Raw genomic sequence first — 55987 nt, 5'->3', positions numbered from 1 at the left:
CGACGTCACCGACCGCGACGTCCTCTTCAAGGCCCACCGCCGGGCGGTGCGGGCGGCCGAGACGGCGATGCGCGAGGAGTTCGGGCTGGTCCCGACGTTGCCCTAGCCGTAGCCGGCTGGTTCCCCGGCAGGCTGGCGAGTCGTCTGTGGTCGTTCGGTTGCTCTCGAGTCGCTTGTGGTCGGTCTCCGACGTGTGATGTCGCGGGACATCGCTGACAGGTGTCTCGGGACTTCGCTGACGCTAGTTGGGTTTGGGTGGTTGGCCTGATGGCTGGTAGCGGCGGTTGGGGTTGATGGTGAGGCGTCGGATGAGGCCGGTCTGTCCGTGGATGGCGAGGTCGTGGTCTTGGGCGATGACGAGGACTTGTTGACCTCGCAGCGGGTAGCCGACGGCGATGGTCCAGCGTCGCCAGCCGATGTGCCCGGCGCTGGAGACGGTGTGCAGCGAACCACGTCGTGGTCCTGGGATCGCGGGTCCAGCGGGGGTGGCGGACTCGCTGGCAGACCAGCGCTGGTAGGGGGTGGCGCCATCGAGGGAGCTGTGGGGCCGATGGTGGTTGTAGTGGTGGCGCCAAACGTCGAGCTGGTCTTGGAGCTGGTCGTGGGTTCCAGCGCAGGGTTGGGTGCGGAGCCAGTTCTTGGTGGTCTGGTGGGAGCGTTCGAGCTTGCCGCAGGTCTGAGGGTGTCCGGGGCTGGAGAGCATGTGGTGGATTCCCAGGGCTCGTAGCTGGCGTTCGAAGTCCACGTCGCGGCCCCGGAACCGGCCGGTGAAGCACAGCCCGTTGTCGCTCATCACCCGGGCGGGCAGACCCCAATCAGCGACAGCGTGAGAGAAGGCATCCCAGGCAGCCTTGGCGGTGGGACCGGCAACGACCCTGGCGGCGACCAAGACCCGGGAATGGTCATCGAGTACGTCCATGATCCACACCTCCTGGCCATCAGCAAGCGCCCAGCACGTGGCGTCGATCTGCCAGGCGTCATTGGGACGGGGCCACTCGAAGCGCCGATACGACGACTTCGGGCGCTTGTCCGGCTGGGGGACCACCATGCCCCGGCGCACCAACGCCCGATGGATCGCCGACACCGACGGCACCACCTCGACATCGGGATCCCGGGCCAAGTGATACGCGATCGTCTGAGCCCCCTTATCGACCGGCAGCTCCTTACGCAGCCCCACGATGCGGTCCTCGATCTCCGCCGGTATCTGGCCTGGCGAACAATGAGGCCGACGTGAACGCTCCACCAGACCCGACGGGCCCTCCACCACCCAGCGGCGCCGGTACTTGTAGAAACTCTGCCGGGAGATACCCAGCTCCCGGCACAGCGCTGTCACATCCAGCGACAACCCGCTGGAGAACACCGCCAACAGCTTCGCTTCCATCGCAACCACCTTCCGGACAGCCATGGCCACGAGGCCTACCGCCCAACTCAGGTGTCAGCGATGTCCCGCCACATCCCTGTCAGCGATCTCACGACAGCCAACAAGTCGGAGACCGACCAGAAACGACTCGTCCTCGCCGGAACGACCAGAGATGACTCGCGACTTCGGGGAGGGTGGGGCGCGTAACTAACGTGGCCACTCGTGCCCACCCTCTCCGAAGCGGGCTCGAAGGAGCTGCTGGGCGGCTTCGGCGTGCCCTTCCCCGCAGAACACGTGGTGACGACCGCTGCCGACGCGGTGGTGGCCGCCGAAGCGGTCGGCTACCCGGTCGTGGTCAAGCTGGGGGGCGACGGGATCGCCCACAAGACCGAGCGCGGCCTGGTCCGCCTGAACCTCTCCGCCGCCGACGCCGTGCGGGAGGCGGCCGAGGCGCTGCTGGCCGCGGCCACGCCCGAGGACGGCGAGGTCCACCTCCTGGTCGCCCCCATGCTGCGGGCCACCCGGGAGCTCATCGCCGGCCTCCACCGTGACGAGCAGTTCGGCACCACCGTGATGCTGGGCGTGGGCGGGATCCTGGCCGAGGCCGTCGCCGACGTCGCCTTCCGGCTGGTGCCGATCACCCGCACCGACGCCGAGGAGATGATCGACGACCTGGCCACCCAGGCACTCCTCGGCGAGTTCCGGGGCGAGCCCGCGGTCGACCGGGACGCCGTCGCCGACGTGCTCCTGGGCCTCTCGCAGGCGGCGACCGAGCGGCCCGACGTCGCCTCCGCCGACCTGAACCCGCTGCTCATCGTCGACGGCCGCCCGATCGCCGTCGACGCCCTCGTCGAGCTGGAGCTGGAGCCCTCGTGACCCGCCACACCCCCGAGCAGTTCCGGGCCCTGTTCGACCCCCGGGCCGTGCTGGTCGCCGGCGCCTCCACGCACCCCGGCAAGTTCGGCTTCGTGGCCCTCCACAACATCCTGTCGTGCGGCTACCAGGGCGGTATCTACGCCACCAACCGCGACGGCGCCGAGGTCCTGGGCATCGCCACGGCCCGCGACGTCGCCGAGCTCCCCGACGGCGAGATCGACCTCGCGTTCGTCTGCACCCCCGCCGGCGCCAACCCCGAGCTCCTCAAGGCCTGCGCCGCCAAGGGCATCACCGCCGCCTTCATCGCCTCGGCCGGCTACGGCGAGGCAGGCGACGAGGGCCGCCGCGCCCAGGACGAGCTGGTCGCCCTGGCCGAGGAGCTGGGCATCCTGCTCGCCGGCCCCAACGGCCAGGGCGTGGTCTCGACCCCGGCCCAGCTGTGCGCGCAGATCGTCGGGCCCTACCCGCCGCGGGGGCGGATCGGCGTCGCCAGCCAGTCGGGCAACCTGGTCAGCGCCTTCCAGAACTACGCCGGTCAGACCGGCGTCGGCATCAGCCGAGCGGTGTCGGCCGGCAACGCCGCGGCGGTCGCGGTGCCCGACTTCCTCGAGTACTTCGCCACCGACCCCGAGACCGCGGTCGCCCTCGCCTACATCGAGGGCGTGGCCGTGGGGGAGGGGCGGGCCGTCTACGAGCGCCTGCGCCAGGTGTCCGAGCGGCTGCCGGTGGTGCTGGTGAAGGGCGGGCGCTCCGCCGACGGACAGCGGGCCGCGGCCAGCCACACCGGGTCGCTGGCCAGCGACGACCGCGTGTTCGACGGCATGGCCCGCCAGGCCGGCGTGCAGCGGGCGGCCACGGTGGAGCAGGCGTTCGACGTCGCCGCCACCTTCGCCACCCAGCCGCTGCCGCAGGGGAACCGGGTGGCCGTCGTGACCACGGCCGGGGGTTGGGGCGTCGCCACCGCCGATGCCCTCAGCCAGACGAGCCTCCAGCTGGCGGCCCTGCCCGACGACCTGCGGGCCGCGATCGACGAGCACCTGCCGCCCCGCTGGAGCCGCAACAACCCGATCGACCTGGCCGGCGGCGAGACCCGCGACACCGTGCCCGCCGTGCTCGACCTGGTGGCGGGCCACTCCGAGATCGACGCCGTGATCTTCCTGGGCATCGGCATCCAGTCGAACGAGGCCAAGCTCATGCGCCGGGGCCGCTTCTACCCGGACCACGGGCTCGAGCGCATCGTCGCCTACCACGAGCGCCAGGACGCCCGCTTCGCCCAGGCGGCCATCGAGGCCAGCGACCGCACCGGCAAGCCCGTGCTGGTGGCCACCGAGCTGGCCGTCGCCTCGCCCGACAACCCCGCCGTCGCCACCATGCGCGAGGCGGGCCGGCTGTGCCACGCCTCCGCCAACCGCGCCGTCGCCGCCCTCGACCACCTGTGGCAGCGCTCCCGCTGGCTCCAACGCCGCGGCCTTCCCCTCGGGTGAGCGACGCATGAGCGACGACACACCGCGGCACTTCGCCAAGGGCGCGACCCGGCGCACCCGACCGGCCGACCACCGGTCGGCGACGCCCGAGCCCCCGCCGTCCGACGTCGTGCCCCCGCGCCTGCGGGAGAGCGAACGCCTCCGGGAGCGGATGCGGGCCCAGCGCCTCAACGCCCCCGGGGACCTGCCGCCGCCGCCCGGGCGCCCCGCGCCGCCCCAGCCCGAACGGCGCCTGCCCGGCTGGGTGGTGCCGGTGCTGCTGGGGACGGTCGCCGTCGTCACCGCCACCGCAGCCTTCCTGCTGAACCGCAGCGACACCGCCACCGACGTCGCCGCCCCGACGCCCGTCACCCCGGTCCTCTCCGCCCGGCGGGTGCCCGAGCTGGTGGCGGCGCCCGTCGCCAGCCGCCGGCTGCAGGCCGACCTCTCGGCGTTCATGACCGGGTCGCCGGCCGACAGCTGCCTGGTCGTGCAGTCGGGCGGCGAGGCGCTGTTCGCGCAGAACCCCACCGTGCCGCTGGCCCCGGCGTCGAACCAGAAGCTGGTGACCGGCACCGCGGCGCTGCTGTCGATGGGCCCGGACGCCACCCTCGACACCGTCGCCAGCACCACGGCCGCCCCGGCGGGCGGGGTCGTGGAGGGCGACGTCTACGTCGTCGGCGGCGGCGACCCGGTGCTCACCACCGGCCCCTTCGCCCAGCAGCTCTACAAGGACCGGCCACCGTCGCTGGTCAACGACCCGGCCAAGCTCGCCGACGCCATCAAGGCCGCCGGCATCACCCGGATCACCGGCAGCATCGTCGGCGACGGCAGCCGCTACGACACCCAGCGCTTCCACCCCACCTGGCCGGAGCGCTACCAGCCCCAGAACGTGGTCGGCCAGCTCGGGGCGCTGATGATCGACGACGGGTACGAGGGCTTCCCGCCCCAGTACGAGGGCGAGCAGGCCCGCACCCCGGCGCCCGACGCGGCCGCCCACGCCGCCCTCAAGCTCACCACCCTGCTGCGGGAGCGGGGCGTGGCCGTCGACGGCGCACCCCGCAGCGGCACGGCCCCCGCGGGAGCGACGCTGACCACCGTGGCCACCCTGCCGTCGGCGCCGCTGGTCGACATCGTCGGCGAGATGCTGACCGAGAGCGACGACGACACCGCCGAGCTGCTCATGAAGGAGATCGGCAAGCGCGAGTCCGGCACCGGCACCTGGGACGCCGGGGTGGCCGCCACCGGCCAGCTGCTCAACGAGGCCGGGATCGACATGACCGGCGTCGAGGTCGTCGACGGCTCGGGCCTGTCGTACGACAACCGGACCACCTGCCAGTTCCTGACGAGCCTCCTCACCCGGCCCGACACGGGACCGCAGCTGGTGGAGCACTCGTCGGTGGCCGGCGAGACCGGCACCCTCCTCGCCGACTTCGACGGCACCCCCGTGGACGGCCGCATGCACGCCAAGACCGGCACGCTCAACACGGTGACGGCGCTGGCCGGCCGGGTCGATCCGCTGCAGGGCGGCAGCCTGGTGTTCTCCTACATCGCCAACGCCCCCTCGATCAGCGACAGCTCGGCGAGGGAGTGGCGCACGGGACTGGCGGAGATCCTGGTGGCCTACCCGCGCGGCGTCGACATCGCGGCCCTGCAGCCCGCCGCGGCCCCGTCGTGACCGCCCCGCGCCCGACCCGGGATCGCCGAGCGGGGGTCGTCGACGTGCTACAACGAGACCTCCGGTAGAGGGGATTTCGCGTTGCCCGAGAACAAGAGCGTGCCGCAGATCGTCAGCGAACTGTGGGTGCTGACGAAGGACTACGCACGTCAGGAGACGGTCGAACCGCTCAAGGGCGTCGGCCGTTACCTCGTGTACGGGTTCGCCGGCGTGGTGCTGGGCAGCATGGGCGTCGTCCTGCTGCTGCTGGCGATGCTGCGGGCCCTGCAGGAGCTCACCGGCAGCACGTTCGCGGGCAACTGGTCGTGGGTGCCGTACCTGCTGGTGCTGCTGACGGCCTCACTGCTCGGGGCCCTCGCCGCCAGCCGGATCGGGAAGCGGAACTAGGAGCCTCGAATGACTGACGTTGCCTCGGCCAACCGGCCCGTCACCCGCGACGACCTCGAGTCCAAGCTCCGCGAGGTCTACGGCGGTGCCCAGGAGGGGATCGCCTCCACGAAGAACACGGTCGTGAGCATCGGCGTGGTGCTCGGCCTGGTCCTGCTGGTGATCACCTTCCTGCTCGGCGTGCGCGGTGGCAAGAAGAAGACCACCATCGTCGAGATCCGCCGGGTCTGAGGCTCCGATGGCACGTCGCCGCTCCTCCTCCCGCACCGACAACCTGCTGGGCCTGCTGCAGTCGCGCGGCGTCCAGCGGGGCGTGCTCGGCAGCTCCCGCAGCTGGTTCTGGATCGCCGTCGCGGCCTGGGTGCTGCGCCGCCTCCGCCGTGTCGTCGGCAGCGAGCCCGAGCTGGTCTTCCGGGGCGAGATCAAGCCCGGCCAGGCCATCCGTATCGACCACACCACCGAGATCTACGGCACCCCCAAGCGCTAAGGCGCCTCTCGGGCCACGTGGAGTCCCTCGGCATCGACCCAGGCGAAGCGCCCGTCACCCGGCGCGCCGAGGTCGGGGTCCGGGTCCATCGGCGCCAGTTGGCGGTTGCCGGCGAGGTCGCACGGGGTGGTGAAGTCCTCGCCGTAGCGGAAGGGCGGATCGGCGCCGTCGAGGTAGTCGACCTTGTTGGTGCCGATGCACCAGCCGACGGCGTCCTCGAGCACCTCGATCGCCTCGCCAGCGGCCACGTCGACGGCGACCCGGGAGCCGTCGTCGCGGACGAGCGTGAAGGCCGTCGGGGTCAGACGGGTCAGCGGCTTCGTGTCGTCGCTGAGCGCCGAGGCCGGCCCGAGCGGCACGGTCCAGGTGGTCGCCCCTGTCGCCGGGTCGAAGCCCTCCATCACCGCGTCCGTGACCACGGTCCGCACGATCGAGCCGTCCTCGAGGTGGTAGGTGCCGGTCATGCGGCAGCGGATCCACGGCTCGGCGCCGTCGACCCGAAGGCTCATGCCCCACAGGCGGCTGCCGCAGGTGGGAGCGCCCTCGGCCACCCACCGGGTCTCGCCGGTCGCGGCGTCGACACCGGCCATGTACTGCGGGACGAACGCCAGCTCACCGGTGTCCGGCCACTCCTGCCGGGAGCCGAGCCAGCCGACCAGCAGCCCCTCGTGCTCCTGCCACTGCCACCCGCCGTCGGAGGTGACGTCCCGGCCCTGGAACAGCTCGGCCGGCGGCCGCTGCCAGGTCACCTGGCCGTCGACCACCCGGGCGACCTGCTCGTCGCCGTCACCCCGCAGGTCGTAGAGACCCGCCGCCAGCTCCCGGCCGTCGAGCTGGTCGGTCCGGCCGACCGCGCCCGTCGCGGCGTCGACCTGCCACAGCGACCCGGCGTCGGAGTCGTAGGCGGTCACGCACAGCTGGCCCGGCAGGTCGGGACAGATCTCCAGCACGTCGCCGAACCCCTCCGACGACGCCTCGGTGATCCACGCCGGTTCGCCGGTGGCGACGTCGACGGCCTCGATCGCGGCGGTCTCCGTCCCCCGGGCGACCATGTGGAAGGCGAGGCGGTCGTCCGCGGTGACCGGGATGCCGACGCCATTGGTGACGAACGACGCCGTCGACTCCCGGCGCCACGCCTCGACGCCCGTCGTGGCCTCGTACGCCGTGAGCCAGAGGCCCCCGTCCGCAGCGACGTAGGCCACCAGCCGCTCACCCACCAGCACCGGCCGGGACGCGAACCGGACGCCCGAGGTCGACCACATCAGGTCCATCGGCCGGGGCGGGGCCGTCGTCGTCGTGGTGGTCGCCTCCACCACGACGCGGTCGAACACCGACCCGTCACCGCTGCTGCAGCCGCCGACGAACAGCATCGCCAACACCAGACCCGCCCGCCGCGGTCCCCACGCCATGGGCACGTTTCTAGCCGGTGTCGGGGGCGGGCGTCCGGCACGCGACAATGGGCGCGTCATGAAGGTCGTGTTGCGCAACCCCCGCCGTGAGCTCGACGTGCCCGGGCCGATCACCGTCACCAAGCTGCTGGGCAACCTGGAGCTGAACCGGGAGTCGGTGCTGGTGATCCGGGGCGACACGCTGGTGCCGGGCGACGCCCTGCTCGACGACGCCGACGTCGTCGAGATCCGCCCGGTCATCTCCGGAGGCGCCGAATGAAGTGCACGGTGTGCCGCGGGCCGGCCGTGATCGACCTGCGGCGCCACAACTCCAACTTCTGCGCCGAGCACATGGTGCGGTTCTGCCGCGACCAGGTGGCCAAGGCGATCCACGACCACCGGATGATCGAGCCGGGGGAGCGGGTGCTGGTCGCCATCTCCGGCGGCAAGGACAGCCTGGCGCTCTGGGACATCCTGCTGGAGCTCGGCTACCCCGCCGAGGGCATGACCATCGGCCTCGGCATCGGCGACTACAGCGAGCACAGCACCGCCACCAGCGTCGCCTTCGCCGAGGAGCGGGGCCTGAAGCTCCACCTCGTCGACCTGCGCGACGAGTACGACTACGACATCCCGACCGCCAGCAAGGTCACCCGCCGGGTGCCGTGCTCGGCGTGCGGCCTGTCGAAGCGCCACCTGTTCGACAAGTCCGCGCTCGACGGCGGCTACGACGTGGTCGCCACCGGCCACAACCTCGACGACGAGGCCGCCGTGCTCCTGGGCAACACGCTCCACTGGCAGACCGAGTACCTGGGCCGCCAGCAGCCGGTGCTCCCCGCGTCGCCAGGGTTCCCCCGCAAGGTGAAGCCGCTGGTCCGCCTGGGCGAGCGGGAGACCGCCGCCTACTGCGTGCTGCGCGGCATCGACTACGTGGTGGAGGAGTGCCCCATGGCCGAGGGCAACCGGCACCTCCGCTACAAGGAGGCGCTCAACATCATCGAGGCGGCCTCGCCCGGCGCCAAGCGCGACTTCTACTTCGGCTTCCTGGCCCGGGCCGCCGACCGCTTCCAGCCCGAGGCCCAGGAGGCGAAGAGCGAGCTGGTCGCCTGCGAGCACTGCGGTGCCCCGACGCCCACCAGCCCCTGCGCCTTCTGCCGCCTCGTGGATCGCACCGCCGGCCACGAGCCCGTGCCGGTCGAGCTGGTCCGCAAGCGCTACGCCCGGGGTCGTGGCCGATGAGCCGCCTCCTGCGCGCCGGCGAGCAGGTGATGCTGGTCGACGCCAAGCGCCGCCGCTACCTGATCACCCTGGCCGAGGGCGGCGAGTTCCACAGTCACGTGGGCGTGCTGCCCCACAGCGACCTCATCGGCCAGCCCGAGGGCGTGAGCGTGCGCTCCAGCGGCGGCGGCCGGCTGCTGGCGATCCGGCCCACCCTGTCGGACTTCGTGTTCAAGATGCCCCGGGGCGCCCAGGTCATCTATCCCAAGGACCTCGGCCCGATCCTCATGCTGGCCGACATCTTCCCCGGCGCCCGGGTGCTGGAGTCGGGCGTCGGCTCGGGCGCCCTGTCGATGACGCTGCTGCGGGCCGGCGCCGAGATCACCGGCTACGAGCTGCGGGAGGACTTCGCGGCCCGGGCGGTCCGCAACGTCACCACGTTCCTGGGCGAGCAGGCCGCCGCCCGCTACGACGTGGAGCTGCGCGACGCCTACGACGGCATCGACGTCGACGACCTCGACCGTGTGGTCCTCGACCTGCCCGAGCCGTGGCGGGTGGTCGACCACGCCGCCAAGGCACTGCACCCCGGCGGCATCCTCGTGGCCTACACGCCGCAGATCACCCAGGCCGCCCAGCTGCGGGAGGCCCTGGACGGCGGTGGCTTCGGCCTCACCGAGACGGTCGAGGTGCTCCACCGGGGCTGGCACATCGAGGGGCTGTCCGTGCGTCCCGACCATCGGATGGTCGCGCACACGGGCTTCCTGACGAGCGCGCGTCTGCTCAAATAGCGGCCCATCGGAAGACGTCCCTTCGGAAGAGACAGGCAGGCCGTCCCGTGAACCTCCTCGACGTCGTCCTCGTGGTGATCGGCGTGTGCGCCGCGGTCGGCGGCTACCGCCTGGGCCTCGTGGCCAAGCTCATCTCGTGGCTCGGCCTGGCCCTCGGCCTGCTCCTCGGCTACGCGGTGCTGCCGGGCCTGCTGGAACGGCTCGAGGACGCCAGCCAGCCCAGCCTGGTGCTGGTGGCGGTGGCGACCCTGCTGGGCGCCGGCCTGATCGGGCAGGGCCTGGCGCTGACGCTGGGCAGCAAGCTGAACATCGAGGTGCCGACGGGACCGGCCCGCCAGGTCGACCGGGGGGTGGGCGCGGTGGTGGGCTGCTTCAGCGTGCTGGTGGGCCTGTGGCTGCTGATCCCGATCCTCACGTCGGAGCGGGGCTGGCCGGCCGAGCAGGCCTACGGCTCGTCCATCACCCGCGAGGTGCACGACTGGTTCCCGGAGCCGCCGGACACGATGAAGGCGCTGCGCTGGATCATCGGTGACGACGCCTTCCCGCTGGTGTTCGGCGGCCTGCAGGAGGCCCCCGACCTGGCGGCGCCACCGGAGGCCAGCGGGCTGACCGAGTCGGTCGCCGAGACCGCGGTGCGCTCCACGGTGAAGGTGCAGGGCGTGGCCTGCCGGCGGGTCCAGGAGGGCAGCGGCTTCGTGGTGCAGCCGGGCCTGATCGTCACCAACGCCCACGTCGTCGCCGGCGAGGACGACACCCAGGTGCAGCTCCACGACGGCTCCTCCCGCGACGCCACCGTCGTCGCCTACGACTCGCGGCGCGACATCGCCGTGCTGCGGGTCGACGGCCTCGACGTGCCGCCGCTCGCCCTGCGCGACGCCGACGTGGGCGACGTGGGCGGCGTGTTCGGCCATCCGGGCGGCGGCCAGCTGGAGGTGAGCCCGTTCGAGGTGGCCGAGGAGATCACCGCAGTCGGCAACGACGTGTACGACCGGGAGGAGTCACGCCGCCAGGTGCTGGTGCTGGCGTCGAACCTGGCGCCCGGCGACTCGGGCGGGGCGCTGATCGACCCGCAGGGCGACGTGGTGGGCCTGGCGTTCGCGGTGGCCCCCGACAAGAGCGGGGTGGCCTACGCGCTGGCGCTGGAGGAGGTGCGGGCCGTGCTGTCCGGCGACCTCTCGGCCGAGCGCGACACCGGCGACTGCCTCGGCTGATCTCCCGGCGAAACCTCGACAGAACTGGTGGCTATGGCGCCATCTCTGTCGAGGTTTCGATCGACCGTGGGGTCAGTCGACCTCGATGAAGATGCACTCGCCGGGGCACTCCTCGGCGGCCTCGATGGTCGCCTCTTCCTGACCGGCGGGGACGACCGCCAGGCCCTCGGCGCCACCGGGGTCGGCGAACACCTTGTCGCCTTCCTTGACGTAGGCCAGGCCATCGTCCAGCAAGGTGAAGACGTCGGGTGCGATCTCCTCGCAGAGACCGTCGCCGGTGCAGAGATCCTGATCGATCCAGACCTTCATGCTGTTGCTGTGCTCCTGGCTAGATGACGTCCAGAGTCCGAAACCGCAGCGTAGTCGAAGGGTTGATAAACAAGGCAAACCCGATAGAAATTCGTCTGTGTCGGCTCATCAGGTAATGGTGCCGCCGGGCGGTGGTGCCGGTGTAGGGTCGAAAATACAGGTACGCCCCCGGGTCGAACCCTTGGTCGGAGGAGGTGATCGTGGTCGCTGAGCGAGAGAACGAGCCCCGTCCGTCCACCCAGGATGCGGAGACGGTACGCACGCTCGAAGAGGAGATCCTGGCGCTGCGGCGTCGGTTGCAGGATGCTCCCAAGAGGGTCCGCACCCTCGAGGAACGGCTGTTGGAGACCAAGGGCCAGCTGGCCCAGGCGGTCGCCCAGAACGAGAAGCTGACCTACACCCTCCGTGAGGCGCGCGACCACATCGCGGCCCTGCGTGAGGAGGTCGACAAGCTCACCCAGCCGCCGTCCGCCTACGGCACGCTGCTCGGCCGCAACGACGACGGCACCGTCGACGTCTACTCCGGCGGCCGGAAGATGCGCGTCGCCGTCCACCCGGCGCTCGACGAGGAGGAGCTCGTGCGGGGCGGCGAGGTCGTCCTCAACGAGTCGCTCAACGTCGTGCTCTCCCGCACGCCCGACACCAACGGTGAGGTCGTCACCCTCAAGGAGACGCTCGAGGACGGTCGCCGCGCCATCATCGTCGGCCGGGCCGACGAGGAGCGGGTGGTCGACATCAGTGCCGCCCTCGCCGAGGAGAAGATCCGCAGCGGCGACTCGCTGCTGATGGACCCCCGGTCGGGCCTGCTGCTGGAGAAGCTGCCCCGCGCCGAGGTCGAGGACCTGGTGCTCGAAGAGGTGCCCGACGCGGCCTACTCCGACATCGGCGGCCTCGACGAGCAGATCGAGCAGATCGCCGACGCGGTCGAGCTGCCGTTCCTCCACCAGGAGCTCTTCGCCGAGCACAAGCTGCCCGCCCCCAAGGGCATCCTGCTCTACGGCCCTCCGGGCTGCGGCAAGACGCTCATCGCCAAGGCGGTGGCCAACAGCCTGGCCAAGAAGGTGGCCTCGGTCACCGGCGACGAGGGCGGCAAGAGCTACTTCCTCAACATCAAGGGCCCCGAGCTGCTCAACAAGTACGTGGGCGAGACCGAGCGGCAGATCCGCCTGGTCTTCCAGCGTGCTCGCGAGAAGTCCGAGGAGGGCTGGCCGGTCATCGTGTTCTTCGACGAGATGGACTCGATGTTCCGCACCCGCGGCTCGGGCATCAGCTCCGACGTCGAGTCGACCATCGTCCCGCAGCTGCTGGCCGAGATCGACGGCGTCGAGTCGCTGAAGAACGTCATCGTGATCGGCGCCTCCAACCGTGAGGACCTGATCGACCCCGCCATCCTGCGCCCGGGCCGCCTCGACGTGAAGATCAAGATCGAGCGGCCCAACGAGATCTCGGCCACGCAGATCTTCGGCCGCTACCTCACCGTCGACCTGCCGCTCGGCCCCGATGCCGTGCAGGACCTCGGTGGGGGCGACGCCGCCAAGTGCGTGCAGGCGATGATCGAGCGCACGGTCGACGAGATGTACCGCACCGACTCGGACAACGAGTTCCTCGAGGTCACCTACCAGAACGGTGACAAAGAGGTCATGTACTTCAAGGACTTCGCGTCCGGAGCCATGATCGAGAACATCGTGCGGCGGGCCAAGAAGCTGGCCATCAAGCGCCACCTCGCCGGGGGCGTGAAGGGCATCGTGCTCGAGGACATGATCGCCTCGATCCACCAGGAGTACAAGGAGCACGAGGACCTGCCCAACACCACGAACCCGGACGACTGGGCGAAGATCTCCGGCAAGAAGGGCGAGCGCATCGTCTACGTGCGCACCATCGTCAACCGCGAGGGTTCCGGCAACGGCGGCCGGGCGATCGAGCGGGTCGCCACCGGTCAGTACCTGTAGCGACCAGGTTCCTGCGAGCGGCGCCCGACTTCCGGTCGGGCGCCGTTGCGCGTCCCGGGTCGGGTCAGGCGTTCCCGCAGGAGGTCAGGGCCGCGTCGAAGTTGCCGGGGAGGTCGGCCTCCTCGGCGGCGTACGCCACCTGGAGGGCGGCGTCGTAGCCGAGCGCGCCGACCACGCAGTCGGCCTGGTCGAACGCGGTGTCGAGGTCGAGGCCGCCGAGCTCCACGGCCTCCACGGTGAGCTGCGAGCGCAGGGCCGGCAGCTGCAGGACGTCGAGGGCCCGGTCGTTGATGTCGACCGCGTCGTCGCCGGGGTCACACGATTCGACGAACGGGGTGTCGCCTTCGTCGACGACGCGGGCACCGTTGGCGGCCGGGGCGGCGTCGGTCCACTCCTCCAGGGTGTCGGCCACCTGGGTGGCGTCGCCGGTGCTGTCGCTGTCGACGGCGAAGCGCACGCAGGTGCGGTCGTCGTCTTCGTAGGTGACCCAGCGGCCGTTGCCCCAGCCGTCGGCGGCCTCCAGGGCGACGACCGGGTCGATGCGCTCGGCCAGCACCACGTAGAGGTCGACGGCGTCGAAGACGCCCTCCTCGGTGGGCTCGTCGATGCCGTCGGGCAGCGGCGGTGCGTCCAGCTCGGTGGGCTCCGCGGGGCCGTCGGCAGCGAGGTAGGAGCGGGGGTCGAGCATGTGCTCGCCGGTGGCCGGCAGCTGGTCGAAGGCGTCGTCCACGGCGCCGTTGCCGCCCTCGGCCGCGATCAGGCTCACCAGCGGCTGGCCCAGCACGTAGGGCACGATGCCGAACGCCTGCAGCGCGGCCGGGATGTCACCCAGGTCGTCCTGGGAGGCCTCGAACCCCTCGTTGTAGGTCTCGACGTACTCGTCGAACTCGGCCTGGCCGAGGCTCTCGACGTAGGCGTTCTCGACGCGGACGGCGTCGCCCTCGACCAGCGCCAGGTAGCCGGTGAAGGCGTCGTCGACGGCGGCCTCGTCGTCGGGGTCGATGCCCTGCTGCAGCTCCTCCAGGTCGAACTGCTGGTCCTGGAGCACGTGGGTGAGCTCGTGCACGAGCGTGACGCGCAGGTCGACGGCCAGCTCGGTGCCCCGGACCACCACCCGCTCGGTGACGACGTCGTAGTAGGCGAGGGTGCCGGCGTCGGCCAGGTCGTTCTGGGCCTCGACCGGGTCGAGGTCGCCGCTGGCCAGGCCGAGCGCCCGGAGGAACGCCACCTGCCGGTCGAGCGACTCGGTCTCCTCCTCGGTGAGATCACCGGCGTCGACCCGCACGGCGTCGGAGTACTCGTCGGCGCTGAGGAAGTCGACGGGGACGGGGTGGTCGAACTGCAGGTCGCGCTGGTCCTCCACGAAGGCGACCAGGTCGGCGACCCGGGGGTCCCACTCGTCGGGGTAGTCGCCGCTGCTGTTGCGGGCGTAGATCACCACGCTCACCGCCGCGATCACGACGACCGTGCACAGCACCGCGCCCAGCCACAGCGGCAGGGGCGACTTCTTCGCCGGCGCCCAGTAGGGCGGCGTCCCCGGTGGCGGGGCCGGCGCCCCGGGCCACATCGGCCCCGGTGGAGGCGGCGGGGCGGCACGTGCCGGCGGTGGGGGGCCGGGACGGGCCGCGGTCGGCGGCGGATCCTCGGGGCCCCAGATGGTCTCGCGTGCAGGGCGGGCGGGCGGAGGTGGCGGCGGGGGAGGGGGCGGTGGTGCCCCGCCGTTGGCCCGGGGTGGCGGCTCGGTGGAGCCGGGCTCGGCCCAGGGGCTCGCCGGCTCACGGGGGTCGTCGGTGGGTGGGTAGTCGCTCACGCCCGTCCTTGCATCAGTGCACCACTGCGCTGTCGTGACCGGGGAGTCTGGCCGCTCCCCGCTCCGATTGCTCCGCACTAGCGTTCGGGGCCGTGGCCCTCGCCCTGACCGAGACGAAGGAGGGTCGGCTCGCGATCATCGTGGCCATCGCCGGGACCATGCTCGTGGGCGGGTCGCTGGTCAACGTGCTGGGCAACAACGCCGCCGACTCTGCGGCCGACGACGTGCGGGCCGCCCTGCGCACCGAGCTCGGGGAGCTGCCCGACGACGCCGAGCTCACCTTCCCGGTCGACCCGGAGCCCATCGAGTCGGCCGTCGACCGGGCCGTCGACACCCGGGACGGGCGGCTCGTCGCCGTCGGCCGGCCCGACGAGCACCGGGACCTCACGGTCGTAAAGGTCGAGACCGGCTGGACGTGGTGGCTCCGCTGCATCCGGGTCGAGCTGCGCGGCCAGGGCACGGTCCTGACCCACGTCGCCTCCGGCCCCTGCTGAAGCGTGAATGTCATGACATCGGCTGTGACTATCCGCGCAACTCCTTCGAGGGCGGACTCTTCCCTGTGCGGCCGGGGGTAACGTCGTCCCGTGGCCCTGCGGAAGATCATCGGCGTCGAGACCGAGTACGGCATCCTGGTGCGAGGAGCCGCGGAGTCGAACCCGATCGCGGCCTCCTCGGTTCTCATCAACGCCTACGTGCAGGAGCTGGCGCGCGCCGGCGCCGGCACGCGCACCAGCCCCCGGGTCGGGTGGGACTTCGAGGACGAGCACCCCGACATCGACGCCCGCGGCTTCACCGCCGAGACCGCGCTGGCCCCCGAGGTCGAGACCCACCTGGTGAACGCGGTGCTCACCAACGGCGCCCGCTACTACGTCGACCACGCCCACCCCGAGCTGTCGACCCCCGAGTGCGCCGACCCGCGGTCGATCGTGGTGTTCGACAAGGCGGCCGAGATCGTGCTGCAACGCTCGATGCTGGCGGCGAAGTCGCTGCTGCCGCCGGGCGAGGAGATCGTCGTCTACAAGAACAACTCCGACCGCAAGGGCAACTCCTACGGCACCCACGAGAACTACCTCATGGACCGCCAGGTGCCGTTCTCGCGGATCGTGATGCACGTGATGCCGCACTTCATCTCGCGGCAGGTGTACACGGGTGCCGGCAAGGTCGGCACCGAAGCGGCGGGCCTCACCAGTGACGACGTGCCGTTCCAGCTCACCCAGCGGGCCGACTTCTTCGAGGAGGAGGTCGGGCTGGAGACCACGCTCAAGCGCCCCATCGTCAACACCCGCGACGAGCCCCACGCCGACGCCCAGCGCTACCGGCGGCTCCACGTCATCGTCGGCGATGCGAACCTGGCCGAGGTGGCGACGTTCCTGAAGGTGGGCGTCACCGCGCTGGTCCTGTCGATGATCGAGGACGAGTTCCTGCCGCGCGACCTCACGCTCGCCACGCCGGTGCAGGCGCTGCGCCAGGTGTCCTACGACCTGTCGCTGCGGAAGCCGCTCGAGCTGGCCGACGGGACGACGATGACCGCGGTCGAGATGCAGTGGGAGTACCTCGACCGGGCCAAGAAGTACGCCGAGGAGCACGGCCTCGACTGCCTGGGAGCGCCCGAGATCGGCGCCGAGGTGCTGCGCCGCTGGGAGGACGTGCTCGGCCAGCTCGAGTCCGACTTCCTGGGGCTCGCCAACCAGCTCGACTGGGTGGCCAAGTACCGCCTGATGCAGGGCTACCGCGAGCGTCACGGGATCGAGTGGGACGATGCCAAGCTGGCGGCGATGGACCTCCAATACCACGACCTGCGCGCCGAGAAGAGCCTGGCGGCACGGGTCGGCCTCGAGCGTCTGACCGACGACCGTGAGGTGCTGGCGGCGGTGTTCGAGCCGCCCACCGACACCCGTGCCTACTTCCGGGGCAAGTGCCTGCAACGCTGGGCCGACCAGATCGTCGCGGCGAACTGGGACTCGATGGTCTTCGACGTCGGCGGCGACCCGCTGCGCCGGGTTCCCATGATGGACCCGACACGTGGAACGGAGGCGCACGTAGGTAGGTTGATGGACGAGTGCACCAGTCCGGCGGAGTTGTTGGACCGGCTGGGGCAGTAGCGATAGGGAACGAGGAACAGGCGACATGGCTGAGCGAGAGCAGAAGAAGAAGTCCGCCCCCGCTCGTGAAGAGGAAGTCGTCGAAGAAGCGCCGGCGACCTCCGATCAGGGCGAGAAGATTAAGGCCGAACTCGACGACCTACTCGAAGAGATAGACGAAGTCCTGGAGTCGAACGCCGAGGATTTCGTGAAGTCCTACGTCCAAAAGGGCGGGCAGTAGCACGAAATGCCCTGAAAGTCCGACTACCCTACCCTCCTGAACAAGGTCGTTCGGGAGGGTGCGTTGTCGGTCAAGAACTGCAGGGTCTGCCAGCTTCCACCTGGATCACGACCATGTGACGGGGGCTGTCCGCGGGATCCTCTGCCTGTCGTGCAACCAGGGCGTCGGGAAGTTCCGGAACGACCCCGAGCTGTCGGAGCGGGCGGCGGGGTATGTGCGCTGGGGGCGCGCAAGGGGGGAGGGGTGAGGCTGTAGCCTCCGCCTCGATGACCTTGCCGATCTACCGTGCCGACGACGACCCGGGCCCGTCGTTCGTCGACCTGCTGAGCCGAGTCGGCCAGGGCCCCCGTTGGGACGTCCAGGGCGTGCCGGGTTCGGGCGAGAGCCCGCTGCGGATGACGCACGCCACCACCGTGGTGGCGGTGCGCTGCACCGACGGTGTGGTGATGGCGGGCGACCGGCGGGCCACGGCCGGGCACCTCATCAGCTACCGGACGATGGAGAAGGTGTTCCCCGCCGACCGGCACTCGGGCGTCGCCATCGCCGGCGCCGCCGGGCCGGCCATGGAGATGGTCAAGCTCTTCCAGCTCCAGCTGGAGCACTACGAGAAGGTGGAGGGCGGCTCGCTCTCGCTGGAGGGCAAGGCCAACCAGCTCTCCGGGATGGTGCGCAGCCACCTGCCGGCGGCGATGCAGGGCATGGCAGTGGTGCCGCTGTTCGCCGGCTTCGACACCCGCCGCGGCGTCGGCCGCCTCTTCGAGTACGACGTGACCGGTGGCCGCTACGAGGAGAGCGACTTCGCCGCCACCGGCTCCGGCAGCCTGCACGCCGGCACGGTGATCAAGCTCGGCTACCGCGAGGACCTGACCACCGACGACGCCGTCGAGCTGCTGATCAACGCCCTGTTCCAAGCGGCCGACGAGGACTCGGCCACCGGCGGCCCCGACCTGGTGCGCGGCATCTTCCCCATGGTCGCGACCATCACGGCCGACGGCTTCGCCCGCCTGGAGGACGACGACGTGGCCGCCCGCTTCCGGGCTTTGCTCGAGACCCTGATGACCACCCGCGGCACCACGTCGATGGGTGCGGCGCCCGGCTCGCCCCCGACCACCGCCGCCACGACGACCGGTTCGAAGAAGAAGGGAGGTGCTGCGAAATGAGCATGCCCTTCTACGTCGCTCCCGAGCAGTGGATGAAGGACAAGGCCGACTTCGCGCGGAAAGGCATCGCGAGGGGCCGGGCCCTGGCCGCCCTCGAGTACGACGACGGCATCCTGATCTGCGCCGAGAACACGTCGGCCACGCTCCGCAAGATCAGCGAGATCTACGACCGCATCGCCTTCGCCGGTGCCGGTCGCTACAACGAGTACGACCGGCTGCGCATCGCCGGCGTCCGCCACGCCGACCTGAAGGGCTACTCCTTCAGCCGCGAGGACGTCGACGCCCAGGGCCTGGCCAACGCCTACGCCCAGATGCTGGGCGACGTCTTCACCCACGAGGTGAAGCCGATGGAGGTGGAGATCCTGGTGGCCGAGGTGGGGGAGACCCCTGACCAGGACCGGCTCTACCACATCCTCTACGACGGCACCGTGGTCGACGAGAGCGGCTACACGGTGCTGGGCGGCGAGGCCGAGACCATCTCCGAGCGGCTCAAGCAGACCTACCAGGAGGGCCGTGGCGCCGGCGAGGCGCTGCAGGCGGCGGTCGGGGCCCTGGCCGGGTCGGACCGCACGCTGGCGCCCGACGAGCTCGAGGTGGCGCTGCTCACCCGCAACAGCAGCCGTCGCGCGTTCCAGCGGCTGACCGACACCGAGATCGGCGACCTGCTGGGCGCCGCACCGACGCCCGCCGCCGCCGCAGCAGCCGACGACGAGGCCACACCGCCCGCCACGAACGGTGACGACTCCGCCACGGAGTAGGGCCGACACCCTCCGGACGGGGAGGGGGATAGGGGACTTCCCCGTGCTTGGCGCCGGTGCTGGGCCAGCGCGGGGGCGACCACTAGGGTGACCCGTCGAACGCGACCTGCCACCGAAAGGGTGTGGCGGGTGAAGCCAGGAACAGGCGGAGCGGAAACGGATGAACTGTCCTAATTGTGGAATCGGCAACGCAGCTGAGGCCTTCGTGTGCAGCAGCTGTGGCACGGCGCTGGTGAGCGCCACGCCGTCGAGCGACCCGACGCCGTCGGCCGACCCGACGCCGTCGGCCGACCCGCCGGCCCCCACTGCCCCCACGCCGGCGCCGTACGGCCCGCCGCCAGGCTCCGCCGAGTACCCGGCGCCCGGCGCCCCCCAGCCGGGCTACCCCACGACGCAGGGCTACCCCTCCGGTGATCCCGGGTACCCGCCGCCGGGCGCTCAGCAGCCGCCCCCGGGGTCGTACCCGCCGCCCGGGTCGCAGCCGCCACCCGGGTCGCAGCCGCCGCCCCAACCCGGCCAGTTCCCGCCGGGGGCTCCCGGCGCCCCGGGTCCCTACCCGCCCCCGGGTGCGCCCCAGTACCCGCCCGGCCCCGGCCAGCCCGGCGGCCCCGGCTTCGGGCCGCCCAGCGGTGGTGGCTTCCCGCCCTACCCGCCGGCCGGCCCCGGCGGCCCCGGCGGTCCCAAGAAGGACAACCGGGGCACGATCTTCGCCCTCCTCGGCGTGCTGCTGGTGGTGGCGATCGGCGCCGCGGCCTTCATCGTGACCAGGGACGACGAGACCGGCACCTCGGTCGGGGCGTCGATCCTGCTCGAGCCCGTCAGCAGCGTCGGCAACGACCCCTTCTCCGACAGCTTCGACGACGAGGGCCTCGCCGAGCCGCTCGACATCGCCCTGGCCGGCTTCCCGGACCTGGGCAAGGAGACGGCATCGGCGCTGGCCGGCCGGGCGTCCAGCGGCACCGACCCGGGCCTCTACGGCGGCAGCCAGAACCAGGCCGTCTGCAAGGTCGACGAGCTGGTCGCCTTCCTCACCGATCCCGCCAACGCCGAGAAGTCGGAGGCCTGGGCCGCCACGCTCGACGTGGAGGCCGGCGACATCGAGACCTACGTGCGGAGCCTCACGCCCGTGCGGCTGCGCTTCGACACCCGGGTCACCAACCACGGCTACCGCGACGGCGCAGCCACGCCGATCCAGTCGGTGCTGCAGGCCGGCACCGGCGTCCTGGTCGACAGCAAGGGCGTGCCCCGGGTGAAGTGCAACTGCGGCAACCCGCTGCTGGAGCCGGCCCCGCTCGCCGAGGTCCCCAGCGACGAGGAGGAGCGCACCCTCGAGATCGCCTTCGTCGCCAGCAACCCGGACGCCGCCTGGGATGGCCTCGACGCCAACAACGTGGTGTCGGTGGAAGCCGGCGACGAGACCGAGACCTTCACGCTGGTCGACCTGGAGACCGGCCGCTTCTTCAGGCGCGTGGCCGGCACCAACGGCGAGGAAGACACGTTCGTCGAGATCGGCGGCGAGGAGGAGTTGTGCGTGGCGATGCCCGACTCGCCCTCCTGTGAGGTGGAGCAGCTGGGCAGCGGCGACGTGACGCTCACGCTGCAATGGGGCTCGGAGGCCGACCTCGACCTGCACGTCATCGAGCCCGACGGCACCGAGATCTCCTGGGAGTCGACCACGTCATCCAGTGGCGGGGCCCTCGACCTCGACTCCAACGCCCAGTGCGCCGCCGGGCCGGCGGTGGAGCACATCGTGTGGCCGGAGGGCTCGGCGCCCGAGGGCAGCTACACGGTGTCGGTCTACGGCTACGCCTTCACGGCCAGCGACGGCACCGACTGCGGCAGCGGTGACTACCACCTGACGATCAACGTCGGCGGCGAGGAGACCGAGTACGACGGCACCGTCGGCCAGGACGAGTCGCAGGAGTACGACTTCGAGGCCTGAAAATGAAGCAGCTCCGCTGCCTTCGCCGCTGGGGGCGGCGGCGGGGTGGTTGGAATGGGGCTTGAGTTGCGAACCGTACCTACCGTCCCTCCGGAAGGTGTGGGGGACGGTAGGTTGCGGTGATGGAGCGGCGCATCTTCGGCCTCGAGAACGAGTACGGGGTGACGTGCACGCTCCGTGGGCAACGGAGGTTGAGCCCCGACGAGGTGGCCCGCTACCTCTTCCGGCGGGTGGTGTCGTGGGGTCGCAGCTCCAACGTGTTCCTGGCCAACGGGGCGCGGCTGTACCTCGACGTGGGCAGCCACCCGGAGTACGCCACGCCGGAGTGCGACTCGATCCTCGACCTCGTCACCCACGACAAGGCCGGGGAGCGGATCCTCGAGCAGCTCCTGGTGAGCGCCGAGCAGCGCCTCCGCGAGGAGGGCATCCGCGGGGTCATCTACCTGTTCAAGAACAACACGGACTCGGCGGGCAACTCCTACGGCTGCCACGAGAACTACCTCACGTCGCGCCGTGACGACTTCGGTCACTACGCCGAGGTCCTGATCCCGTTCTTCGTGTCGCGGCAGATCTACGCCGGGGCCGGGAAGGTGCTGCAGACCGCGAGGGGCGCGATGTACTGCATCGCCCAGCGGGCCGAGCACATCTGGGAGGGCGTCTCGTCGGCCACCACCCGCAGCCGGCCGATCATCAACACCCGCGACGAGCCCCACGCCGACGCCGAGCGCTACCGCCGGCTCCACGTGATCGTGGGCGACTCGAACATGAGCGAGTACACGACGTTCCTCAAGGTCGGCACCACGTCGATCCTCCTGCGGATGCTCGAAGACCCCACGTTCGTTCTCCGGGACATGACGCTCGAGAACCCCATCCGGGCCATCCGCGAGATCAGCCACGACCTCACCTGCAAGCGGACCGTGCGCCTGGCCAACGGCCGGGAGGCCTCCGCGCTCGACATCCAGAGCGAGTACCTGGAGCGGGCCCAGCGCTACGCCGAGTCGAAGGGCCTGTCGCCGCTGGAGGAGCAGGCGCTGAAGATGTGGGAGCACTGCCTCACCAAGCTGGCCGACGACCCCTACACGCTCGACCGCGAGTGCGACTGGGTGATCAAGCACAAGCTGATCGACGGCTACTGCGCCAAGAACGACCTGGCCCTGTCGCACCCCAAGGTGTCGCTGATCGACCTGCAGTACCACGACGTGAACCGCGAGCGGGGCCTCTTCTACAAGATGCAGGAGCGGGGCCTGGTCGACCGGGTGACCGACGACAAGGCCATCGACGAAGCCGTCGAGGTCCCGCCCCAGACCACCCGCGCCCGGCTCCGCGGCGAGTTCATCCGCCGCGCCAAGGAGCGCAAGCGCGACTACACCGTCGACTGGGTCCACCTGAAGCTCAACGACCAGGCCCAACGCACGGTCCTCTGCAAGGACCCCTTCCGCTCCCGCGACGAACGTGTCGAGCGCCTGATCGCCAGTCTCTAACCTCTAGGCCTTGCCCAGCTTCGTCACCGCCGTCGTCACCGAGATCCTCGAGGAGCGGGCGGGCCTGCAACGGATGGCCACCGACGGTGGTCGTGCCTATGCCCTGGTCGACCTCATCGGGCCGGTGGCCGTAGGCGACCGGGTGGTGCTCAACACGACGGCGGTCGGGCTGGGGCTCGGCACCGGCGGCTGGCACGTCGTCCACTGGAACCTGGCGCGCGAAGAGTGGTCGCAGCCGGGGCCAGGGCACATCATGAAGCTGCGCTACACCAGCCTGCAGGCCGACACGGGCGCCGCCGAGGAGCGCTACCCGGACCTCCCCGAGCAGCTCGACGACCTCCCGGTGGTGGCGTGCACGCTGCACAGCCAGGTCGGCATCGTGGCCTCCGTGGCCCGCAGCATGCGCTCCGAGGCCCGCATCGTCTACGTGATGACCGACGGGGCGGCCCTCCCTCTGGCGCTCTCCAACCTCGTGCACGACCTGCGGCGGGCGAAGGTGCTCGACGCCACCGTCACCGCCGGGCACGCCTTCGGGGGCGACCTGGAGGCGGTGTCGCTGCCGTCCGCGCTGGCGCTGGCCCGCCACGTCGCCGACGCCGACCTCGTCGTCGTGGGCATGGGCCCGGGCGTGGTCGGCACCGGCTCGTCGCTCGGGACGACCGCGGTGGAGGCGGCCGGGATCGTCGACACCGTGGCCGCGCTCGGTGGCCGGGCGGCGCTGTGCCTGCGGGCGTCGGCGGCCGACCCGCGGGGCCGCCACCAGGGGATCAGCCACCACAGCGCCACCGTGTTGCGGCTGGCGCGCACCCGGCCGGCGATCCCGCTGCCGTCGGACCTGGCGGCCGAGGTCGACGACGCCGTCGCCGTCGACCCGCCCGACGTCGCCAAGGTGCTGGACGACCTCGGCCTCGGGGTGGTCACGTCGATGGGCCGCGGCCCGGCCGACGACCCCATGTTCTTCGCCACTGCGGGTGCGGCGGGGGCCTGGCTGGGCACCGTCGGCAAGTAATCTGGGCGGAGATGTCGAAGGTCAAGCTGGAGCGGCTGCTCAACCTCACCGCGCTGCTGATCGAGACGCCCCGGCCGCTGGCCGCCCAGGAGATCCAGGACCGGATGGAGGGCTACCCGGCCGACCTGACGGCCTTCCGGCAGGCCTTCGAGCGCGACAAGCGCGACCTGCGCGACATGGGCATCCCGCTGGTGGTGGAGGAGGTGCCCGGGGTGCTGCCGGTGGTCGACGGCTACCGCATCCCCAAGGACCGCTACTACCTGGCCGACCCCGGCCTCGATCCCGACGAGCTGGCGGCGCTCCACCTGGCGGCCTCGGCGGTGCGGCTGGAGGGCACCGCGGCCGACGACGCCCTCGACAAGCTGGGCGCTCTGGGTGGTCGCTCGGTCGCGTCCGCGACCGACGTCGACGTGACCGCTCTGCCCGGCCGCACCGACCTCGGCGCCTTCTTCGGTGCCGTCGTCGACCGCCGGCCGCTGCGCTTCACCTACCGCGACCAGGCCCGCACCGTCGACCCCTACCGGCTCGACTTCCAGCGGGGCCGCTGGTACCTGAGCGGCTGGGACCACAGCCGGAAGGACGAGCGGATCTTCCGGCTCGACCGCATCGACGGCGAGGTCGAGGTGCTCGACGGCCCCGCCTTCACCCGCCGAGCCGGCAGCCGGGGCCCGGGTGGCCCGGCCGACCCGTGGCAGCTGGGCGACGGCGACCCGGTGCTGGCCCGCCTGCTGGTGGATGCCGAGCAGGCACCCTGGGTGGTCGACCACCTCGGGGCGGCGTCGGTGGTGGAGCGCCGGGAAGACGGTTCCGTGGTGGTCGAGCTGCCGGTCACCAACCGGGAGAGCTTCCGCTCCCTCGCCCTCACGTTCCTCGACCACGCCGAGGTGCTGGCGCCCCCCGAGCTCCGCGCCGACATGGTCACCTGGCTCGAACGGCTGGCGACGGCATGAGCGAGCCGATATTGCGTTCGTCTTCCCGCCATGTGCGGGTTTTCGGACGCAACTTGCCGGGGGGTGGGGGGTGAGCGGGGACCGGCGGTCGGCACCCGCGAGGGTGCTGAGGATGCTCAGCATCGTGCCGTGGATCGCGGCGCAGGACGGGCCGAAGGTCAGCGCCGTGTGCGAGCGGTTCGGCATCGGGCGCAACCAGCTGCTCGACGACCTGAACGTCATCCAGTTCGTGGGCCTGCCGCCCTACACGCCCGACATGCTGATCGAGGTGGTGTTCGAGGGCGACCGGGTGTGGGTGCGGTTCGCCGACGTGTTCTCCCGGCCGCTGCGCCTCACCCCGAACCAGGCGCTGGGCCTGGTCGCGGCCGGCGCCGCGCTGGTCGGCTCCGAGGGGGGCGGCGACGACAGCGGCCCGCCCGGCCCCCTGGCCACCGGCCTGGGCAAGCTGGCCAAGATGCTCGACATCGCCCCCGACGAGGCCCTGTCGATCCGCCTGGGCCCGTCGCGGCCGGAGATCCTCGACACCCTGCGTCGTGCCGTGCGGGAGCAGCGCCGGGTGCGGCTCGACTACTTCGCCTACAGCCGCGACGCCCGCACCGTCCGCGAGGTCGACCCCTACAGGGTGTTCGCCGCCGACGGCGCCTGGTACGTGTTCGGTCATTGCCACTCGGCGGGCGGGGAGCGGCTGTTCCGGGTCGACCGGGTGGCGGCGGTCGCGCCCACCGACGTGACCTTCACCCGCCCCGAGGGCTCGGCCGATGGCCCGACGGCGCTGCTGGCGGTGGCGCCCGACACCCCGCGGGTGACGCTGGAGCTGCCGCCGGATGCCCGCTGGGTGGTCGACACGTACCCGACCGAGGCCGTGACGGAGCGTTCGGGAGGGAAGCTGGAGGTGCGCCTGGCCGTCACCTCACGGGCGTGGCTGGAGCGCCTGCTGCTCCGTCTCGGCCCCGAAGCGACGCTGCTGGACGCCACCGATCCGGCGCTCACCACCACCGTGCGCGATGCCGCCCGGCGGGTGCTCGCCCGCTACGAGTCGGATGACGACCACATCTGACGTGGTCGGAGCGGTGAACGCGACCTGACGGTGAGCAGGCGCTAGCCTCGTCCCGCCGTGCCCGACCAGCCCTTGCCCTCGCGATCCCCTAGCGAAGGCGATCCTGCCGGGGACCGACCGACCACGGTCGTGCCCGCGCCGGAATCGTCCGACGTGCCGTCGACCGCGCCCCTCAGCACCCTGACCGACGACAGCGACGTCGACGGTGGCAGCAGCGGTGGCGCCGGGGGCGGCAACGGAGCCGGCTCCGACGACGACGACCTGCTGCCCAAACCGCCCGAGCCCGAGAAGAGCCGGAGCCGCGTCCGCACCACCGTCGAGTGGCTGCTGGTCATCGGCGGCGCCCTCCTCGTGGCCCTGCTGGTGCGGACGTTCTTCATCCAGGCCTTCTGGATCCCGTCCGACTCGATGGAGCCGACCCTGCACAAGGGCGACCGGGTGCTGGTGAACAAGCTGTCGTACAAGCTCCACGACGTGAACCGGGGCGACGTGATCGTGTTCCGCCGCCCGGAGGCGGCCCGGTCGGCCAACCCCGACGACGACATCGAAGACCTGATCAAGCGCGTGATCGGGCTGCCGGGCGACACGATCTCGACGGTCGACGGCGTGATCCACATCAACGACGACCCGCTCCCCGAGCCCTACCTCCCGGAGGGCACGCTGTCGGTGATGCCGAACGGCGAGGACATGGCTCCCGAGGTGATCCCCGAGGGGGAGTTCTTCGTGATGGGCGACAACCGCGGCAACAGCCAGGACAGCCGCTACTTCGGGACGATCGACGAGGACCTGATCGTCGGCCGCGCGTTCGTACGCATCTACCCACTCGGTGACATCGGCGGGTTGTGAGAGGAAGGAGGGGTGACGTGTCTTTCGGCGGATGCGACTCAACCCGGCATCGGATAGGCGCGAGCGAGCGCGGCGACCATCCGGTCGACGTGGTCGCTGTAGACGCCGTCGATGCCGATGTCGATCAGCTCGTCGAGCACCCGCGGCAGTTGTGCGTCCCAGCCCAGGGCGAACACGCCGAAGCGGTGGAACAGGGTGGTGAGACCGCCCGTCCAGTCGGAGTGGTGCAGGTTGACGGCGTCGATGCCGGCCTTGGCGAGCCCGGCGGCCCGGCGCTCCGGCCCGTGCTTCATGCGATGCAGCCGCGTCGAGTCCACCAGGTGCGCCTCGGGGGCCTTGTGGCGCCAGCCGGCCACCAGCTCCCAGTCGTGGTGGCACAGCCACAGGTTCTCGGGCGCCGGGTCCCCGGCCGCCCGGGCGACGTCGACGACTCGCTCGAAGGCCTCCGGGTCCTTCAGGTCGAGCGACAGCGACAGCGCCACCCCGCAGCCGGCGTAGAGCTCTTCGAGCGTCGGTACGTACGACGGCAGCTCGGAGCGGCGCAGCGTCCGGATGGCGCGACGTCGCGGTCGGCGGCCGATCATCCCGTCGTGGTCGAGCACGGCCTCGCCGTCGGCGGTCAGCCACACGTCGCTCTCGAGGGCGGTGGCGCCCATCTGCAGGGCCAACGTGAAGGACTCGATGGTGTTGTCCTGCGCCTCGGCACGCGCTCCACGATGCGCGAAGCCGATCGGCGGGGTGACGAGAGCGGGGAGTCGTACGGCCATCGTCGTCCGTTCAGCGCGAAGCGGCGTCATGATCGGCCGTTCGCACCCTCTCAACGTGCGGAGGGAAGCTCATGGCGACACTGATCCGCGCGACGTGCAACGAATGTGGCGATGTCGAGCTCGGCATCTGCGACTTGGTGGTCCGGTTGTGTGAGAACACAGAGAACGGAACCTACGTGTTCCGCTGCCCGGATTGCACCCGACCCGTGGTGCGCGACGCTGATCGACCGACCATCGACCTGCTGGTGTCGTCCGGCGTACGGCTGGAGCTGTGGACGCTGCCGGCCGAGCTGATCGAGCCACGGCCGATAGGTGCGCCGCTGAGCCACGACGACCTGCTCGACTTCCACGAGCTGCTCGAGGGCAAGGGCTGGTTCAACGACCTGCTGGCCGCCCACAAGCGAGGACGCTGAGCCTCGGTGAGCCTGCTGTGGGCGGTCCCGGCGGTGGCGGTGACGGTTGCCGTCGCCGTGCTGCTGAGCCGCCTGCGCACGCTGGAGGAGCTGAGCCTCGACCTCGCCCGGTCGGTCCGCCGCACGAGTGAGCTGCGGCCGCCGATCGCCGCGGTCCGGCGGGAGCTGAACCGCAGCGGCCCCGTCGTCGACCGGCTCTGGTCGCACTGGGACGACGGCGACGCTGAACAACCCGTGAATTCCCCGGACGCCGACTGACACGCTGGCAGGAGGTGTCCGGCGTCGTTCTACACTCGGCGGAATGTTCAACATCGGCCCCGGCGAGGTGATCGCGATCCTCGCCCTGGCGCTGATCGTGCTGGGGCCCAGCCGGCTGCCCGAGGCCGTGCGCACGGCGGGGCGGGTGTTGGGCGAGCTGCGTCGCATCTCCAGCGGTTTCCAGGAGGAGCTGCGCAACGCACTCGAGGACAGCGAGGTCGAGAGCGACATCGACCGGATCCGGTCGGCAGACAAGGGCGACAAGACCGACGACGTCGACAGCGCGGCGAAGCCGGGGGAGCTGGCGCCCGGGCCGGCCGCCGCCGTCCAATACCCGACCGGTGCCGAACCCATCGATGTGGACGTGATCGACACTGCGTCGTCGAGTGACGGCAAGGACCCCTCCATCGACGACGACCCGCCGGAGCCCGTGACCCCCGAGCCCGAGCCGGCCGTCGAGGCCGACGCCGAGGCTGAGACCGATGACGTCGTCGCCCCGGTCGACGACGAGCCGCCCGCCGACGGCGAGCGCGCCGCATCGTGAGCACCACCACGGCCGCCGGCGGCCAGATGACCCTGGTCGAGCACCTGGCCGAGCTGCGCAAGCGGCTCGTGATCAGCGTCCTGGCCGTCGCCGTCGGGATGCTCATCGTGACGGTCTTCTACAACGACGTCTTCGACCTGTTGCTCGAGCCCTACAACAAGGCCTTCCCCGACAACGACGGCCTCCTGCAGACCGACCCGCTCGAGGGGTTCGGTGTGCGGATCAAGCTGACCACCTACGGCGCCTTGGCCCTGGCCATGCCGGTGCTGCTGTGGCAGGTCTGGCGGTTCATCAGCCCGGGCCTCTACGACAACGAGAAGCGCTACGCGGTGCCGTTCGTGGCCTCGGCGCTGGCGCTGTTCGGGATAGGCGCATGGCTCGCGTACTGGACGATGCCCAAGGCGCTGGAGTGGCTGGGCGACATCGGCGGCCACAGCCTCACCCAGTTCTACAGTCCCGGTAAGTACCTCCAGCTCGTCGTGTACATGATGCTGGCCTTCGGGGTGGGGTTCGAGTTCCCCGTCGTACTGGTGTTCCTGCAACTGGCCGGGATCCTGCAGCCGGACACGCTGCGACGCGTGCGGCGCTACGCCTACGTGGGCATCACGGTGGTCGTCGCCGTCATCACACCCTCGGGCGACCCGTTCAGCATGTTGGCGTTGTCGGTCCCGATGGTCGTGTTCTACGAGATCTCCATCCTGATCGGCCGATGGATGACACGCGGGCGGGCTCTCCAGGACTCCTCGTGACCGACCCCGGTGGGGTCCGACCGGATTACGACTTCGAGCTCGACGCCTTCCAGCTGCGGGCGATAGAGGCCCTCGACCAGGGGCAGTCGGTGCTGGTGGCCGCGCCCACCGGGTCGGGCAAGACCGTGGTGGCCGAGCACGCCGTGGCCCGCGCCCTGGCCGAGGGTGGCAAGGCCTTCTACACCACCCCGATCAAGGCGCTGTCGAACCAGAAGTACAGCGACCTGGCGCGCCGGCACGGCTCCGCCAACGTCGGGCTCCTCACCGGTGACAACTCGATCAACGGCGACGCCCCGGCCGTGGTGATGACCACCGAGGTGCTCCGCAACATGATCTACGCGGGGTCCCACGCCCTGCAGGGCCTGCGCTTCGTGATCCTCGACGAGGTCCACTACCTGCAGGACACCTACCGGGGCCCGGTGTGGGAGGAGGTGATCATCCACCTGCCGCCGACGGTCCAGCTGGTGTGCCTCTCGGCCACGGTGTCGAACGCGGAGGAGGTCGCCGAGTGGCTCACCACCGTGCGGGGCTCCACGGCGCTGGTGCTCGAGGAACGCCGGCCGGTCGAGCTGCGCAACCTCTACCTGGTGGGCGACCGCTCCAGCGAGCACGTGCACCTGATGCCCACGCTGGTCGACGGCCAACCGAACCCCGAGGCCGAGCGGCTCGACTCCGACGGGGACCGGGGCCGCAACGGCAACGGCCGCGGGCGTCAGGGTCGTCACGGCCCGCCCCGGGGGCGGCGGCGGTTCTTCACGCCTCGCCGGCCCGACGTGATCGACCTGCTCGACGAGCGCGCCATGCTGCCGAGCATCTACTTCCTCTTCAGCCGGATGGGCTGCGAGGAGGCGGTGAGCGCCTGCGTCGACGCCGGGCTGCGGCTCACCAGCCCCGACGAGCGCCCCCGCATCCGGGCGATCGCCGAGGAGCGCACGGCGACGCTCACCGACGACGACCTCGCCGTCCTCGGCTACGACCGCTGGCTCCTGGCGCTGGAGCAGGGGATCGCCGCCCACCACGCCGGCATGGTCCCGCCGTTCAAGGAGACCGTCGAGGCCTGCTTCACCGAGGGCCTCGTCAAAGCCGTGTTCGCCACCGAGACCCTGGCCGTGGGCATCAACATGCCGGCCCGCTCGGTCGTGATCGAGCGGCTCACCAAGTTCACCGGCGAGGCCCGGGCCTTCCTCACGCCGGGGGAGTACACCCAGCTCACCGGGCGCGCCGGTCGGCGGGGGATCGACGAGCTCGGCTACGCCATCGTGCTGTGGTCGCCGTTCGTGCCGTTCGAGCAGGTGGCGTCGCTGGCGTCGAGCCGCACCTACGCCCTGCGCTCGGCGTTCCGCCCCACCTACAACATGGCCGCCAACCTGGTGCGGCGCTACGAGCCGGCCGACGCCCACCACCTGCTCAACCTGAGCTTCGCCCAGTTCCAGGCCGACCGGGCGGTGGTGCGCATGGAGACCCGCATCGAGCGCACCGAGGAGCGGGTCAAGTCGCTGCAGGCCGAGGCGCAGTGCGAGCGCGGCGACGTCGAGCAGTACCGCCGCCTGGTGCGCGAGGCCACCGAGCAGCAGCGCTCCCGCACGGCGGCGACCACCAGCGGCCTGCGCTTCGCCCTGTCGCGACTGCAGCCGGGCGTGGTCGTGGAGGTGGACGGCGAGCGGCTGGCGGTCCTGTCGGTGGCGTTCCGCAAGGGTGGCTCCGTGCGGGTCCAGACGGTCGACGTCGACGGCGAGCGGGTGCTGCTCGACGGGGGCAAGCTCACGCAGGCGCCGGTGCGGGTGGGCCACGTCGAGCTGCCGGTGCCCTACGAGCCTGGCTCCCGGGCGTTCCAGCACGAGGTGGCCGACGCCCTCAAGCGCTCCCGCTTCGGCCACAGTCGGCCCCGCGACGAAAAGGCGCCCGACCCTCTGGACCCGGGCGGCGACGGCGAGCAACGTGAAGAGGTGCCAGTTCAGGACCTCGCCGGCCTGGTGGCGGAGCACCCGGTCGACGCCTGCCCTGACCGCGAGCGCCACCTCCGCTCCGCCGCCCACGCCGAGCGGGCCGAGAAGGAGCTGGAGGACCTGCGCCGCGAGGTCCGGTCGCGCACCGAGTCGCTGGCCCGGCGCTTCGACCGGGTGCTGCGCCTGCTGGAGTCGTGGGGCTACCTCGACGGCTGGGCGCTCACCGACCGGGGCACGGTGTTGGCCCGCACCTACCACGAGTGCGATCTGCTGGTGGCCGAGGCGATGTGCAGTGGCATCCTCGACGACCTCGACCCGGCCACGATGGCGGGCCTGGTGTCGTGCTTCACCTACGAGCACCGGGGGCCGACGGCCAGCCCGACGCCGTGGTTCCCGTCGCGGCAGGTCCGCGAGCGGTGGGGTCGCATCGAGCAGCTGGCCGAGGAGCTGACCGGGAACGAGGGCGCCGCCGGCCTGCCGGCCACCCGGCTGCCCGACCCCGGGTTCCTGGCGCTGGCTCACGCCTGGGCGGCGGGGGAGCCGCTGGCCGACGTGCTCGACGACGAGGACCTGTCGGGCGGCGACTTCGTCCGCAACATCAAGACCCTCATCGACCTCCTGCGGCAGGTGGGCGACATCGCCCCCGAGCCGGCCACGGCCACGTCGGCCCGCCAGGCCGCCGACGCCCTGCTGCGTGGGGTCGTCGCCGCGTCGTCCCGCCTCGACCGTGAGGGGGAGGACGACGACGACCAGGCCGACGATGGCCCGGCCGACACCGGGGAGCCGTCGTCGTGACCATCAAGCGGGGCGAGGAGTGGGGCATCGCCGGCGCGCTGCCGGACGAGGGGCTGCTGGTGCGCTCCGACGCCGAGGCCCGCCAGGCGGTGGAGCGCAACCGCCGGGTCGGTCTGCCGGTCCCGCCCCTGGGGCTGCTGGGCGGCGATCTGTGCCACACGCTGGGCGGCACCGGCGACGAGGCCCGGTTGCGCTCGCCCGAGGCGCGCCAGGTGCCGGTCGACCTGGGCGCGGCCCTGATCGACGGCAAGCTCCACTGGTTCGTGGCCCACGTAGTGGTCCGCCGGTCGTGGTGGTCGGGGCGGATCGTCGCCGTGATGAACGCCGAGTTCCTGGGCGACTGGGACGTCGCCCCCCGGAGCCACCCGAACGACGGGCGCCTCGACACGTTCGACGCGCAGCTGTCGCTGGGCGACCGCCTGAAGGCCCGCAAGCGGCTCCCCACCGGGTCGCACGTGCCGCATCCGGGCATCGAGCAGCGCCGGGTCGACGCCGTCCAGTTCGAGTTCCCGTCGGCCACGCCGATCTGGCTCGACGGTGAGGCGCTCGGCACGGTCCGTCGCCTGTCGGTGCGCGTCGAGGCAGATGCTCTGACCTGCGTAGTCTGAACGTCGCAGAACTGCTGCGAGACTGCCGTACCACAGAAAGAAAACATGGCCTCACAGGGCTCGCTCTGAGAGGCTGGGGCGTCAGCGGACCGAGACGAGGGCGCTGGGGAGCGCGAGGGGACAGGGCAATGCCTGAAGCGGGCAAGGGGAAGGTGCGGATCGGGGTCGGGCTGGGAGTGAGCACGACCAGCGATCCGGGGCGGTTCGCCGCCCTGATCGACGGGCTGGAGTCGCTCGGGTTCGACTCTCTGTGGCTCGCCGAGCGCATCAGCGCCGACAGCCCCGATCCCTTCGTCGGCCTGGCCTTCGCCGCGGGCCGCACCGACCGCCTGAAGCTGGGCACCAGCGTCACCGTGCTGCCCGGCCGCAACCCCATGCGTGTGGCCACCCAGATCGCCACGCTCGACCGCCTGTCGAACGGCCGGGCCCTGCCGGCGTTCGGCCTCGGCGTGGCCAGCAAGGTGGAGCAGCAGGCGTTCGGCGTCACCAAGGAGGAGCGCGCCGCCCGCTTCGACGAGACGTTCGAGCTGCTGCGCCGCTTCCTCGCCGGCGAGACCGTCGACCACAAGGGCAAGTACTTCCGCTTCGAGGGCGCCAAGGCCCGCCCCGTGCCGCTGCAGCAGCCGCTGGACCTGTGGCTGGGCGGGTCGTCGGCCACCGAGCTGCAGCGCTGCGGGCGCCTGGCCGACGGCTGGCTGCCGTCGTTCACCCCGCCCGACGACGTGAAGCGGGGCATCGAGGAGATCGAGAAGGCGGCCTCCAAGGCGGGCCGGACCTTCGACCCGGAGCACTTCGGGGCGCTGGTGCCCTACGTGGAGGGCGACGTGCCGGAGCAGCTGGCGGCGATCGCCCGCCGCCGTCGCCCTGGTGCCGACATGAACGACGTGGTGGCGAAGGGCCTGGCGGGCCTGCCGGCGCTGCTGGAGCGGTTCATCGCCGCGGGGGCGTCGAAGTTCGTGGTGGTGCCGGTCAACGAGCCCCACAACTGGGACGACCACGTGTCCGACCTGGCCGACACGGTCCACCCGCTCGAAACCTGATTCTGTCTTCGCTGAGCCCGGCATAGTCGGCTGAGCGAAGACAGAACGCCATAGCCTGCGCCGCATGCACGCGTGGAAGCTCGACGAGTCGCCCGGTAGCTACTCCTGGGGCGAGGTGCCCGACCCGTCGGTGGGGTCCGACGACGTCCGGGTGCGGGTGGTTGCCTCCGCGCTCAACCACATGGACCTGTGGCTCACCCGGGGCCTGCCCAAGCCGAAGGCCTTCCCCCACGTGCCCGGCTGCGACGTGGCCGGCGTCGTCGAGTCGGTCGGGACGACCGTGACCCACGTGGCGCCCGGCGACGAGGTGGTGGTCAACCCCTCGGTGGTCCCGCTCGACGCGGTCGTGGCGCACGGCATCGACGCCCCTGCCGCCGGGAAGCTGGAGATCGTGGGGGAGCAACGCTGGGGCGGTCACGGCGAGCTCGTGGTGGTGCCCGGGCGCAACGTCGTGGCGCGCCCGGCCGGCCTCGACTGGGAGACCGCGGCCGCCTATCCGATGGCCTACCTGACGGCCTGGCGGATGCTGCGGCGGGCCCGGGTGCGGGCGGGCGAGTCGGTGCTGGTGGTGGGCGTCGGCGGCGGTGTGAGCACGGCCGCTCTGGCCCTGGCTGTGCGCCTGGGCGCGGTGGTGTACGCCACCTCCCGCGACGACGAGAAGCGCAAGCGGGCCGTGGAGCTGGGCGCCGCCGACGCGTTCGACTCCAACGAGGACTGGCCCGTGCGGGTCGACGTGGTGGTCGAGACCGTCGGTCCGGCCACCTGGGAGCGGTCCATCCGGGCGCTGAAGCCGGCGGGGCGACTGGTGGTCGCCGGCGGCACGTCCGGCCCGAAGGTGGAGCTCAACCTGCCGCGCCTGTTCTTCAAGCAGATCGAGGTGATCGGCTCGACCACCGGCTCCTACGAGGAGTTCGCCGACGTGACCGAGCTGGTCGCCCAGGGCGTGCCCGTCCAGGTCGACGAGGTGTACGACCTCGACGACTACCCGGCCGCCATCGAGCGCCTCCACGCCGGCGCCCAGCTCGGCAAGATCGTTCTCCGCCACCCCGGCTGACGACCAGAGGCCGTTACTCTCCTGGGCATGGATTCGCTGGAGGAGGTCAAGAAGCGGCTGGCCGACGAGGTCGACCGCCGGGCCGAGGTGCTGGTGGACGTGTCGCACCAGATCCACGCCCACCCCGAACTGAACTACCAGGAGCACTTCGCCCACGACCTGCTCACCGACGTGCTCGCCGGCGAGGGCCTGGACGTCACCCGCAAGGCCTCGGGCGTCGACACGGCGTTCCTGGCGACCGCCGGCACCTCCGGCCCCACCGTGGCGGTGCTGTGCGAGTACGACGCCCTGCCCGCCATCGGACACGCCTGCGGGCACAACGTGATCGCCGCGGCGGGCCTCGGAGCCGGGCTGGCGGCCGCGGCACTGGCCGAGGAGCTGGGCGGCCGGGTGGTCGTCATGGGCACGCCGGCCGAGGAGGGCGGGGGAGGCAAGGTCAAGCTGATCGACGCCGGCGCCTTCGAGGGCGTCGACGCGGCCCTCATGGTCCACCCCGCCGACGCCGACCTCACGTCGATGGACGTGATCGCCGTCCAGCAGTGCTACGCCAGGTACCACGGCGAGGCCGCCCACGCCGCGGCGTTCCCCCAGCGGGGCCGCAACGCCCTCGACGCCCTCGTGCTCGGCTACATGAACGTCGCCGCCCTGCGGCAGCACATCGCCCCGGGCGAGCGGATCCACGGCATCGTGAACCACGGCGGCGACAAGCCGAACATCGTGCCGGCCTACGCGCAGGCCGAGTGGATGGTGCGGTCGCCCACGCTGGCGCGCCTGCAGCGGCTCAAGGAGCGCTTCACGGCCTGTCTGGAGGGCGGAGCGCAGGCCGCAGGCTGCACCGTCGAGATCGAGTGGCTCGACCCCGCCTACGCCGACATGGTCGACAACGACGTCATCGGCGGCCTCTACACGGCCAACGCCGGTGTGCTCGGCCGCGAGGTGGCGCCGCCGACGTTGGGCGGCAGGGTGGTCGGCAGCACCGACATGGGCAACGTCAGCTACGTGGTGCCGTCGATCCACCCGATGATCCGCGTGGCGCCGCCGGGCGTGCCGATCCACACCCCCGAGTTCGCCACCTTCGCCGGCGGCGAGGCGGGCGACGCGGCGGTGATCGACGGCGCCAAGGCGATGGCGATGACGGTGGCCGATCTATGGCTCGACCAGGACGTTCTCGCCGCGGCCCGGTCGGAGTGGGAGGCCTCGCTGGAGCGGCGCGGTGACCGGTGACCCGAGTCGCACAGTCACTCGCGCGGTCACTCTCAGAGTTGCTTGCGTCACCCTCCGCGTCGCGCGCTAGCATCCCCGACCAGCTCCGGGCGCAGACGTAGCATCGCGGCTCGTATGGCCCTCTACGTCGCCGAGGAGTTCACCACCGACGAAGCCGACGTGCTGCGGCGGTACTTCACGAACCTCGACGGTCCGGTCTTCGCCCTGGTGAACCTGCCGGAGGTCGTGAAGGGCGCGCTGTTCGCCCGTTACTCCCGCTCGCCCAAGAGCCTGCGTCGCCTGTTCCTCGACGAGTTCGTCGGCGACCTGGAGATCGCCGGCGACGTCACCGTCGACGCCACCATCGGCCTCGACCGGGCCGAGGAGCTCTACGACCGGGTGTTCTTCGAGTACGGCGACGATTCCGTCGCCCAGCTCGGCGGCGTCCACCTGGCCTGCGAGCAGGCGTCGAACGTGCTGACCAAGGTGCTCGAGTGGGGGCGGCTGATGTCGTACCTCGAGCAGTCCACCCGCTACATCACCTACGACAGCCGCCTCGACGGCCGCTACCGCTACCACCGCGACCCCGACGTGCTCGCCGGTCCGCTGGGCACGCGATTCGTGGGCGACCTCGACCGCCTGTTCGACACCTACGCCGAGATGGCGGCCACGATGGTCGAGTTCTTCCGGGAGCGCTTCCCCAAGCAGCCCGGCGACAGCGACCTCGTGCACCGCATGGCCGTGCGGGCCAAGGCGCTCGACGCCGTGCGCGGGGTGCTGCCGGCGGCCACGCTGTCGAACGTCGGCATCTACGGCTCCGGGCAGGCCTACGAGGCGCTGCTGCTGCGCATGCGGTCGCACCCGCTGCCCGAGGCCCGCGGCTACGCCGACATGATCCTCGGCGAGCTCCGCAAGGTCATCCCGAGCTTCCTGAAACGGGTCGACCTGCCCGACCGGGGCGGGCTGGCCTCCGAGTACATGGCCACCAACCACGCCGCGATGGGGGAGGTGGCGGCCCGGCTGTTCCCGGAGATCGCCCCGGCCGGGGTCGACGGCGACGCCGACGACGGCGCGCCGGTGGGGGAGCCGGGCGTCCAGCTGCTCGACTGGGACCCCGACGGCGAGGTCAAGACCGTCGCCGCGATGCTGTACCCCTACACCGACGCCCCCGAGGCGCAGCTGGAGGACCGGGTGCGGGCGATGGGGATCGACGAGCGCCTGTCGATCATCCGGGCCTACGTGGGGGAGCGCACCAACCGGCGGCACCGGCCCGGGCGGGCCTTCGAGCGCACCGGCTACCGCTTCGACGTGCTGGCCGACTACGGCGCCTTCCGCGACCTGCAGCGCCACCGCATGCTCACGATCGACTGGCAGCCGCTGTCGCCCCGCCACGGCTACACGCGGCCGGCGGCGCTGGAGACGGCCGGCCTGGCCGACGAGTTCGACCAGGCGATGGAGCGCTCGGCCGACCTCCACGACGCCCTGCTCGAAGAGCACCCGGCGCAGGCGCCCTACGCCGTGGCCCTGGCGTACCGGATCCGCTTCGTGATGCAGATGAACGCCCGCGAGGCGATGCACCTCATCGAGCTGCGCAGCACCCCCCAGGGGCACCCCGCCTACCGCACGGTGGCGCAGGAGATGCACCGGCTGATCGCCGAGCAGGCGGGCCATGCGGCGATCGCCGCGGCCATGTCGTTCGCCGACCATTCGGCCGAGCCGCCGCTCGAGCGGCTCGACGCTGAGCGCAGGGCGGAAGCCCGTCGCGCGTCACGCTGAGTCGCCCGGCGGAGGGCCTGGGCAGAGTGTTCTGCCCGTTGTGACCGCGGACCTCTCGCGACTCGCTACCCTGACCGGCCGCAGCCCCCTGGCTGCGTATTATCCGGCCCGCAAGTGGCCGACCCCGTGAAGGGACACGATGGCTGACGAAGACAACGCCGTGGACGTCGACGAGGTCGACGGTGACGACCTGGAAGAGGCGCCGCCCGAGGAGATCGACGAAGAGCTCGTCGACGAGGAGGACCCGGTCGTCGACACCGACGACTTCGACGACGACGCCGATGACGATTTCGTCGAAGAGGACGTGGTCGTGCCTGTCGTCGCGGCCCCACCGGCCCCGGCGCGCGCGAAGAAGAAGGCCGCCGCCACCGAAGAGGACGACGACGAAGAGGAAGAGGACGACGACACCGATGACGACGTCGAAGCCGATCTCGACACGATCCTGAAGGACCGCATCGCGGCCCAGCCGGACGACGACGACGATGAAGAGGAGGAAGGGCAGCCCGAGCCCGACGATCGGGGCGACGGCGCCGGCCGCATCCAGCCGAAGCGCCCGGGCGAGTTCGTGTGCCAGTCCTGCTTCCTGGTGAAGCACCCCAGCCAGCTCGCCGATCCCGACAGCATGCTCTGCTCCGATTGCGTCTGACGCAGCCCCGGTTGTCAGGATCTTCCGATGAGCGAGCGTGACGACGAGCGGAGTGCTGTGGGCGGGCCGGGCGAGCAGGAGCCGTCGCTGCTGGGCCAGGTCTGCGACATCGTGCGCTACGCACCCATCGCCATCCTCCTCGACGGACCGTCGATGCTGCCGAAGCTGGCCGAGCAGGGGAAGGTCCACATGGGCAACGCCAGGGTCCTGGGCCGCCGAGCCGTACGTCAGGCGGAGCCCCAGGCCCGCCGGCTGCTCCAGGGGCTCGGCGAGCAGGCGGGGCAGCTCCTGAAGGTCGTCGGCCTGGTGCCTCCTGCGGAGGAGGACGACGAGCCGCCGGCGTCCCGGCCTCGGGCCCGCGTCGAATCGCCGCAGGTCCACCCCACCGGGGGCAACGGCGCCGCTCCCGTCGTCGGTCCTGCGGTGGAGGAGCTGGCCATCCCCGGCTACGACAGCCTGGCGGCGTCGCAGGTGGTCAACCGCCTGCCGGGGCTCACCTCCGAGGAGCTGGAGGCCGTGCGCAGCTACGAGGCGGCCAGCCGCGGCCGCAAGACGATCCTCAACAAGGTCGCCCAACTGCAGCAGCCGTCATGACGATCTCGTCGCCCGCGCCCGAGGAGTCGGCCCGGCCGGCGACCCCGGACGACCTGGCTGCGCTGCACGACCTCGTGGTCGCCGCCATCGCCGAGAAGCGCACGCAGAAGGGCGGCGAGCTGTGGGCGCGGCGGGAGCGCCGTCCCGACCCGCTGGAGGAGTCGCTGGCGGCGTCCCTGGTGGACGACAGCCAGGCCGTCCTGGTGGGCACCATCGACGACACGGTCGTCGGCTTCGGGGCGGCCCACACCGAGAAGCTGGCCGACGGGGGGCTGCTGGGCGTCGTCGACGAGGTCTACGTCGACCCGGGAGCGCGGGCGATCGGGGTGGGGGAGGTGCTGATGTCGCAGCTGGTCGGCTGGTGCCGGGACCAGGGGTGCTTCGGCGTCGACAGCCTGGCGCTACCGGGTGACCGGCACACCAAGAACTTCTTCGAGTCGTTCGGCCTGGTCGCCCGGGCGATCGTCGTGCACCGCTCGCTGACCTGAGCGCCGGGCTGGGGTCGGGCTAGCGGCCCTTCCACTGGGGCGGGCGCTTCTCGATGAAGGCGGTGAGGCCCTCGCTGAAGTCCTCGCTGGACATCGCCTGGGCCATGCCCTCCATCGACATCTTCCAGCCGACCTCGTCGTCGGCGTGCGTGGCCTCCAGCACGACCTTGCGGCTCGCCCGCACGGCCACCGGGGCGTTGGCGCACACCTTCTCGGCCAGCTCGACGGCGGCCGTCAGCGCCTCGCCCGGCTCGACCAGGCGGTTCACCAGGCCGAAGTGGTAGGCCCGGGTGGCGTCGATCGGGTCGCCGGTGAGGGCCAGCTCCATCGCGAGGTTGAAGGGGATCTTGCGGCCCAGGCGGAACAGGCCCCCGGCCGCGGCCACCAGCGACCGCTTGACCTCGGGGATGCCGAAGGTGGCGGTGGTCGAGGCGACGACGAGGTCGGAGGCCAGCACGAGCTCGGTGCCGCCGGCCAGCGCCGGGCCGTCGACGGCGGCGATGATGGGCTTGGTGCGCTCCCGCTTGACGAACCCGCCGAAGCCGCCCCGGGCGGTCGCCAGGGCGGCGGCGTTGCCGGCGTTGATCTCCTTCAGGTCGGCGCCGGCGCAGAACACCGGCGGCTCGCCCGTGAGGATGCCCAGCCAGAGGCTGTCGTCCTCCTCGATGCGGTCGACGGCGGCCTCGATGCCCTGGGCCACGGCCCCGTTCACGGCGTTGCGGGCCTCGGGGCGGTTGATCTTGACGATCGCGAACGGACCCTGGGTTGTGACGTCGACAGCCATGGCGGTTCAAGGTAGGAGGTTCGCGCTGATGCAACCAAGCTGTCGGAGAATCGAAACCTGGCACTGCAACCTTCGTTAAGCTGCGGCGGTCAGACTTCGGAGAACGATGGACGAACAGCCCTCACCCGCGGAACCTGCCAGAGATGACCGACGATAAGCCCCGGCATCTCCAGTGCCCGTTCTGCGAGGCATACGAGGTAGAGCGTCTGTACCTGGGCTCCGTCCACCTTGATTCCTGCACCTGCCTGAGCTGCGGTGCCCGCTGGGACGAAGACACCGAAACCGGCCGCTACTGCGGCCGCGGCGACGTCGACTCGGTGATAGCCCCCCGCCAGTTCTGATTCCCGCGGCGCCCGGCGGCGCCAAGCGACCGAAACGGTCGCCCCACACCGCCCCATCGTCCTCCCACCGCGCCGGAGCGGCGCAGCAGGACCGAATCGGTCGCCCCACACTGTCGTCGGGCTGTCGCCATCGTTGCGGTGTCGAGCAACCATTTCGGTCACCGGGCGCCGCAACGACTGTGCGACCACCGTGACGTCGGGCGTTCTGGCCGCGGGTGCCGGCGCGGCGCGTCGAGCTGCCCGGGACGGCTCGGCTGCCTATGCGGAGGCGGTGGCCTCGGCCTCGGCGGCCAGCTCCGTCGCCGGCTCGCCGTCGTCGGCGTCGTCGGCCTTGTGCTCGGCCTCCGGGGTGTCCTCGGTCGGTGCGTCCTCGGGGGCGGCAGCGGCTTCCGGCTCGGCGTCGGCCTGAGGGGCGTCGGGCGTGGGCACGGTGGCGGTGTCCTCCGCCTCGACCTCGGGCGCTGCGACGCTCGCCTCGGCTTCGGCGGCCTCCGGCTCGGGGTCGGCCACTGCAGTCTCGGCGGTGGCCGCCTCGACTTCGGCGGTGGCCGCCACGACCTCCGGGGTGATGGCCTCCGCCTCGGCGGTGGTCGGCTCGACTTCGGCGGTGGCTGCCTCGGCCTCCGGGGTGACGGCCTCCGCCTCGGCGGTGGTCGCCTCCGCCGCCGGCTGCGTCTCGGCGTCGGGCTGGGGAGCCTCCGCCTCCGGGGCGGGGGTCTCGGTAGTGGTGTCCTCGGCCTTCGGCTTCGGCTCCGCCTCGGACCCGGGCTTGGAGGACTTGGCCTCCGGCTGGGGCTTGTTGCGGGGCTTGCGGCCGCCGCCAGCACCGGGGGCGCCGTCGCCGCGGGCACCCGGGCCACCTGGCTTGCGGCGAGGGGGGCGGGGGCGGGCCGGGGCGTCGGAGGGCTTGATCGCGAAGATGTGGGCGATCTCCGGGAGGCGGGAGCCGAGCTTGGCGATCAGCTCGCGGAGATCGGCGGGGAGCTTCTCGGGCAGCGAATCCGGGACGACCCGGCGGCGGATGGGGGAGTAGGCGAGAGCATCCAGCACGGTGGCCCAACGTTGGGGCCCGGTCTCGGCCGTCAGCGCCTCGTTCGTGACGGTGATCAGCTGCTCGGCCAGGTTGCCCGGCAGCGGCGATCCCGCCTTCGGGGGCCGCGACGACAACCGCAGGGCCCGCACCACGCGGCCCTCATGCAGGTTCTCGGCCACCTCGGCCACCCAGGCCGACTGCTCCTTCTCGACGCGGTTGATCAGCGCCTCGCGCAGCTGGTCGGCGACGGCCCGGGCCTCCTGGTCGCGGCCGGCGTCGTCGGCGGCGTTGACCACCGAGCGCAGGTCGCGCAGGTCGAGCTCGTCGACCGACGCCAGCGCGGCGTCGGCCCGGTCGCGCCACACCGCGGCCTGGGCCCGGTTGCGCAGCTTCTCGGCGATCTCCAGGAGCGGCTGGGCGGCGACCTGCGTCTTGCCCTCGGCCTTGAGCTCCTCGTTCTGCTTCTCGATGGCCTGCCGCACCGCGGGGATGCCGCCCTGCACCAGCTGCTCGGCGATGGGCCGCTGCTCGGCCGGCAGCGACTCCAGGAGCGCGGCACGGTGGACCCGGGCCGGACGGAGGCGCTTCGGCTTCGGCTTGGCGTCGGGCGGCGGCGTGCTCGGACGGTCGCGGTGCCGGTCACCCCGGTCACCCCGATCGCCACCACGGTCCCGATCCCGATCTCGACCGTCACGGGCGCCGCGCTCACCGCGGTCGCCCCGATCGGAACGGGGGCCCCGACGGTCGCGGTCGCCACCCCGGCTGTCGCCGCCACGTTCGTCACGACGCCGCGCGCCGCCACGCCGGTCGTCCTCGCGCCGCGGCTTGCGGGCGAGGTGGGTGGTCACCAGCGAGCCCTCGGACCGCGGTGTCAGGAGCTCGATGCGCTCGGGCTCCGTGCGCACCGCCTTCTTCGGGGCGATGACGGCGACGATGGTCAGGCCGTCGAGGAAGCCCTCGATCTCGACCTTGTGGTTGTCGCCGACCTTGCTCTTGGCCGGCAGCAGCTTGCTGTCGACCGTTCCTCTGGGCTCACGTGCTCCGGCGGCGCGCCACGTCCAAGTGTCGTCGTCGCGCTTGCTCGTCAGCTCGATGTCGATCCGCCGGGCCATAGGGGGTCAACGCTAGCGCGCGAGCTGTCACCTCGACCGACTTGCCCCGCGGCTCCGTCGCTCCCAGGCCGCCGGATCACCCAGAAGCTCCTCCACAGGGGCCGGCAACGACGACGCCACGATGTCGGCGAGCGTCACCTCCTCGAGGACGTTGCGCAGCGCCGCCCGGGTGGCGATCCACACCCGCTGCAGGGCCTCGGCGGGACCGACGTAGACGATCTCTTCGGGTGGTGTGCCGTGCACGTCGGCCAGCGGCCCCTCGACGGCGCGGATGATGTCGGCGACCGACACCGACTCCGGGGGCCCCGCCAGCCGGTAGCCACCGTCGGCGCCCCGCTGGCTGGCGACGATGCCGGCCCGGCGCAGGTCGGCGAGGATGTTCTCCAGGTACTTGCCGGGGATGCGCTGCCGCTCGGCCAGCACCTCGCCCTTCACGGGCGGATGCTCGGCGGCGGCGAGCTCGATGGCGGCCCGCACGCCGTAGTCGACCCTGGCGGTGATGCGCACCCTCGGGAGACTACGGCGTGCGGGCGCCTCGTCGAGAGAGACCGAGCGGACCTCTCTCTTGCGCTCTAGGCAGCCGCGGGCGCAGCCGTGGCGGTGAACGTGTTGCCCGGGCCGGGCACCAGCAGGTTCAGCGCCGGTGTGAGGAGCCCGCAGTCCTTCAGCGGTGGGAAGGTGAACGTGCCCGACAGGGTGCCACTCTGAGTGGCCAGGTCGATGGGGCCCGACGACGTGAGCGTGATCGGCGTGGCCGTCTGGCAGCGGTCGCCCACCAGGTTCAACCCGAGGCCCAGCGGCTTCACGTAGAGGATCTTCACGTCGAAGCTCGACGTCAGCGAGACCACCGACGTCGCCAGGTCGATCGTGCCGGCCGCCGGCCCGGTCGGCACGATGGCGGCACCGACCTCGGCCGCCGGCAGCCCGACGAGCTGCAGTGTCGTCTGGCTCGCCTGGAACGCGAGGTCGCCGCTGATCTCACCGGTGCCGGCGTCGAACGTGCCGTCGAACGTGCCGACCGCGCCGAGGTCCTGGTCGAGCCGCGCGAGGTGGGTGGTGGCGGTGATCGTCTGGTGGATGGGCAGGTCGGGGTCGGCGTCGGCTCCCGGTGCGGCGACCACCAGCGCGGTCGCGGTGGCCAGGAGGGCGCCACACAGCGCGGCGGCGCGACGCAGCTTCGAGGGGGACATGGGGGCTCTCCTTCGTCGTGACCCGCCTGACGCAGGGACAGTAGAAGCAACCCCCTGGTCAGCCGGAGGATGCTCGACAGCTACCTGACGGGGCGTTAGATTTGTAACGCGTTTCAGTTTTGAGGGGGGACGGTCAGCTGCTGCACATCGCCTACACACCCGAGCAGGACGTGCTTCGGCGTGAGCTGCGTGAGTACTTCGCGGAGCTGATGACCCCCGAGGTGCAGGAGGAGTGCGCGCTGGGCGAGACCGGCGGGCCCCACTGCCTCGAGGCGGTGCGCAAGATGGGTCGAGACGGCTGGCTGGGGCTCGGCTGGCCGACCACTTACGGCGGTCAGGGTCGCGGCGATGTCGACCAGATGATCTTCATGGACGAGGCCTGGCGGGCCGGTGCCCCCATCCCGTTCCTCACCATCAACACCGTCGGCAAGACCATCCAGGAGTTCGGCACCGAAGCCCAGAAGGACCTCTTCCTCCCGAAGATCCTCGCCGGAGAGCTGCACTGCTCCATCGGCTACACCGAGCCCACCGCCGGCACCGACCTGGCGTCGCTGCGCACCACCGCCACCAAGGACGGCGACGAGTGGGTGATCAACGGCCAGAAGATCTACACGTCGCTGGCCAGCTACGCCGACTACGTCTGGCTGGCCGCCCGCACCGACCCCGACGCCCCCAAGCACAAGGGCATCTCGATCTTCCTGGTGCCGACCACCTCCCCGGGCTTCTCGTACACCAAGATCGAGACGATGGTGAACGCCTCCACCTTCACCACCTACTACGACGACGTGCGGGTACCCGAGGACGCCGTCGTCTACGGCGTCAACCGGGGCTGGGACCTCATCGTCAACCAGCTCAACTACGAGCGGATCTCGCTGGCACCCGCCGGGATGTTCGCCCGCGTCTACGACGACGTGGTCGCCTGGGCCCGCGACACCAAGCTGCCCGACGGGCGCCGCGTGGTCGACCAGGAGTGGGTGCAGGTCGCCCTGGCCAGGGTGCAGGCCAGCCTCGAGGTGCTCAAGCTCCTCAACTGGAAGGTGTCGGCCGCGGCCGACGTGGGCGCCGGTGCCAACCCCGCCGACTCCAGCGCCACCAAGGTGTTCGGCACCGAGTTCTTCGTCGAGGGCTACCGCACGCTGCTGGAGGTGCTGGGGCCGGCGGCGACGCTGGAGCGCGAGTCACCCGGCGCCCTCCTGGCCGGCCGGCTGGGTCGAGCGTTCCAGGGGACGTTGATCCTCACGTTCGGCGGCGGCGTCAACGAGATCCAGCGCGACCTCGTCGCCCTGTTCGGCCTGGGCCTGCCCCGGGTGCCGAGGAGCTAGGGGAGCGACGACATGGACTTCACCCTGACCGAGGAGCAGCAGGCGATCGCCGACCTGGCCGACACCATCGTCGGCGAGCAGTGCACGCCCGAGGTGTTGCGAGCCGTCGAGTCGGGTCCCGACGACCTGGCGGCGAACGCCTGGAAGGCCGTGGCCGTCGCCGACCTGCTCGGGCTGGCTCTGCCGGAGTCGTTCGGCGGTAGCGGACTGGGCCTGGTCGAGGCGGCGCTGGTGGCCCAGAAGGTGGGGCGTCACGTGGCGCCCGTGCCCTACTGGACGTCGACCGCCGCCGCCCTGGCCGTCGCCCGCTGGGGCGACGAGAGCCAGCAGGCCCGCTGGCTGCCGGGCGTCGCCAACGGCTCGGCGCCGCTGGCAGTCGCGCCGTGGCACCCGGTCGACTCGGGGGAGATCGGTGCGCGCCCAGTCGCAGGGGAGGGCGACTGGGCGCTGCACGGCACGGCCACCCCGGTCCCGTGGGCCGGTCAGGCCGCGGCCCTGGTGGTGCCGGCGCAGACCGACTCGGGCCCGGGGCTGTTCCTGGTCGACCTGGCAGCTGCCGGCGTCACACGGGTCGACGAGCAGGCCATCAACCACGAGCCGGCGCAGACCGTCACCTTCGACAGGACGGCGGCGACGCGGCTGGGCAGCGACGGCGACGACGCCGTCGAGTGGTCGACCCTGCGCACCCGCGCCCTGCTCGGCGCCACCATGCTCGGCGTGTGCGAGGGGGCTCTCGCCCTCACCGCCACCTACGTGACCGAGCGGAAGCAGTTCGGCTCGCCCATCGGCACGTTCCAGGCCGTGGCCCACCGCTGCGCCGACGCCTACGTCGACACCGAGGCCATCCGGCTCACCAACCTCCAGGCGCTCTGGCGCCTCCAGGCCGACCATCCCGAGGCCGACGACGCCGTGGCCGTGGCCACCTTCTGGGCGACCGACGGCGGGCATCGTGTCGTGCACGCCGCCCAGCACCTCCACGGTGGCATCGGCATGGACGTCGACTACCCGATCCACCGCTACTTCCGTTGGGAGAAGGTGCTCGAAGCCCTGCTCGGCGGCCCTCGCGTCGCCCTTGCCAGCCTCGGCACCTCCATAGCCAGACCCGCTCCCACGAGCTGATGCGCAGGCCAGTCGAAGCCGGTCCGCATCACCCCACATCGAGACGTATCGTGCTGCTCCGACCCCAGGGGGAATCGCAGTGAATGTAGGTGCAATCGAAGGTCGTTCCCGTCGTCTGCTGGCGTTGCTGATGGTGGGCCTGCTGCTGCTCGGCGCCACGGCCTGCGGGCGCTCCGGCGACGAGGAGTCGTCCAACGACGAGGGCGCAGAGGAGCCGACGCCCAGCGACGACGGCGGCTCCGGCTCCGAGGGCGACCGCCTCGCCCAGGGTGAGTTCGGCGACCTCGGGGTCGTCTGCCAGGACGGCGACGCCAGCGGTGCCACCGACACCGGGGTGACCGACGACGAGATCCGCATCGGCACCATCACCAACAAGGGCGCCGATGCGCGGCCCGGCCTCAACCAGGAGATGTACGACTCGGCGGCGGCGTTCGTCGACTGGTGCAACGAGCACGGCGGCATCAACGGCCGCGACCTCGTGCTCGACGACCTCGACGCGAAGCTCGTCGACTACGGCCAGCGCATCGCCGAAGCCTGCGAGGGCACCTTCGCCCTGGTGGGCGGGGGTGCGATCTTCGACAACGGTGACGCCGGCGCCCGGGTCGACTGCGGCCTGGCCAACATCCCCGGCTTCGTCGTGACGCCCGAGGCCCGGGTCGGCGAGCTGCAGGTGCAGCCGCTGCCCAACCCCGTCTACTCGTTCCAGGTGCAGTCGTACCTCTCGATGCAGGAGCTGCACCCCGACGCCACCAAGTACGGCATCCTCTGGGTCGACCTCGAAGGCGTGAAGACCGTGCGCCAGCAGGTCAAGGAGTCAGTCGAGAAGCTCGGCTTCGAGGTGGTCTACGACGCCACCTACCAGGCGATCAACGAGACGGGCTGGCGCGGCTTCGTCCAGTCGATGAAGGAGAAGGGCGTGCAGGGCTTCGAGCTGGTCGGTGAGCCCGAGAACATGACCGCCCTCCTGAACGCCATGCAGACCGAGGACTGGTACCCCGAGTTCATCGTGATGCAGCCCAACATGTACGACGCGAAGTTCGAGGAGGAGGCGAGCGCCGCCGCCGGCGGCGACATCTACTCCCGCATCGCCTTCCCGATGTTCGACATGGACGGCGACGACTATCCCGGCATGGGCGACTACCAGGCCCTCATGGAGCAGTACCGCCCCGACGGCAAGTTCCCGGCGCTGCTCGGCGCCCAGGCGATGTCGGGGCTCCTCCTGTTCGCCACGGCGGCGTCGGAGTGCGGGTCGGACCTGACCCGGGAGTGCATGCTCGAGAACGCCGGGAGCCAGGAGGACTGGACGGCCGGCGGCCTCCACTCGCCGACGACGCCGGGCAACAGCCTCGCCCCCGAGTGCGGGATCCTGGTGCAGTTCACGCCCGACGGCTTCGTCTACGACGAAGAGGTCACGAACCCCGACGAGGGTGTCTTCAACTGCAGCGCCGACAACGTGTTGGAGCTCACGGACGACTACGGCGTGCCGAGGCCCAGCGAGTGACGCGGGCGTAGAGGACGCCACGGGGGGCGCACGACAGCAACATGGACCAGTTCCTGAACGCCACGATCCTCGGGCTCGCGTCCGCCTCCATACTGGCGGTCGCAGCCTCGGGGCTCGTGCTCACATACACGACGACCGGCATCTTCAACTTCGCCCACGGGGCGCTGGGGATGCTGGGAGCCTTCACCTACTGGCAGCTGCGGGTCGACTGGGGCTGGCCGGCACCGATCGCCCTGGTGGTGGTGCTGGGGGTGCTGGCACCGCTGGTCGGCGCCTTCATCGAGGTGGTGATCATGCGGGGGCTCACCGACGCGCCGGAGACCGTGCGCGTCGTGGTGTCGATCAGCCTGCTCGTGGCCCTGCTGGGCCTGGGCATCTGGCTGTGGAGCCCCAACGAGGCCCACGTCCTGCCGAAGTTCTGGGGCAACGAGTCGTTCGACCTCGTCGGCACCACGGTCACCTACCACGAGCTGTCGGCCTTCGTCGTCGCGGTCGGGCTGGCGATCGGGCTGCGGGTGCTGCTCTACCGCACCCGGGCCGGGATCGCCATGCGGGCCTCGGTCGACGACCGGCCCCTGTCGACGCTCAACGGCGCCCGCCCCAACCGCTCGGCCATGCTGGCGTGGGGCATCGGGGTGGCGTGCGCGGCGATCTCGGGGATCCTCACCGCCGGCCTGACGACGCTCAGCCACACGAGCCTCACGCTGCTGATCGTCAACGCCTACGCCGCAGCGATGATCGGGCGGCTGCGCAGCCTGCCGATGACCTTCCTCGGGGCGATGATCCTGGGGCTCGCCGACCAGTACGCGATCAGCTACTTCGACGAGACCAACACGCTGCTCAGCGACCTGCGCTTCGCCTTCCCGGCGATCGTGCTGTTCGTGGTGCTGATGGTGATGCGCCAGCCCCGACCACGGGGGCACGGGGTGGTGGCGAGCCGCGAGATCATCCCGCGGCCCGGCTGGATCGGGGCGCTGGTGACGGCCGCCTGCTTCGTAGCCGCCGGGTGGTTCATGTCGGAGATCCTGTCCGACCTCGACGCCGTGCTGGCCGCCCGCATCGTCGCCCTGTCGATCATCGCCCTGTCGCTGGTGCCGCTGGTGGGCTTCGCGGGGCAGCTGTCGCTGTGCCAGCTGAGCTTCGCCGGCATCGGGGCGGTGGTGATGGCCCACCACGGCGGCGACGGCAGCCCGTTGGGCCTGGTGTACGCCGCGGTGGTGACCGGGGTGGTCGGGGCGCTGCTGGCGGTGCCGGCGATCCGGCTCGGCGGCTTGTACTTCGCCCTGGCGACGGCGGCGTTCGCGGTGTTCCTCGACCAATGGGTGTTCGGGCTGGCCGACTTCGAGCTCGGCCCGTGGACGATCAAGCTGTTCGGCTCGGGTTCGGTGCCCATCGAGCGGATCGACCTGCCGGGCACCGACACCGGCGGCGGCCTGCTGATCGTGCTGGCGGTCTTCTTCGCGGCGCTGTACCTGCTGGTCGTGGCGATCCGGCGCAGCTCGTTCGGCCAGCGGCTGCTGGCGATGAAGGACAGCCCGGCCGCCGCCGCCACGTTGGGCATGAACCTGACCGCCGTGAAGATCGGAGTGTTCACGCTGTCGGCCGCGATGGCCGGCGTCGGCGGCGCCCTCTACGGCGGGACGCTCGGCTCGGTGGCGCCCAACCGCTTCACCTTCTTCGAGAGCCTCCCGCTGACGCTGCTGGCCGTGGTCGGCGGCATCGGCAGCGCCGCCGGGGCGCTGGTGGCCGGCGTCCTGCTGGGCGGCCTGCCCATCGTGATCGACCAGTGGCCCGCACTGCAGAACATCGAGAAGATCCTGCCCGGCACGATGGGCATCGCCCTGGGGCGGAACCCGAACGGCGTGGTGCAGGACTTGCGCGAGGGCTTCGCTCCGGTGCTGCGCTCCAAGCTGGTCACCGCGTTCACCGTGGTGGCGACGCTGGGGGTGCTGGGCCTGCGGTTCAACGACGCGATCGACGGCTGGGCGTTCGCCGGGGCGCTGGCGGCCGCGATCCTGGTGGGGCCGCTGCTGTTGCGCATCGCGACGGCCCGGAAGGACGTGGCGACCGTGGACCTCGACGAGGTCGACGCCGCAGAGGCTCCCGAGGAGGTCGCCTGGGAGTGGGTCGGCATCGACCGGCCCTTCACCCCCGACGACGCCGCCACCCTCGACCGTGCCCTCGGCCTGGAGACGACGTCATGAGCGTCGCCGGCAAAAACGACAGTGCGCTCACCGTGCGCAACGTGACGGTGAAGTTCGGGGGACACCTGGCACTCGACGACGTCGCCCTCGACGCGGCGCCCGGGCAGGTCACCGGGCTCATCGGCCCCAACGGCGCCGGCAAGACCACGATGTTCAACGTGGTCACCGGACTGCTCGTCCCCCAGCGGGGCGAGGTGCGGCTGGGCGGCGTCGACCTCACCCAGCTGTCGCCCTACCGCCGGGCCCGGCACGGGCTGGCCCGCACGTTCCAGCGCCTGGAGCTGTTCGGGCTCCTGACCGTGCGGGAGAACGTGCAGCTGGCCGAGACGCTGGGCGGCCGCCGGGGTCGCCGCGGCGCAGCCCGTGCCGACGAGCTGCTCGAACGGGTCGGGTTGGACGACGTCGCCGACGTCCGCGCCGACGAGATGCCCACCGGCAAAGCCCGCCTGGTCGAGCTGGCCCGGGCGCTGGCGACCCGTCCCCGGGTGCTGCTGCTCGACGAGCCGGCCTCGGGCCTCGACGAAGGCGAGACCGAGGCGCTGGGCGAGCTGCTCGCCGCCATCGCCCAGGACGGCGTGGCCGTCGTGCTCGTGGAGCACGACGTGCAGCTGGTGATGCGGGCCTGCCACGACGTCCACGTGCTCGACTTCGGGTCGATCATCGCCCGGGGCACGCCCGACCAGGTTCAACGCGACCAGGCGGTGCTCGATGCCTACCTGGGCGCCGGGACGGGGAGCGTGACGTCGTGAGCGTGAACGGGCAGAACGGCGAGGAGACCCTCGTCGAGCTGCGGGGCGTGCGGGCCGCCTACGGGACCATCGAGGTGCTCCACGGGGTCGACCTGCGGGTCGGCGCGGGCGAGGTGATGGCCGTGTTGGGGCCCAACGGCGCCGGCAAGTCCACCACCCTCAAGGTGCTGGCCGGCCTGCACCCGCTGGCCGGCGGCGATCTCCTGGTGGCGGGACGTCGGGTCAACGGTGCCCTGCCGGAGGACCTGGCCCGCGCCGGCCTGTGCCTCATCCCGGAGGGCCGTGGTGTCTTCCCGGGGCTGACCGTGCGCGAGAACCTGCGGATGGCGACCCATCGGGGCATCCCGTTCCGGGCGATCGAGGAGGCCGCCTACGGCCGCTTCCCGCAGCTCCACCGGCGTCGCAGCCAGGTTGCCGGCACCCTGTCGGGCGGCGAGCAGCAGATGCTGGCGCTGGCCCGGGGCCTGGCGACCGATCCGGCGGTGCTGATCCTCGACGAGCTGTCGATGGGGCTGGCACCGCTGGTGGTCGAGCAGCTCTACGCCCAGGTCGCCGACCTGGCGCGCACCGGGGTGTCGGTGCTGGTGGTCGAGCAGTTCGCCAGGGTCGTGCTGGGTGTCGCCGATCGGGCGGCCATCATGGTGCACGGCAGGGTGAGCGACGTCGGCGCACCGCACGAGATCGAATCGAAGCTTTCCACTGCCTACCTGGGTGGCTAAGGGGTTGAAGATGAGTGTCACGATGAACAACGACGGGACGGACGCACGGGTGGAGCAGTTCAAGGCCGAGGTGGCCGGCATGCGCCTGCGCGATCCCGCGACCGGCCTCGACCGGCTGCTGCTGCGCCTCGGCGTGCTCGGCATGATCGGCGGGCCGCTACTGGCCCTCGTCGGTTACTTCCTGTCGCACAGCGCCACGGGCCCGCTGCAGCAGCGCGATGCCATCGTCCAGGCGATCCTGGGCCTGGCGATCACGGTGGCCGGTGCGGCCCTCTACGTGAAGGCGTCGCTCGCCGGGTTCCTCCGCTTCTGGATGGCCCGGTTCGTCTACGAGCAGCAGGCCCAGGCCGATCGCCTGGCCAAGGCGGTCAAGGGCGGCCCTACCGCCTAGATCCTCTGGATCAGCTGCGCTCCATTTGGTACAATTGCCATGTAAGCTTATTAGAGAGGCGGAAGCTGACATGGGGAAATATAGACGTGTATTCGCGTTGTTTAGCGTGATTGTCGTCGCATCTTTGGGGGTCATCGTCGGCACGGCAGTACCTGCCAGTGCCGCTACCACTTGCGGCGGTTCGGCCACCGCATTTGGTGGCGGTCCCGGGGTGGCGTACTCAACGATTGCGCCCAGCGTGACGCAAAACTCACCACACTTCAACTGCGTTCTGGTGCGCAACAACAACAACAATTGGGGAGTGATCGTTCTTCAGATCGCCCTGAGAGATTGCGCCGGCCAGGCGATTGCAGTCGACGGTGACTTTGGTGCTGGCACCGAGCAGGCCGTGAAGAACGTGCAGGCGGTGACCGGCGTGGGCGTCGACGGGAAGTACGGACCGGTGACCCGCAACGCCATGCCGTGGCCGGCCTCGAGCACCACCGGTAGCGGTTGCGTCGTGGGGAACCTGTTCAACTTCCCGAACTGACGGTTCCTTTCCCGATTGCGCAATGCCCTGGCCAGGGGCTCGCCCCCATATGGCCAGGGCATTAGCCTTTCGGCTGATGCAGGGCGTGAGCGGCCGGCGGCGGGACCCTCCTCTCGTCGGTCGCGGTCGGGAGCTGGCCGGCCTGCTAGCGGCGGTCGCCGAGGGGACGGGCCGGGGTGCGCTCGTCGCCGGGCCGCTGGGGGTCGGCAAGACGCGACTGCTCGACGAAGCGGCCGACCTGCTGGCCGAGCAGGGCTGGACGCTGCTCCGGGTGCGTCCCGCTGGGGACGACGCGGCCGCGGCGCCGTTCGGGTCGCTCGGGAGCCTCCTGCCGGCGCTGAGCGACGACCCGGAGCGCTGGGCGCTGGCCGTCCACCGGGGCATCGACCACCTGGTGGCGCGGGCCCGGCCCGGGCGGCCGCTGCTGGTGGCCGACGACCTGCACGGCTTCGACGCCGCCTCGGCGACGCTGGTGCAGCAGGCAGTGGTCGAGCGGCGGCTCCGGCTGCTGGGCGCCCTGCGGACCGGGCCCGACGCCCCCGACGCCGTCACCGCCCTCTGGAAGGACGACCTGGTGGAGCGGGTCGACCTGGGGCCGCTCGAGCGCTCCGACGCCGACGAGCTGCTGGAGGAGCTGGTGGGCGGATCGGTCGACGCCGCCACCCGGTCGCAGCTGTGGCTGTGGAGCGAGGGCAACCCGCGGCTCCTGACCGAGCTGGTGGACGAGACCCGCGCCGAGGGCAGCTGGCACCGTGACGCCGGGCTGTGGCGGCTCGTCCGCGGCCCCGACGACGCCCCCCTCCGGTCGCCGACGCTGGCGGCGATGCTCGCCGACCGGCTGGCCGACGCACCCGACGCGGTGGCCGAGGTGGTCGACGTGCTGGCGCTCTCCGGGCGCCTGCCGGTGGAGGTGCTGGCCACGCTCGTCGGCCACGGTGCTCTGGCCGCCGCCGAGCGGGCCGGCCTCACCACCACCGACGACGAGGCCACCGGGCGGCTCGTGCGGCTGGCCAACCCCTTCTTCGCCGAGCTGCGCCGCACCGATCTGAGCGACGACCGGGTCGGCCTCCTGCGCAACCGCCTGCTCGACGTGTTCGAGCAGCTCGGCCAGATCGCCGCCGCCGACGTGCCGCTGCTGGCCCAGTGGTACGTCGAAGCGGGACAGCACGGCCCCGGCACCGCCGACCTGCTCACCCGGGCGGCCGAGGAGGCGCGGTCGAACGACGACCCCCGCACCGCCGCCGACCTGGCCCGCCGGGCCCGCGCCCTCGGCCATGACGACCGCACCGGCCGCCTGCTGATCTACGCCCTGGCCCGCCTGGGCGCCACCGACGAGCTGGGGCAGGTGTCCGACGAGGTCACCCACTCGGCCGTGTCCGACGACGTGCGGGCCGAGGCGGTGCTCAGCCGGGCCCTGTACATGTTCCAGTTCGCCAACCGGCCCGACAAGGCCGAGGCCCTGCTCACCGACGCCGCTGCCTACCTCACCGACGGGCGCTGGCAGGAGGCGCTGCAGACGCAGATCGCCGGCTTCCGCCTGCAGCGGGGCGACCTGGCCGGCGCCCAGGCCGTGGCCCTGCCGCTGCTGTCGTCGGGCAACCGCAACACGGTGGCCGGAGGCATCAGCGTGCTGTCGCCGCTGCGGCTCATGCAGGGCCATGTGGGCGAGGCGATCGAGCTGGCCGAGCGGGGCCTCGAGCTGGCGCTGCAGATGCTCGCCGACCCCCGGGAGCGGGGCGACGACGACGCCCTGACCGTCGGCGAGTTCCTGTTCCACCAGATCGGGGCCTGGGTGGAGGACGGCAAGGTGCGGGAGGCGGAGACCGCGGCGGGGGCGGCGATCACCGCCCTCGACGACTCGGTCGACCCGTTCACCCGGGCGTTCGTGGCCTTCGAGGTGGGCCGGATCGCCCGGGCGCGGGGTCGTCCCGAGACCGCGGCGCGGTGGTTCCGCGAGGCGTCGGCCGGCTTCGAGAGCATCCGCCGCGACGGCTTCGCCGCCTGGTCGCTGGCGGGGCTGGCGAACGTCCGGGCCGAGGTGGCCGACGTGGAGGGCGCCCGCGAGGCGACCGAGCGCTGCCGCACCTTCACCGCCCACCCGATCGGCCTGGCGGCCGGCGAGCTCGACCGCTGCCTGGTGTGGGCCAAGGTGACGGCCGGGGTCGACCCCGACGAGCTGGTCGCCGACCTCCTGGCGGCGGCGCGGCGGTCGCTGGAGCGGGGCGAGGTGCTGCACGCCGCCCACGCCTTCCACGACCTGGTGCGGATCGGCCGGGCCGGCCACGGCGAGGTGCAGCTGCGGGAGCTGGCCACCCGGTCGGACGGTCAGCTGGTCGAGGTCTTCGCCCGTCACGCCACGGTCACCGTCGCCGGCGACACCGACGGCCTGCGGGCGGTGGCGGTCGACTTCGAGCGGCTCGGCTACGACCTCCACGCCGCCGAGGCCTGGAGCCAGGCCGCCGAGCAGGCCCGCACGGGCGGTGAGCTGCGGCGGGCCATGGCGTCGCACCGGCGGGCCAGCCGCTGTGCCCGGCGCTGCGAGGGCGCCCGCACGCCGCTGCTGAGCACCTGGCCCGACCCGCTCGACCTGTCGCGCCGCGAGCGGGAGATCGCCCGGCTCACGGTGTCGGGCATGCGGCGGCGCGACATCGCCCGCCAGCTGGTGATCTCGCCCCGCACGGTCGACAGCCACCTGCAGCGGATCTACCGCAAGCTCGGCGTCCACGACCGCGAGAGCCTGGCCCAGGCGCTCGACGAGGAGTCCCCACCGGACACATTGCTCGCGTCCGGCTGACGGAGCGGACGGTAGGCAAGCCGGATCGCGTTGCGCGACCACTACTCATGACCCTGGGTACTTGCGCTGGCAAGGTGTGCACAAGCAGATCGGGCTGAAGGACGCTGACGACGACACGTCGCCTCGGTGACGCATCGTGGTCAGGACAATCGTGGTGGGAACCACCGGGGCGAGGGCGGGAGCCAGTCGTCTCGCGCCCTCGGTCCCGACTGATCGGGTGCCACGCGGCGGGCGTGGCACCCGGCAGCAAGTCCGCTCAACCCTTGGGCTCAGACGCCGGCGGAGGCGATCTTCTGGGCCCAGGGGTAGTCGGGCTTGCCGCTGGGGGAGCGCTGCACCCCGGCGACCAGGGTCATCTGGCGGGGGATCTTGTAGCCGGCGAGCCGGGATCGACAGTGGGCATCGAGCTCCTCCAACGTGAGCTCGGTGCCCTCCCGCAGCTGGACGACCGCGGCCACCTTCTGTCCCCAGCGCTCGTCGGGGACGCCCACCACCAGGGCGTCGAACACCGCCGGGTGGGCCTTCAGCGCCCCCTCCACCTCCTCGGGGAAGACCTTCTCGCCGCCGGTGTTCACGCAGCCGGAGCCCCGGCCGAGGAGCGTGATGGTGCCGTCGGCCTCGTGGAGGGCCATGTCGCCGGCCAGCACGTAGCGCTCGCCCTCGGGGCCCTGGACGAACGTGGCGCGGGTCTTCTCCTCGTCCTTGTAGTAGCCGATGGGCATGTTGCCGCGGCGGGCCAGCCGGCCGATCACGGCGGTGCCGGCCGGCAGCTCGCGGTAGTCGTCGTCGAGCACCACGGCATCGCGCGACGGCGCCACCGACGGGCCGCCCTGGGTGCCGCCCAGGTCCTTCTCGGCGTCGGCCGACACCAG

General features: G+C 71.7%; 55 protein-coding genes. 45 read left to right on the top strand and 10 right to left on the bottom strand.

All coding sequences use genetic code 11. The annotated features are described in order from the left end of the window. Positions 1–241: 241 nt before the first annotated feature. Entirely contained in the window at positions 242–1381 is a 1140-nt protein-coding gene (locus VK611_12850; GenBank protein ID HMG42218.1) for an IS481 family transposase, read from the bottom strand. Between the two features lie 201 nt (positions 1382–1582). On the opposite strand from VK611_12850, the gene VK611_12845 reads away from it, so the two are divergent. The 6 genes from VK611_12845 to VK611_12820 all read left to right on the top strand — a co-directional run bounded on the left by VK611_12845 (position 1583) and on the right by VK611_12820 (position 6251). Beyond that, on the top strand, positions 1583–2236 hold the full coding sequence (locus tag VK611_12845) for an acetate--CoA ligase family protein (GenBank protein HMG42217.1): 654 nt from the start codon (positions 1583–1585) through the stop codon (positions 2234–2236). Then, on the top strand, positions 2233–3720 hold the full coding sequence (locus tag VK611_12840) for a CoA-binding protein (protein ID HMG42216.1): 1488 nt from the start codon (positions 2233–2235) through the stop codon (positions 3718–3720). The genes VK611_12845 and VK611_12840 overlap by 4 nt, the downstream gene beginning before the upstream one ends. Positions 3721–3727: 7 nt before the next feature. After that, on the top strand, positions 3728–5377 hold the full coding sequence (gene dacB / locus VK611_12835; GenBank protein HMG42215.1) for a D-alanyl-D-alanine carboxypeptidase/D-alanyl-D-alanine-endopeptidase: 1650 nt from the start codon (positions 3728–3730) through the stop codon (positions 5375–5377). Between the two features lie 81 nt (positions 5378–5458). Continuing rightward, positions 5459–5764, top strand: a complete 306-nt coding sequence (locus VK611_12830; protein HMG42214.1) for a hypothetical protein — start codon at positions 5459–5461, stop codon at positions 5762–5764. Positions 5765–5773: 9 nt separating this feature from the next. After that, positions 5774–5995, top strand: coding sequence for a hypothetical protein (locus tag VK611_12825; protein ID HMG42213.1), 222 nt, complete (start codon positions 5774–5776; stop codon positions 5993–5995). 7 nt (positions 5996–6002) lie between these two features. Further along, positions 6003–6251: a hypothetical protein gene (locus VK611_12820; protein ID HMG42212.1), complete on the top strand. Its 249-nt coding sequence runs from the start codon at positions 6003–6005 to the stop codon at positions 6249–6251. Here the strand turns inward: VK611_12820 and VK611_12815 are convergent. Continuing rightward, positions 6248–7660, bottom strand: coding sequence for a hypothetical protein (locus VK611_12815; GenBank protein HMG42211.1), 1413 nt, complete (start codon positions 7658–7660; stop codon positions 6248–6250). The genes VK611_12820 and VK611_12815 overlap by 4 nt on opposite strands. Before the next feature lie 58 nt (positions 7661–7718). Between VK611_12815 and VK611_12810 the strand changes: the two genes are divergently transcribed. The 4 genes from VK611_12810 to VK611_12795 are packed head-to-tail and all read left to right on the top strand — an operon-like array spanning position 7719 to position 10853. Then, positions 7719–7919: a MoaD/ThiS family protein gene (locus VK611_12810; GenBank protein HMG42210.1), complete on the top strand. Its 201-nt coding sequence runs from the start codon at positions 7719–7721 to the stop codon at positions 7917–7919. Further along, the gene (locus tag VK611_12805; GenBank protein ID HMG42209.1) at positions 7916–8875 is read left to right on the top strand and encodes a tRNA(Ile)-lysidine synthetase; all 960 of its coding nucleotides are present in this window, start codon (positions 7916–7918) and stop codon (positions 8873–8875) included. Before VK611_12810 ends, VK611_12805 begins: the two co-directional genes overlap by 4 nt. Beyond that, the gene (locus VK611_12800) at positions 8872–9642 is read left to right on the top strand and encodes a tRNA (adenine-N1)-methyltransferase (GenBank protein ID HMG42208.1); all 771 of its coding nucleotides are present in this window, start codon (positions 8872–8874) and stop codon (positions 9640–9642) included. The genes VK611_12805 and VK611_12800 overlap by 4 nt, the downstream gene beginning before the upstream one ends. Before the next feature lie 47 nt (positions 9643–9689). Beyond that, positions 9690–10853: a MarP family serine protease gene (locus VK611_12795; GenBank protein ID HMG42207.1), complete on the top strand. Its 1164-nt coding sequence runs from the start codon at positions 9690–9692 to the stop codon at positions 10851–10853. 72 nt (positions 10854–10925) lie between these two features. Here the strand turns inward: VK611_12795 and VK611_12790 are convergent, their stop codons facing one another. Next, complete coding sequence (locus tag VK611_12790; protein HMG42206.1) at positions 10926–11162, bottom strand: ferredoxin; 237 nt, start codon at positions 11160–11162, stop codon at positions 10926–10928. Positions 11163–11362: 200 nt separating this feature from the next. Between VK611_12790 and arc the strand changes: the two genes are divergently transcribed. After that, positions 11363–13111 (top strand): proteasome ATPase, encoded by a 1749-nt coding sequence (arc, locus tag VK611_12785; protein ID HMG42205.1) that lies wholly within the window; start codon positions 11363–11365, stop codon positions 13109–13111. Positions 13112–13175: 64 nt separating this feature from the next. Here the strand turns inward: arc and VK611_12780 are convergent, their stop codons facing one another. Next, entirely contained in the window at positions 13176–14921 is a 1746-nt protein-coding gene (locus VK611_12780) for a hypothetical protein (GenBank protein ID HMG42204.1), read from the bottom strand. 92 nt (positions 14922–15013) lie between these two features. Here VK611_12780 and VK611_12775 point away from each other — a divergent pair, with 92 nt between their 5' ends. From VK611_12775 to lepB, 11 genes are all read left to right on the top strand, one after another. Then, the gene (locus VK611_12775) at positions 15014–15415 is read left to right on the top strand and encodes a hypothetical protein (protein HMG42203.1); all 402 of its coding nucleotides are present in this window, start codon (positions 15014–15016) and stop codon (positions 15413–15415) included. Between the two features lie 90 nt (positions 15416–15505). Further along, positions 15506–17023: a depupylase/deamidase Dop gene (gene dop, locus VK611_12770; GenBank protein HMG42202.1), complete on the top strand. Its 1518-nt coding sequence runs from the start codon at positions 15506–15508 to the stop codon at positions 17021–17023. 25 nt (positions 17024–17048) lie between these two features. Next, a complete protein-coding gene (locus VK611_12765; GenBank protein ID HMG42201.1) occupies positions 17049–17243 on the top strand; it encodes a ubiquitin-like protein Pup in 195 nt (64 codons plus the stop codon). Positions 17244–17509: 266 nt separating this feature from the next. Beyond that, on the top strand, positions 17510–18403 hold the full coding sequence (gene prcB, locus VK611_12760; GenBank protein HMG42200.1) for a proteasome subunit beta: 894 nt from the start codon (positions 17510–17512) through the stop codon (positions 18401–18403). Continuing rightward, entirely contained in the window at positions 18400–19161 is a 762-nt protein-coding gene (gene prcA / locus VK611_12755) for a proteasome subunit alpha (protein ID HMG42199.1), read from the top strand. The genes prcB and prcA overlap by 4 nt, the downstream gene beginning before the upstream one ends. Before the next feature lie 205 nt (positions 19162–19366). Beyond that, a complete protein-coding gene (locus tag VK611_12750; protein ID HMG42198.1) occupies positions 19367–21103 on the top strand; it encodes a DUF6777 domain-containing protein in 1737 nt (578 codons plus the stop codon). 122 nt (positions 21104–21225) lie between these two features. Beyond that, positions 21226–22584, top strand: a complete 1359-nt coding sequence (pafA, locus tag VK611_12745) for a Pup--protein ligase (GenBank protein ID HMG42197.1) — start codon at positions 21226–21228, stop codon at positions 22582–22584. A 10-nt stretch (positions 22585–22594) separates the two neighbouring features. After that, complete coding sequence (locus VK611_12740) at positions 22595–23593, top strand: DUF3866 family protein (GenBank protein HMG42196.1); 999 nt, start codon at positions 22595–22597, stop codon at positions 23591–23593. Positions 23594–23604: 11 nt separating this feature from the next. Then, positions 23605–24543 carry a WYL domain-containing protein gene (locus tag VK611_12735; GenBank protein HMG42195.1) on the top strand — a complete coding sequence of 313 codons (939 nt, stop codon included), beginning with the start codon at positions 23605–23607 and terminating at the stop codon, positions 24541–24543. A 112-nt stretch (positions 24544–24655) separates the two neighbouring features. Beyond that, positions 24656–25600, top strand: coding sequence for a WYL domain-containing protein (locus tag VK611_12730; GenBank protein ID HMG42194.1), 945 nt, complete (start codon positions 24656–24658; stop codon positions 25598–25600). Between the two features lie 129 nt (positions 25601–25729). Continuing rightward, a complete protein-coding gene (gene lepB / locus VK611_12725) occupies positions 25730–26446 on the top strand; it encodes a signal peptidase I (GenBank protein ID HMG42193.1) in 717 nt (238 codons plus the stop codon). A 38-nt stretch (positions 26447–26484) separates the two neighbouring features. On the opposite strand, the gene VK611_12720 is transcribed toward lepB, so the two are convergent. Continuing rightward, entirely contained in the window at positions 26485–27213 is a 729-nt protein-coding gene (locus VK611_12720) for a glycerophosphodiester phosphodiesterase (protein HMG42192.1), read from the bottom strand. 209 nt (positions 27214–27422) lie between these two features. Here VK611_12720 and VK611_12715 point away from each other — a divergent pair, with 209 nt between their 5' ends. From VK611_12715 to VK611_12655, 13 genes are all read left to right on the top strand, one after another. Then, positions 27423–27626 carry a hypothetical protein gene (locus VK611_12715; GenBank protein ID HMG42191.1) on the top strand — a complete coding sequence of 68 codons (204 nt, stop codon included), beginning with the start codon at positions 27423–27425 and terminating at the stop codon, positions 27624–27626. Positions 27627–27632: 6 nt separating this feature from the next. Continuing rightward, complete coding sequence (locus tag VK611_12710) at positions 27633–27884, top strand: hypothetical protein (protein ID HMG42190.1); 252 nt, start codon at positions 27633–27635, stop codon at positions 27882–27884. Positions 27885–27927: 43 nt separating this feature from the next. After that, a complete protein-coding gene (gene tatB / locus VK611_12705) occupies positions 27928–28428 on the top strand; it encodes a Sec-independent protein translocase protein TatB (protein HMG42189.1) in 501 nt (166 codons plus the stop codon). After that, the gene (gene tatC, locus VK611_12700; protein ID HMG42188.1) at positions 28425–29177 is read left to right on the top strand and encodes a twin-arginine translocase subunit TatC; all 753 of its coding nucleotides are present in this window, start codon (positions 28425–28427) and stop codon (positions 29175–29177) included. The genes tatB and tatC overlap by 4 nt, the downstream gene beginning before the upstream one ends. Next, a complete protein-coding gene (locus VK611_12695) occupies positions 29174–31918 on the top strand; it encodes a DEAD/DEAH box helicase (GenBank protein ID HMG42187.1) in 2745 nt (914 codons plus the stop codon). Before tatC ends, VK611_12695 begins: the two co-directional genes overlap by 4 nt. Further along, positions 31915–32526: a hypothetical protein gene (locus VK611_12690; protein ID HMG42186.1), complete on the top strand. Its 612-nt coding sequence runs from the start codon at positions 31915–31917 to the stop codon at positions 32524–32526. The genes VK611_12695 and VK611_12690 overlap by 4 nt, the downstream gene beginning before the upstream one ends. 128 nt (positions 32527–32654) lie before the next feature. After that, the gene (locus VK611_12685) at positions 32655–33566 is read left to right on the top strand and encodes an LLM class flavin-dependent oxidoreductase (GenBank protein ID HMG42185.1); all 912 of its coding nucleotides are present in this window, start codon (positions 32655–32657) and stop codon (positions 33564–33566) included. Between the two features lie 64 nt (positions 33567–33630). After that, a complete protein-coding gene (locus VK611_12680) occupies positions 33631–34620 on the top strand; it encodes a zinc-binding dehydrogenase (protein HMG42184.1) in 990 nt (329 codons plus the stop codon). A 27-nt stretch (positions 34621–34647) separates the two neighbouring features. After that, complete coding sequence (locus VK611_12675) at positions 34648–35844, top strand: M20 family metallopeptidase (protein HMG42183.1); 1197 nt, start codon at positions 34648–34650, stop codon at positions 35842–35844. Between the two features lie 114 nt (positions 35845–35958). After that, positions 35959–37599: an FAD-dependent thymidylate synthase gene (locus VK611_12670; GenBank protein ID HMG42182.1), complete on the top strand. Its 1641-nt coding sequence runs from the start codon at positions 35959–35961 to the stop codon at positions 37597–37599. A gap of 139 nt (positions 37600–37738) precedes the next feature. Further along, the gene (locus tag VK611_12665) at positions 37739–38245 is read left to right on the top strand and encodes a DUF4193 family protein (GenBank protein HMG42181.1); all 507 of its coding nucleotides are present in this window, start codon (positions 37739–37741) and stop codon (positions 38243–38245) included. A gap of 27 nt (positions 38246–38272) precedes the next feature. Beyond that, entirely contained in the window at positions 38273–38839 is a 567-nt protein-coding gene (locus tag VK611_12660) for a hypothetical protein (GenBank protein HMG42180.1), read from the top strand. Continuing rightward, complete coding sequence (locus VK611_12655) at positions 38836–39327, top strand: GNAT family N-acetyltransferase (GenBank protein ID HMG42179.1); 492 nt, start codon at positions 38836–38838, stop codon at positions 39325–39327. Before VK611_12660 ends, VK611_12655 begins: the two co-directional genes overlap by 4 nt. Positions 39328–39346: 19 nt before the next feature. Here the strand turns inward: VK611_12655 and VK611_12650 are convergent, their stop codons facing one another. After that, complete coding sequence (locus tag VK611_12650) at positions 39347–40111, bottom strand: crotonase/enoyl-CoA hydratase family protein (protein ID HMG42178.1); 765 nt, start codon at positions 40109–40111, stop codon at positions 39347–39349. A 143-nt stretch (positions 40112–40254) separates the two neighbouring features. On the opposite strand from VK611_12650, the gene VK611_12645 reads away from it, so the two are divergent. Continuing rightward, complete coding sequence (locus VK611_12645; GenBank protein HMG42177.1) at positions 40255–40452, top strand: hypothetical protein; 198 nt, start codon at positions 40255–40257, stop codon at positions 40450–40452. 258 nt (positions 40453–40710) lie between these two features. Here VK611_12645 and VK611_12640 read toward each other — a convergent pair whose 3' ends face one another. The 3 genes from VK611_12640 to VK611_12630 all read right to left on the bottom strand — a co-directional run bounded on the left by VK611_12640 (position 40711) and on the right by VK611_12630 (position 43787). Continuing rightward, entirely contained in the window at positions 40711–42597 is a 1887-nt protein-coding gene (locus VK611_12640; protein ID HMG42176.1) for a hypothetical protein, read from the bottom strand. A gap of 27 nt (positions 42598–42624) precedes the next feature. Further along, the gene (locus VK611_12635; GenBank protein HMG42175.1) at positions 42625–43104 is read right to left on the bottom strand and encodes an Rrf2 family transcriptional regulator; all 480 of its coding nucleotides are present in this window, start codon (positions 43102–43104) and stop codon (positions 42625–42627) included. Between the two features lie 65 nt (positions 43105–43169). Beyond that, on the bottom strand, positions 43170–43787 hold the full coding sequence (locus VK611_12630; GenBank protein HMG42174.1) for a hypothetical protein: 618 nt from the start codon (positions 43785–43787) through the stop codon (positions 43170–43172). Positions 43788–43906: 119 nt separating this feature from the next. Between VK611_12630 and VK611_12625 the strand changes: the two genes are divergently transcribed. The 9 genes from VK611_12625 to VK611_12585 all read left to right on the top strand — a co-directional run bounded on the left by VK611_12625 (position 43907) and on the right by VK611_12585 (position 55115). Next, positions 43907–45109, top strand: a complete 1203-nt coding sequence (locus VK611_12625) for an acyl-CoA dehydrogenase family protein (protein HMG42173.1) — start codon at positions 43907–43909, stop codon at positions 45107–45109. A gap of 12 nt (positions 45110–45121) precedes the next feature. Then, a complete protein-coding gene (locus tag VK611_12620) occupies positions 45122–46228 on the top strand; it encodes an acyl-CoA dehydrogenase family protein (protein ID HMG42172.1) in 1107 nt (368 codons plus the stop codon). A gap of 79 nt (positions 46229–46307) precedes the next feature. Further along, the gene (locus VK611_12615; GenBank protein HMG42171.1) at positions 46308–47729 is read left to right on the top strand and encodes an ABC transporter substrate-binding protein; all 1422 of its coding nucleotides are present in this window, start codon (positions 46308–46310) and stop codon (positions 47727–47729) included. A gap of 41 nt (positions 47730–47770) precedes the next feature. Then, positions 47771–49933 (top strand): ABC transporter permease, encoded by a 2163-nt coding sequence (locus tag VK611_12610; GenBank protein ID HMG42170.1) that lies wholly within the window; start codon positions 47771–47773, stop codon positions 49931–49933. After that, complete coding sequence (locus tag VK611_12605) at positions 49930–50682, top strand: ABC transporter ATP-binding protein (protein ID HMG42169.1); 753 nt, start codon at positions 49930–49932, stop codon at positions 50680–50682. Before VK611_12610 ends, VK611_12605 begins: the two co-directional genes overlap by 4 nt. Then, positions 50679–51401 carry an ABC transporter ATP-binding protein gene (locus tag VK611_12600; protein ID HMG42168.1) on the top strand — a complete coding sequence of 241 codons (723 nt, stop codon included), beginning with the start codon at positions 50679–50681 and terminating at the stop codon, positions 51399–51401. Before VK611_12605 ends, VK611_12600 begins: the two co-directional genes overlap by 4 nt. 10 nt (positions 51402–51411) lie before the next feature. After that, positions 51412–51792, top strand: coding sequence for a hypothetical protein (locus VK611_12595; GenBank protein HMG42167.1), 381 nt, complete (start codon positions 51412–51414; stop codon positions 51790–51792). Positions 51793–51898: 106 nt separating this feature from the next. Continuing rightward, entirely contained in the window at positions 51899–52321 is a 423-nt protein-coding gene (locus VK611_12590) for a peptidoglycan-binding domain-containing protein (protein HMG42166.1), read from the top strand. Positions 52322–52397: 76 nt separating this feature from the next. Beyond that, a complete protein-coding gene (locus tag VK611_12585) occupies positions 52398–55115 on the top strand; it encodes a LuxR C-terminal-related transcriptional regulator (protein HMG42165.1) in 2718 nt (905 codons plus the stop codon). Between the two features lie 269 nt (positions 55116–55384). On the opposite strand, the gene VK611_12580 is transcribed toward VK611_12585, so the two are convergent. After that, positions 55385–55987: acyl-CoA synthetase (locus tag VK611_12580; GenBank protein HMG42164.1), on the bottom strand; the 603-nt coding region annotated here is incomplete at its 5' end.

This window comes from Acidimicrobiales bacterium, assembly GCA_035316325.1.
Lineage (GTDB): Bacteria > Actinomycetota > Acidimicrobiia > Acidimicrobiales > VFJN01 > DASXTK01.
This window is presented reverse-complemented; position numbering and strand designations above follow the sequence as displayed.

Excerpts from the sequence above, each read along its gene's own strand:
- dacB (HMG42215.1), top strand. The coding sequence starts at position 3,728 with ATGAGCGACGACACACCGCGGCACTTCGCCAAGGGCGCGACCCGGCGC.
- VK611_12805 (HMG42209.1), top strand. The coding sequence starts at position 7,916 with ATGAAGTGCACGGTGTGCCGCGGGCCGGCCGTGATCGACCTGCGGCGC.
- VK611_12655 (HMG42179.1), top strand. The coding sequence starts at position 38,836 with ATGACGATCTCGTCGCCCGCGCCCGAGGAGTCGGCCCGGCCGGCGACC.
- VK611_12640 (HMG42176.1), bottom strand. The coding sequence starts at position 42,597 with ATGGCCCGGCGGATCGACATCGAGCTGACGAGCAAGCGCGACGACGAC.
- VK611_12675 (HMG42183.1), top strand. The coding sequence starts at position 34,648 with ATGGATTCGCTGGAGGAGGTCAAGAAGCGGCTGGCCGACGAGGTCGAC.
- VK611_12810 (HMG42210.1), top strand. The coding sequence starts at position 7,719 with ATGAAGGTCGTGTTGCGCAACCCCCGCCGTGAGCTCGACGTGCCCGGG.
- VK611_12685 (HMG42185.1), top strand. The coding sequence starts at position 32,655 with ATGCCTGAAGCGGGCAAGGGGAAGGTGCGGATCGGGGTCGGGCTGGGA.
- VK611_12825 (HMG42213.1), top strand. The coding sequence starts at position 5,774 with ATGACTGACGTTGCCTCGGCCAACCGGCCCGTCACCCGCGACGACCTC.
- prcA (HMG42199.1), top strand. The coding sequence starts at position 18,400 with ATGAGCATGCCCTTCTACGTCGCTCCCGAGCAGTGGATGAAGGACAAG.
- VK611_12735 (HMG42195.1), top strand. The coding sequence starts at position 23,605 with ATGTCGAAGGTCAAGCTGGAGCGGCTGCTCAACCTCACCGCGCTGCTG.
- VK611_12620 (HMG42172.1), top strand. The coding sequence starts at position 45,122 with ATGGACTTCACCCTGACCGAGGAGCAGCAGGCGATCGCCGACCTGGCC.
- VK611_12765 (HMG42201.1), top strand. The coding sequence starts at position 17,049 with ATGGCTGAGCGAGAGCAGAAGAAGAAGTCCGCCCCCGCTCGTGAAGAG.
- VK611_12720 (HMG42192.1), bottom strand. The coding sequence starts at position 27,213 with ATGGCCGTACGACTCCCCGCTCTCGTCACCCCGCCGATCGGCTTCGCG.
- VK611_12790 (HMG42206.1), bottom strand. The coding sequence starts at position 11,162 with ATGAAGGTCTGGATCGATCAGGATCTCTGCACCGGCGACGGTCTCTGC.
- VK611_12730 (HMG42194.1), top strand. The coding sequence starts at position 24,656 with ATGCTCAGCATCGTGCCGTGGATCGCGGCGCAGGACGGGCCGAAGGTC.
- VK611_12850 (HMG42218.1), bottom strand. The coding sequence starts at position 1,381 with ATGGAAGCGAAGCTGTTGGCGGTGTTCTCCAGCGGGTTGTCGCTGGAT.
- prcB (HMG42200.1), top strand. The coding sequence starts at position 17,510 with ATGACCTTGCCGATCTACCGTGCCGACGACGACCCGGGCCCGTCGTTC.
- VK611_12665 (HMG42181.1), top strand. The coding sequence starts at position 37,739 with ATGGCTGACGAAGACAACGCCGTGGACGTCGACGAGGTCGACGGTGAC.
- VK611_12670 (HMG42182.1), top strand. The coding sequence starts at position 35,959 with ATGGCCCTCTACGTCGCCGAGGAGTTCACCACCGACGAAGCCGACGTG.
- pafA (HMG42197.1), top strand. The coding sequence starts at position 21,226 with ATGGAGCGGCGCATCTTCGGCCTCGAGAACGAGTACGGGGTGACGTGC.
- VK611_12680 (HMG42184.1), top strand. The coding sequence starts at position 33,631 with ATGCACGCGTGGAAGCTCGACGAGTCGCCCGGTAGCTACTCCTGGGGC.
- VK611_12595 (HMG42167.1), top strand. The coding sequence starts at position 51,412 with ATGAGTGTCACGATGAACAACGACGGGACGGACGCACGGGTGGAGCAG.
- VK611_12650 (HMG42178.1), bottom strand. The coding sequence starts at position 40,111 with ATGGCTGTCGACGTCACAACCCAGGGTCCGTTCGCGATCGTCAAGATC.
- VK611_12605 (HMG42169.1), top strand. The coding sequence starts at position 49,930 with ATGAGCGTCGCCGGCAAAAACGACAGTGCGCTCACCGTGCGCAACGTG.
- VK611_12585 (HMG42165.1), top strand. The coding sequence starts at position 52,398 with ATGCAGGGCGTGAGCGGCCGGCGGCGGGACCCTCCTCTCGTCGGTCGC.
- VK611_12815 (HMG42211.1), bottom strand. The coding sequence starts at position 7,660 with ATGGCGTGGGGACCGCGGCGGGCGGGTCTGGTGTTGGCGATGCTGTTC.
- tatB (HMG42189.1), top strand. The coding sequence starts at position 27,928 with ATGTTCAACATCGGCCCCGGCGAGGTGATCGCGATCCTCGCCCTGGCG.
- VK611_12645 (HMG42177.1), top strand. The coding sequence starts at position 40,255 with ATGACCGACGATAAGCCCCGGCATCTCCAGTGCCCGTTCTGCGAGGCA.
- VK611_12610 (HMG42170.1), top strand. The coding sequence starts at position 47,771 with ATGGACCAGTTCCTGAACGCCACGATCCTCGGGCTCGCGTCCGCCTCC.
- VK611_12800 (HMG42208.1), top strand. The coding sequence starts at position 8,872 with ATGAGCCGCCTCCTGCGCGCCGGCGAGCAGGTGATGCTGGTCGACGCC.
- VK611_12630 (HMG42174.1), bottom strand. The coding sequence starts at position 43,787 with ATGTCCCCCTCGAAGCTGCGTCGCGCCGCCGCGCTGTGTGGCGCCCTC.
- VK611_12820 (HMG42212.1), top strand. The coding sequence starts at position 6,003 with ATGGCACGTCGCCGCTCCTCCTCCCGCACCGACAACCTGCTGGGCCTG.
- VK611_12660 (HMG42180.1), top strand. The coding sequence starts at position 38,273 with ATGAGCGAGCGTGACGACGAGCGGAGTGCTGTGGGCGGGCCGGGCGAG.